Below are 57671 nucleotides of genomic sequence, written 5' to 3'. Positions count from 1 at the left end.
TGTGTTCGAAGCTGTTGCTGATAAAAGCCTGCATCTGGGCCAGGCGTTCGCTGGCCAGGATCACCTTGCGCAAGCGCGGCGAGTGGCCGAGCCCGGGGCTGAGGGGGCCGGTAGCGGGTTGCGAGTCCAGTTCCAGTTTGTGCAGGAAGTGCTGTATCACTTCCCGGCTGAGGTCGTTGCGCAGGGTGAGCCCGATGACGTAACTGGTTTCGCCCCGGGTCAGCCGGATCCAGCTTTGCTGCTGCTGGTGCTGCCACTCACCGGGTTCCGGCAGTGGCGGGGCCTCGGCAAGGCTCATGCCATGGTTTTCGAGTAAGTCGCCGTCTTCTGCCAGCAACCAGCCTTCCGGGCGCAGCAGGGCCCGGAAATGTTCCAGTAAGCGATGGGGCTGTCTTTTCGACGGTTCCGGCAGTGACAAGGTCTGCGTTCTGACCATTTTGTCGAGCTGCCGGTTCAGCAGCCGGTTGGTTACAGCCAGTTGCACCGCCGCGGCTACCGGCAAGGCGATCAGCGGTATCGCCAGCAGGTTGGTAGGTGAAAGCTGGAAGCCGAATACGAGCAGCGTCAGAACGTAGCTGCCAGCAAGCACCCCGAAGACCAGCAGGCCAAGGCCCCATGGTGAGAGCTTCCGATCAAGCAACGGCTTCGAGCCTGTAACCGCGCTGGTAGATGGTTTTGATGCGGAATCCGTTTTCAGGATTCAGCCCCAGCCGTCTTCTCAGTCGGCTCATGTGGGTATCGACCGTGCGGGTGTTGATGTCCTTGGTCAGCCCCCATACCCGTTCCAGCAACATTTCACGGGTGAGCAAGCGACCCTGGTTCTGGAACAGGAACAGGGTCAGGTCGAAGTCTTTGTCGGTCAGGCTTAGTGGCTCACCGTGCAGGCTGATGCTGCGCTGCTGGGTGTTCACTTCGAACGGGCCGTATACCAGAACCTCTTTCTCGCTGTCCGGGTTACTGCGGCGGGCCAGGGCATTGATGCGGGCCAGCAATTCGGCAGCCCGCGCCGGTTTGGCCAGGTAGTCGTCGGCGCCGGCATCCAGGGCGCGTACTATGTCTGATTCGCTGTCCCGCTGGGTCAGGAAAATGGCCGGGATAGGCCAGTTCAGGTGCGCCCGCACGTTCTCCAGAACGTCGATGCCGGTCATGTCCGGGATTTGCCAGTCGAGGATCATAAGGTCGTAACTGCGGTGCAGAACCGCGCCCAGAAAGGCCTGGCCGGTGGGAAAGCTGTCACAATGATGGCCTTTCTCGGAGACGATGGTCTGTATCCTCTGGGCCTGTTCGTGCTCATCTTCAAGAAGCGCAATGCGCATCAGGCGTTTCCTTCGTTAATAGGGCTATCTGCAATATCCGGCCATTATTCCAGAAATTCAATGTTCGATCAGCCCTGCAGGCGCTATTTCCTTGATGTAAGCGCCGGTTTTCCATTGTCGTCGTCCACCGTTTGCCGGCAGCCGGGAAAGTTGCTGCAACCCCAGAACCAGCCTTTCTTGCTGTGCCGGCGCACCAGGGGTGAAAAACAGTGCGGGCAGGGTACCGGTTTCTGGCTGGTGCCGTCTTTCGGCTGGCTGTCTTCCAGCGGCCGGGTGCCCTTGCAATCCGGGTAGCGGGTGCAGGCATAGAAACGCCCGAACTTGCCGTCCCGCTCGACCATCGGTGCCCGGCATTTGGGGCAGTGGATGGCTTCGTTGCCGGCAACGCTGTCGTCGTTGGCTGGCTTCGGGCGCCGGTTTATAAAGCCGGTGATTTCTTCCTTAAGGCTTGCCAGGAATTTCCGGGGATCATCTTCGCCCCGGCGGATGCCTTCAAGGGTCGCCTCCCAGACAGCGGTGCGATCCGGAGTGCGGATGGAATCCGGCAGGGCGGCAATCAGCGCTTTGCCTTTGTCTGTGGCCTTAATGTAGCGCTTTTCCCGGAACAGATAGTCCCGTTTGAACAGGGTGTCGATAATCGCTGCCCGGGTGGCCTCGGTGCCCAGGCCATCGGTTTCCCGCAGGGTTTTTCTGAGCTCCGGGTCCGCCACGAAACGGGCGATGTTGGTCATGGCCGACAGTAGCGTGGCATCGGTGAAATGCTGGGGCGGCTGGGTGTTCTTTTCTTTTATGCCGGCGTTGGTGCACAGCACCGGTTCGCTTCGCTCCAGTCTTGGCAGCGGTGGTTTTTCCGGTTCGCTGTTACCTTCCCGAAGTTTCAGTTCCAGTGCTTTCCAGCCTGGTGTGAGAATGGCGGTTTCGGTCGCCCGGAACCTGTGTTCCAGAACCTTGACCGTCAGCCTGCCTTCCCGGTGTACGGCATCTGCCGCAAACTGCATCAGGTAGTAGCGGCTGATCAACCCGTAAATTTTCTGCTCGGCCGCGGTCAGCTTGCCGTTGGCAGATGGCCGCACGGTAGGAATGATGGCGTGGTGCGCGTCTACCTGCTTGTCGTTCCAGGCCGCAGAGCGGCGGCTGGTATCCAGTTCGCCAAACTGCGCTTCCAGGTCAGGCGATACCCGGCCGATGGCGCGGATAACCTGCTCACGCTGGTCATAGTGGCCTTCGGGCAGGTATCGGCAGTCGGAACGGGGGTAGGTGATCAGATGGTGCCGCTCGTACAGGTTCTGGGCGGTATCCAGCACATCCTTTGCCCCCATACGGAACAGGCGGCCAGCTTCGATCTGCAGTGCGGAGAGTGATAACGGCAGTGGCGGCGCTTCGGGCCGGTCGCGGAACCGGGATTCCACAATGGTGCCGGGGCGGCCGTTCACCTCGCCGGCTATCTGGTCTGCGATTTCCCGGCTCAGCAGGCGGTTTTCTTCGTCCAGGTGATCCTGGAACTGTTCGCCTGGCAGCCATCGTGCGGTGAAGGGGCGCGGATCGGCCTCCTCTTCGCGGGCCCGGAACTCGCCTTCAATGCGAAACCAGGGCTTTGGCTGGAAGTTTTCGATGGTATTGTCCCGCTCCACCACCAGCCCCAGCACCGGGGTTTGTACGCGGCCAACGGAGTACACGCCCTGTTCGCCTTGTTGTTGGTAGGTCAGGGTATAAAAGCGGGTCAGGTTGATGCCATACAGCCAATCCGCCCGCTGGCGGGCCAGCGCCGAGTGCGACAGCCGGCGGAATTCCCGGTTGTCTTTGGGGGCCTGGATGGCCCGGGCGACGGCGTTGGGGGTCAGGTCGTTGATCAGTATCCGTTGCACCGGGGCCTTGGTGCCCACATAACGGAGTACTTCATCCACCAGCAGCTGGCCCTCACGGTCCGGGTCGCCGGCGTGGGTAATGGTGTCGGCCTGGCGGATCAGGGATTCCAGTACCTTGAGCTGCTGGCGCACGCTGTCTTTCGGGGACAGCTGCCATGGCTCCGGAATCATGGGCAGGTCTTCCAACCGCCACTTTTTCCAGGCCGGGTTATAGCGGGCCGGTTCGGCCGGTTCCAGCAAGTGGCCGATGCACCAGCTCACTGTGGCGGCGTCTTTGCCCTGGCCGCAACGAATCCAGCCCTGACCTTTCTGGTGCGGGCCGGGCAGGGCGGCAGCAATGGCTCTTGCCAGGCTGGGTTTTTCGGCTATGTAAAGATGCATGGGGTCTTGGCGTTGCTGGATCGGTTCGGGAATGTGGCCCTTTGCCGGATTGCTGTCAAGGTTTCGGGGGTAAGGGCCAATGTGTAGTAGACTGACCACTCAGGGAATTGCGGGAGTTAAACGAAGATGAAAGTACAGAGTGCCATTGAAACCAAACTGGCAGATGCCTTTGAAGCCAGGTTGCTTCAGGTAGAGAACGAGAGCCACATGCACTCGGTGCCGCCGAATTCGGAAACCCACTTCAAGGTGACCCTGGTTTCACCGGATTTTGCCGGCCAGATGAAGGTTCGGCGGCACCAGGCGATCTACAAGGTACTGGCAGACGAACTGGCAGGCTCGGTGCACGCGTTGTCGCTGCACCTGTTTACGCCGGAAGAATGGCAGGCCAGTGGTCAGGCTACGCCGGATTCGCCGAATTGCATGGGTGGCTCGAAGGGTGATGCCTCCATGGCGGCCAAACTGGAACAGGGAGCAGGTTCATGAGTCAGTTTTTCCAGATTCACCCGGAAAATCCGCAGAAGCGGCTGATCAATCAGGCCGTGGAAATTCTGCGCAAGGGTGGCGTGATTGTGTATCCCACCGATTCCGGCTACGCACTGGGTTGCCATCTTGGCGACAAGCAGGCGGCCGATACCATCAAGCGTATCCGCAAGCTGGATGACAAGCACAACTTCACCCTGGTGTGCCGGGATTTGTCTGATATCGGCGTCTACGCCAAGGTCGACAACACCCAGTACCGGTTGCTGAAGACGTTCACTCCGGGGCCCTACACCTTCATCCTGGATGCCACCAGCGAAGTGCCTCGCCGCTTACTACACGCCAAGCGCCGTACCATTGGTGTGCGGGTGCCGGATAACGAGATTGTACGTGCGTTGCTGGGTGAGCTGGGCGAGCCGATCATGAGCAGCACCCTGATTTTGCCGGGGGAAAGCGAGCCGATGACCGACCCCTACGAAATCCGGGATACCCTGGAACACGAACTGGATTTGATCATCGACGGCGGCTTCTGCGGAATGGAAGCCACCACGGTGGTGAACTTCACCGGCGACGCTCCGGAAGTTACCCGGGTTGGCAAAGGTGATCCGGCGCCGTTTCAGGTCTAGGGCTGTTGGTTGCCGGGGCAGTCAGCCCCGGTGGTCAGACACAAAGGGATTGGTGGCTTTTTCGTGCCCGAAGGTAGACATGGGCCCGTGGCCACAGATGAAGGCCACATCATCGCCCAGCGGGAACAGTTTTTCCCGGATGGAATGAATCAGGGTGTTGTAGTCGCCCTTCGGGAAATCCGTTCGGCCAATGGAGCCGTTGAACAACACATCGCCCACCTGGGCCAGCTTTGAGGCGCGATGGAAGAACACCACATGGCCCGGTGTGTGGCCAGGTGTGTGCAGCACTTCCAGGGTTTCATTGCCCACCGTTACCGTGTCTCCGTCTTCCAGCCAGCGGTTGGGCGTGAACACTTCCGGTGCCGGAAACCCGAACATCTGCGCCTGCATGGCCAGGCCCTGAATCCAGAAATTATCTTCTTTGTGCGGTCCTTCAATCGGCAGCCCGGCGGATTTGGACAACTCCGCGGTACCACCGGCGTGGTCGATGTGGGCGTGGGTGAGCAGGATCTTCTCCAGGGTAACGCCTTCTTCCTGGGCCGCTGCCAGAATGCGATCCAGATCTCCGCCCGGGTCCACGACTGCTGCTTTGTTGGTTTCGGTACACCAGAGCAGGGTGCAGTTCTGTTCAAAGGGGGTGACGGGAATCACACGGTACTTCAGGGACATAATCTGCCTCGGGTTGTAAACTTTCCGGCAAGTTTACCAAGGCGGCAAGGGGCGAGCCATTGAACGACTACCTCAAGAGAATCCTTAAGGGCCAGGCGATCAACTACGAGGCCTTTCTTAAAAAGCTGCCGGAGGCACTGCGTCAGCGGCACCGGGAGCTTTTTTCGACCGAGAAAGCGGGGCCGAACCGCTGGCGGGTAACCGTTCTGGATGAAGCTGTATTCGAAACGCTTCGGGAACAGGCCGCAACTCCGGTGAGCAGGGTGGATGCAGCCAGGAAAGGAGATTCCCACCGCCATGGCACCGAGGTGAGTTTCCTGCTGGTTTACCATCACGCTCTGACAGGCAACCGGCCGGATTCAGTGGTGATTACCGGGGATTCGGTGGATATCGGCTTCAGGCCAGCGCCCCGGGTGCTGGTGGTGGAGAATGAGCGAAATTTCTATCACTACCGGCAGATGCTGGCCTTTGCCGGGGAGTGTCTGGGCCGGCCGGTGGATCTCACAAATTGCGATGTCGTGCTCGGTGGCGGAAACCGGATTACCCGCGCGGCGGATCTGGACTGGCTGAAACGGTACGATGAGGTGCTTTGCGCCTTCGATTACGATGCCGGCGGCCTGCAGATGTTTTCATCGGTGCAGGCCGCATTGGGCGACAAGGCCTGTTTTCTCCAGCCCGCTGAGTGGAAACCCTGGCTTGGCTGTTTCCGCAAACCCCCGGACGCCACCGAAAGGTTTACAAAGGCCATCATGCTGGCGGAAGATCTGGGGTTTGTGTCGCTGGCGCAGGCCTTCCGGGCCACCAGCAAATTCATGGAGCAGGAGATGATTCTGGATGAGTGATTCACAGGCGAGCGCGAGCACCTTTAACTTCGGCATTCGCCGCCTGGTGCTGGTGGATTCCGCTGGCTTCTGTTACGTGGAAATTCCGGTGGACAACCACGGCCTGATTCTGGGGCCGGGCAACCTGGGCAAGTCCAGCCTTTTGAACAGCCTGCGCCTGTTCCTGTTGCCGGAAAACAACTTCAAGAACAGCCGCAAGAAATTCGCGTTCCGCAACGCCAGCGCCGGCAGTTTCTACACCAACGAAGAAAGCTACCAGCACTATTTCCCCAGTCAGTTCAGTTTCCTGATCATGGAAGCGGAAAACCCGGCGGGCACACACTGCCAGGTTCTGTACCGGGACAACGCCAGCCAGCTCAGCTATGGCCGGGCTTTTGTGCCGGTGAGTTACGACCGGCTACGGCCGCTGTTCTGGAACGGTGATGATGAGGACGGCATCGGCCAGGCGGTGCCGGAGCTGTCATTCAGCCGGTTGTCGGAAGCCCTCAAGAGGCTCTCCAAAGACACGAAACTGGTCAGCGACCCTGCCAAACTCAAGTCCATGCTCTACAGCAGCGAGCTGATGAATGCCGATGCCGTGCGCTATTCCGTACTGCCCCTGGGCGAATCCGACGAGCGCCGGGTGCAATCCCTGCGCACCCTGATTCTGCTGCTGTTCGAAATGAAGGCTGACGACCAGGCCATGGCCAATGCGGTGGCGAGTATCATCGAGGCGGATAAGAAATTTGCCGACGACGCCTTTGATTTCAACATCGACGATTTCCTGAACCGCCACGACCAGCTCAAACAGCAGCAAAGCCAGCTCAATCGAATCGAAAAGGAGCGCCCCCGCTTTGAAAAGCTGAATCGCGACTACCAGGCCTATCAAACGTTATTGCGCAGTCAGCACGATTTTGCCGCATTCCGGGATGGCGTGGCGAATGCGCTGCAAGACATTGGTGCCAAACGCCGGGTAGCGCTGGAGGCGTATAACGAACAGAACGAAACCCTGCGCCATGTGCTGCAAACCCTGAAAAAGCTGGAACAGGAAGAAAGCGGACTGAAAGGCGAGATCCGCTCCGCTGACCGGCGAATCAAGCAGGCGGAACAGAACCAGAAAGACGGCGAGCTGCTGGTTGCCCAATACGGCGAGATGACCCTGCAGGAAATTGCGGACATCCAGAAGGAAGAGCTCGAAGGCAAGCGGGGCCACCTGGCCGCCCTGAAAAGTGCTGCCCAGGCCGAGATTCGCCTGGAACAGATCCAGCGCAAGAAGCTGGAGCTGGAACGCCAGCTGGAAAGCCTGAAAGACCGGGAAAGCAAACAGCAGTGGCAGTTGCAGAACCAGCTGGACGAAGCCACTGCCGCGCCGCTGCGGGCAGTCGACCCCCGCCTGATGATGGCCAGCCCCGGCCAGGACCTGGATGCTGACAGCAAGGCCACCATTGAAGCCTTCGCCCGATTGTTCGCGCCCAACGACCATGGCTTTGACTGGTTCGACACCGAATACCAGAGCCAACAGGCCTGGCATACCAATTTCGCCGAGCAGCGCCACCATGTTGAGGGCGAGCTGAACGGCCTTGAGAAAGAACGCTCAGAGCTGGCAGACACCACCAACCAGGAACACGACCGGCCCAAGCTGATTGAACGCACGGAAAAAGAAATCCGGGCCATCGAAAAAGACCTGGAAACCCTGCAGCGATACCCGGTGGCAGCCACCACCCTGCGGGACGCTACAGAAGAAAAGCAGGCCGCCGAAGAGCAGCTCGCCAAACTGGACGAGCAGGCCCGGCTGGAGCAGGAAAAGCAGGATGCACTGCAGCAGAAAGCCGCCAGGGCCCGGGCCGAGAAAGACCGCATTGAGGAACGGGAGCGGGAACTGGCGGCCCTGAGCAAAAGCGTGGGAACTGTGGAACACCGTTTCCCGCACCTGAAAGCAGTGCGGGCAGAACAACCGTTGGATATCGAGCGGGTGTCTGCCGCCGCTTTCGATGACCTGCAAAGCCAACTGGACGACCTGGAAGAGCGCCGCCGCAATATCCTCGACCACCTGCGCCAGTTTGTGTACCTGGGTATCCACGAGGACAGCGACGGCGAACTGCAGAAAGACAGCCCGACATCCTCGGTTATTCGGGAAACCTTCAAGAGCCTGTCGGACTTGTTCGCCGGCATGGCCGAGCGCTGGAGCGTGCTGGAACAGCAGGTTGGCATTCACAACGAAACCGTGGCCAGTTACCGACAGGCCCTGAAATCCAACCACGAACACATTGCGCGGTTCGAGGCCCAGCTGAACCGTGAGCTGGATGGGGTGCGCATCAACGACCTGGTGGAAATCCGGGTGGATATCCACACTGATCCGAAATTCCGCAACCTGGTGGAAGAAGCCAACAACATCGATCCGTATGGCAACCAGCTGCAGTCCGACGCCTTCTACGACCGCTTGCGGGTGTTTGTGGCGGACTTTTTTGGGGAGCAGGGCGGCAGCAAGCGCCTGACCATGGACAAGGTGATCACCGGTATTTCCTACCGCACTCGCAAGGAAAACGCCGCCAACCTGGACAAGAAAGGCCAGTCCACCTCCACCACGGCATTGATCAACCTGGAACTGGTGTACCGGCTGCTCAAACGGGTGCTGTACCCGGGTGTGCAGCTGTCCTTCCCCATGGTGCTGGACGAGCTGGCCAGTGTGGACATCAGCCAGATGCCGTCGTTGCTGGAACGGCTTCGCAAACAGGGCTTCAACCTGTTCTCCGCCGCCACCCACAGCGCCAGTGCCGAAGTGATCTACCTGATTGGCCGGCACCTGGAAGTGGGGCAGATGCGCACCGCGCGGCCTTACAGCAAGGAACGCACACTGGTGTTCTGGGGTGGCGCGGAAGGCTTTACCGGCGGTGAATCCCTGAGCCACTGGGCAGACCACACCCAGAACAGCCTGCTGGAGCCTGCGGATGAGTAAACGCTTCAGCACCCTGGACACCACCCGGCTGCTGTTCGAGCACCCGAAAATCCTGTTCCGGATGATCGAGCGCATGGACCGGAACGAAGCCCGGTACATCCGCGAAAGCGACCTGGTGGCCGAGGTGATGGATTATACCCGCAGCCTCGGCAAGGCGGACCGGGAACGGGTGCGGCTGGCCATGAACACCGACAACCTGTTCCGCAGTGGCCTGATCATCGACATTATCAAAGCCGATGGCGAGCGCCGGCTGGTGTTCCAGGATGCGCTGATCAACTTGATGCGGGCCTGCAACGCCTCTCTCTATCAGGAATTAACCGACGCTCGCCTGCGGGGCCACCTGGTGACCCTGCGGGATGTACGCAACCGCCTGGAAACCAGCAGCTTCAGCGAAGCCGATCCGGATTACACGGAACTGCGGGACGACCTGAATGAGAGGGTCAGCCAGCTCATCGGCCTGCTGCGCCAGAACGTGCTGCGCATGCAGACCATCAGTGCCCAGCTGGCGGATCTGTCCGGCGACGCCAGCCGGGCGCCGGAGAAGTACCTGGAGTTCCGCCAGAATCTGTTTGAGCAGATCGTCACCCTGTACGAGCGCCACATCAAGCCCACGCTGGTGTTCCTGAACCCGGACACCCGCCTGCCGGACGGCAGCAACCTGTTCGAAACCCTGGAAGCCATGGTGCGCCTGCTGGAGAGCCATGACGACCACAGTCTGGCGGACCAGTTGTTCCGTTCCTCCCTCAGCCTGAATGCGCTGTATAAACCCATTCAGGCGGTCGCCCAGGAGGTGGAACACTTCCTGCGCAAAACTCGCCGGGGCATGGCCCAGTACAACGCCATGGAGCATTTCTACGGCAAGCTGCGGGAGCTGAAAGACGACACCGAAACCCTGAGCCTGCGCCGCAAATGGCTGGAAGGCGGCGATTTTGCCCGCAGCACAGGTTTTCTGGTGGGGTTGCGGGCGCAGCAGCGGCCGAAACATTACGCCTTTGGCCAGTCCTCCAGTTACTACCAGTTGTTGTTCAGCGAACTGGACCTGCGCCTGAGCGACCTGCGCCGTAAAGCGGAGGTGCCAGTTCTTCAGGAAGTGGACGGCAGCGGCCGCCACAGTCGCATCGACGTTCAGCGCATCAACCAGCTGTATCAGTGGCTGGAAAGCCTGGAGTTGCGGCCTACGGCGGACCTGGTTCGGGAACTGCACGGCCGGCTGGATGGTTTTATTCCCGGCTATCGCTTTCCGGACCTGCTGGCGGCGTTGAACCGGCTAGTCAATTCACCGCCCGAGGGCATGCAGGTAACGACCACCAACCGTTTCCGAACCCTGGAACAGGCGCCCGACAGCGGGCAGTTTGTTTACCGAAAACGCCGCCTCGAAACCACTACGACTCACACCGAACAAGAGCCAGACCATGCCTGATTTCGCGGAAACCCGGGATGCAGAAAACAACCTGAACGAACCACAAGCCAGTAGCTTCGACCAGATCCTGCCGGCCCACAGTGCCGCCATCTACCGGGAATTCCAGGCGGGCCGCGTGATCGTGCGGGATGTCTGGGATGCCAACCGTTCCGAGCTGCGGGCCAATCCGCTCTACAACCTGCTATACAATCATCTTTCGCATTTCCGCACTTTCTACGAGCACCTGGGCAGCGAACTGGTGTTTAACGAAAGCGGCTCGTTCTTCTTCCTGAAAGAAAGCAGTGACGATGAAAGCGAAGAGCACGATGAGAACGCCTTCCGGGTGCAGGTGGTGCTGTTACTGATTGGCCGTTACTTTGCCCGTAGCGGACGGGACCTGGATTACCTGGGCCGGCCGGAAGCCGGCCTGAACGAGCAGGACCTGGCCAACCTTGCGGCCGATGAGGATTACCAGGACATTCTGCGGGCAGCTCGATTCGAGAAGGGCCTCAGCGAAGCGCTGGATTACCTGGAAAAACGTAACCTGGTGTTCCGCTCCGGGGCTGGCCGGTATTTCCTGAGCTCAGCTGGTATGTACTTCCTTGACCAGCTGGTTCAGGAGTACGAGCAGGGCGGTCAGGCGTAGGCCAGGTTGTTCCGGCCACCGGCTTTTACCCGGTACATAGCAGAGTCGGCTTCCCTCATGAGATCTTCGGCGGTCATGCCGTTATCCGGATACAGGGCAATGCCGACGGAAGCGCCAATACCGATCGTGTGGCCCTGAATCTGGAATACCTCATTCAGGGTTGCAATCATTTTTTCTGCAATGTGCCGGGCACCGTCGTCGCCGTTAAGGGGCCCGGTAATCACCACAAATTCGTCTCCGCCAGTCCGGCCCACGATATCGCCACTACGCATGCAGTGTTTCAGGCGCTTGGCCACTACTCGTAGCAGTTCGTCACCCACCGGGTGGCCATGGGTGTCGTTGACCGGCTTGAACTTGTCCAGGTCCAGGAACATCAGGGCAAAGTGGCCATTGGAACGACGGGCATGCTCTATGGCTTGTTGCAGGTAATTCTCCAGGGCCGCACGATTGGGCAGGCCGGTGAGTTGGTCGTAGTGTGCCAGCCGGGCCATCTGTTTTTCGTTTTTCACCCGCTCGCTGATATCGCTGAAGGTCAGAATGTACTGGCTTATCTGGCCCTGATTGTTTCGCACCGCAGACACCGTCAGCAGGTTGGGGAACACCTCACCCTTGGGGTTCCTGAGCCAGATTTCTCCCTGCCAGGCACCCTCGGCGATGAGCTGGCGGTGCAAGCGTTCGCCGACGGGATCCCGGTCCTGGTTGCCTGCATCAAGAAACTCCATCATGTTGCGCCCGGACAGCTCCCGTGCTGTTGTCTGGGCCCTGTCCAGAAAAGCCGGATTGGCCCGGACAATGGTGAAATCCGTCTTGCAGATGGCTATGGCTTCCTGGGTGTGTTCGAACACCTGGTGGGCCAATCGCAGTTCTTCGGTGGATCTGGCGATCTCGGATGTCTGGGACACCAGTGCATGCATCAGAGGTTGCAGGGAGCGCCACACCACCAGCCCGGCCACCAAGGAAAGCAACGCAATGATGGCGATGCTGATGATGATATCGTTTGTGACTTGAGCGTATACCTCAGAGACCTGGGAATTCATGTGAACTTCCCAGTTGTAATCGCCCAAGGGTCTCATGAACGCCAGTATCGAGGCACCGTCCGGGTCGGTCAGTCTGAAGGTGCGGGGCTGTTTGTCGCCCGTCAGGTGCTCCCTGACGGTCAGGCACTCGCTGGCAGGGAAGATCTCGGGCATCTGAGTGATGGGGTCCAGCTCCACCCGGCGGGTGCGCGCGTCATCGAGAATGCAGATGTTTGACCAGGTGGTGGTCAGTAGCGCTCCCTGAAGCGGAGAGAGATCGAACAGCAGCAGGTCTGTGCCCACCCGTTCGCCATCATGCATGATGGCGCCGGAGGCGTGCAGCAGTGGTTTGCTGGTTTCGCCATTGGCAAGGCGATATCCCCGGAAGTCCAGGCCGCCTGGCAGGGTTATCTTGCCGGGCAATGACGCCGCCAGGGGGCCGACACGGACCAGTTCCTCACCCGATGCGTCGTAGCGTATCAGTGCCGCCAGGTTGTCGATGATGTTGGCGGCGTCTTCCAGCCTGGGCCGGGAGAAGGTCCTGGCGACGCCAACCGCCAGGTTGCCGTTTACATATTCACTCATCACCCGGGCCAGCTCGGATCGGCTGGCGGTCTGGCGGGCCAGGTCCTGGTGTTGGTCCAGGACGGCCTGGATGTTCTGGGTTTTGGCGTCGGCAACGTTGCCGGCCGAGCGGGAGGCCTGGGAATGCAGCTGGTTGATCAGCGGGGTGGCGACAATCGCAGCAATCACAATGCCGGTGAGCACCACTGCGATGATGGCCGTGGTGATTACACGGCGCTTTTGTTCAAGTATATCCATCGTTTGTGGTCACACCCTCCGGTCGCACAGCTCTATCTTAACTCCAGCCTTAGCCAAAGAGCCAATGGTTAGTGTGCTTCTGTCTCTCTAGTATCCGCGCCTTAATAAAAATTCCAAATCGCGAGTGGTTATGACGGACAACAACGCTAACAACAGCTATTTATCTGATCGAAAACCCCGGTCGCACTTTGCAACGCGTCGGGAATACCTGGAGCATGAACTGCAGGTGATGGCGCCGAGGCGGTGGAGGCCAAACCTGCCGTTCCGTGATTACCGCTTCGAATGGGAAGACCTGGTGCCCGCCATGGCCGCGACCATCGGCAAAGTGGTGATGGTGGCTGCGATTGTGGCAGCTTTCGCCGGCCCGCTGGGGCTTTCGAAAGAATTCGTAACTGAAAACGTGCGCTTCGAAATGATCATCGCAGCGCTGTTGTTTGTCATCCTGATCTCCGGTTTTCTGAACCCCACCAGTAACCTGGCCGGTACCCACGGCCCGCTGATTCCCATGATTCCGTTGATTGTCGCCTCTGGCGGACATCCCATGGCGCTGGGGATCATGATCGGTGTGCTGGGTTTTATTCTGGGTATTACCCGGGGCGGCAGCCTGTTGGCCCGGCTAACCAGCAATGGCGTGTGTGGTGGATTGCTGCTGTATCTCGGGTTTATCGGGGTAACCAGCCAGATCGGACGGCTGTTCACCTGGGCAGAAGGGTTCGATAAGGGCTACATCGCCTTTGTGGTGGTACTGCTGACCATCGTGATGTACGCCTGGCTGGAGCATGTAAAAATGCGTTGGCTGGCGATCCCGCTGGGCTCGTTGATAGCCGGTGTGGTGGCCTTTGCGCTGGGTGCGCCGTTCGAGTTTGTGACCGAACCGGGCATTCCCAATATGAACCCGGCCTATTGGTGGGGCGAAACCACCGGCTGGCAGCTCGGCCTGCCGGATATCTACAGTTTTATGGCAGTGGCTCCGTTTGCGGTGCTGGCGGTTGCCATGTGGTCACCGGATTTTCTGGGGCACCAGGTATTTCAGAAGCTGAACTACCCGCCGAAAACCGAACGTGTGGTGATGGACATTGACGACACCATGGTGTCGGCTTCTGCACGGCAGGTAGTGGGCACGGCACTGGGTGGCGGCAATATTGCCTCTTCCTGGGGCACGTACATTGTGCCTGCCGCCATTGCCAAGCGCCCCATCGCTGCCGGTGCGGTGCTGACGGGTGTGCTTTGCCTTGTGACGGCAGTTTGGGGCTACCCCATGGACCTGGCAGTCTGGCCGCCGGTGCTTAGCGTGGCTTTGATGGTGGGGGTGTTCCTGCCACTGCTGGAGGCGGGCATGCAGATGACCCGCAAGGGCAAGACCACCGAGTCTGCAGCCATCGTGATTTTTTCGTCTGCCCTGGTGAACCCGGTATTTGGCTGGTCGCTGACCGTACTGCTGGATAACCTTGGGCTGATCGGCTGTAAGGAACGCGGTAAGGAACTGGGCCATATCGGCCGTTGGATCATCCCGGGTATTGTCTTTGTTATCCTGTGCGTGGTTATGCTGGCCATCGGAATGTTCCCGGGCATCGAGCCTATGGTGGACGCTTTCCGTGTAGACTGAGGTTTTTCGCAGTAGCAGGAGTGGCGAATGCCGGAGCCCGTGCTGTTCAGAACCCCTCGCCGCCGGAGCTGGCCCTGGCTGGCGGTGATAGCGCTCGTGGTTGCCGTGTTGGTGGCGCTTCGGCTGCAGCCACAGCCGGTTGAAGAACGACTGGTGCGCCTGCATTCCCAGGAAGTGTTCGGGGCAGATTCGCAGGTACTTGTAGAACCACTGCCGGTGCAGGCCACACTGCTGGATTATCGGAGTGATCGCCTGCTGCTGTTAAAGGCGCAGGCGGCCTTGCAGGTTTATCCTGAACACACCGGCCAATTACTGGAACTGTTCGGTGAAGAACCGGAGTTCCAGGAAGCCCTGAAAACCCACGGCGAATACCTGATTCCGCCGGTTATCCATTTCTACCGCAACCCGGTCAGTTCCATCGAGATGCTGAACCGGGTAGCCGGAACCCGACAAACCCTCACTCCCGAGCAGCGGGCCTGGTACGCAGTGAACTTTGCCAACAAGGAAGGGCAGGATTTCACCGGCCAGTTTGTGGTGGCGCCGGATGGCAGCATTGAATGGATCTGGACCGAACGTATTACCGAAGGCGTTACCCGGTTTTTCACCAGCGGCATTCGCACCCTGGAGTCCCGGTACCGAACCGACCAGCCCATCCGTGCCAGTGATCTTGGCTGGGCAGCGGTGGATGCCGTAGTGATCGGCAGCGCGGTAAAATTCCTCAAAGCCGGTCGGGCTGCGGCCACCACCGCCCGGGCAACCACCGTAACCGCACGCTCAGCTGCCTATGGCTCCCGTTTGGCCAGGGCGGGGCAGATGGCATCAACCATGATCGGCTATGCCAAGTGGCCGGCCGTGGCGGCACTTGCCTACGTAGCCGTGCGCCATCCGGTATTACTGAACGACCTGTTTGCCGGGGCCGCAAAAGTCCTCGGTGTGCCACCGTGGATGATACAGGTGCCCGGCTGGTTCCTGATCCTGTTACCCTTGTTGCTGATACTGCGATGGGTGGCCCGGGTGTGCCTCTGGTTCATCCCCGCCCGCCGATAACCAACCGGGGTCAACCAACCGGGGTCAGACCCCCAATACATTTGCTGCGGCGAAATGTACCGGGGGTCTGACCCCGTCATGGAGATTCTGAGATGAAAACATTGTTGCAGGTGGATTTTCCCTTTGATGGCCCGTTCGGGCAGGAGATGGCCGATGCCATGAAAGAGCTGGCGGAATCCATTGCCAAAGAACCCGGGTTTATCTGGAAGATCTGGACCGAGAATGCGGAAACCAGGGAGGCTGGCGGTATTTATCTGTTCGAAGGTGGTGCCAGCGCCAGGAAGTACCTGGACATGCATACGGCCCGCCTTAAAGGTTTCGGAGTGCCGGTGGTGAATGCCAAGGTGTTTCAGGTGAATGATGCGTTGTCGGCGATTGATCACGGCCCGGTCTGACCGGGCCGTTTAAGCCTACCAGGCCAGCCAGATGGTGTGCCTTGCGCCTTTGCCCGGGCGCAGGGCTCGTACCACTACCGCTTCTACCGAGAAACCGGCCCGGCGCAGCCTTTCTGTAAAGGCCTGCTCAGGGCCTGCGGACCAGTAGGCCAGAACGCCGTCCGGGCTCAGGGATTTCTGGGCGGCCGCGATGCCTTCCGGCGAGTAAATCCAGTTATTTTCCTTGCGGGTCAGGCCTTCCGGGCCGTTGTCCACATCCAGCAGGATGGCGTCCCAGTTGCCATTACCCTCCCTGAGTAGTTCTGCCACATCGCCAAGGTGTACCCTGGCTCGAGCATCGTTCAGCGGGTAGCCCGCGGCGGCGCCCAAGGGCCCGCGATTCCATGCTTCAACCTCCGGAACCAGTTCGGCCACCGTCACCTGGGCGCTGTCGCCCAGAGAGGATAACGCTGCCGCCAAAGTGAACCCCATACCCAGCCCGCCAATCAGCACCCGGGGCTCGGGCAGGTGTGCGATACGTTCACAGGCAAGGGTCGCCAGGGCGTCTTCCGAGCCGTGCAGCCGGCTGTTCATCAGCTCGCCGGGCGCACCGGCAATCTTGATCGAGAATTCGTCATTGCGTTGCAGCAATCGCAAACGGGTTCCGTTGCCGGGAATGGTTGCGGTGCCAATTTCATCAAAGCGGGCCATGAAGGGTTCCGGGTGGCGGGATCAGGCCGCATTCTAACCCGACGCTACCGTTGTTTTCAGCCAAAACCCCCTTGAAGAATAGCTGTTAGACTGCAGTTATTATCAAATAACCGTATTTTTTAAAGCCCAGAGTATAGGAGAGCGCACTTATGACAGATCAACCGGTCATGCTGATAACCGGAGCTTCATCGGGCATTGGTGCCGAAACGGCACGAGCTGCTGCCCGGCAGGGGTATCGCCTGGTACTGGCGGCGCGCTCCGAGGACAAACTGAAGGGGTTGCAGCAAGAGCTCGGCGGCAGCGATAAGGTGTTGACCGTTCAGTGCGATGTACAGAACGGCGAAGACCAGAAAAGCATGGTGGAGCAGGCTCTGAAGGCCTTCGGCCGCATTGATGCGGTGTTTGCCAATGCCGGCCGGGGTGGTGAGCCAGGCGGGTTCAGCGGCGCTGATCCGGACGTCTGGAAGGATATGATTCTGACCAATGTCCTGGGTGTAGGCCTGACTATTCAACATTGCCTGCCGGCCCTGCGTGATGGCAAGGGCCATCTGCTGTTAACCGGCTCGGCGGCAGGTCGCGTCACCATTCCCGGCTCCATGTACAGCGCCACCAAGTGGGCGGTCTCCGCCATTGGTTATGGTGTGCGTGAGGAGCTTCGTGGTTCCGGCATCCGCGTAACCCTGATTGAACCGGGTATGGTGGATACGCCGTTCTTTGACGAACGCCCGGCCCACGCGCTGAAGCCCGAAGATATCGCCAATGCGGTGATGTATGCGGTCGCCCAGCCTGCACATGTCGATGTGAACGAAATCCTGGTGCGGCCAACGCCGGCCGTGGAGTGAAGGTCAGGAACTGTTGGAGCTAAACGTGAAATCAGCGCAAAGCGTGGCCCTGGTAACAGGCGGGGCAAAGGGTATTGGTCGGGGCATTGTGCTGCACCTGGCCTCCGCCGGTTGGAAGGTGGTCTTTTGTGATACCGACCGAATGGCAGGCGAGCAACTGGCGGCCAGTTCAGAGCATGACATCCTGTTTGTCCAGGGCGATGTGGCGAGCGAGCCGGATGTTCAGCGCATAATCTCGCAAACGGTGAACTGGGCGGGCGGCCTGAATGCAGTCATCAATAATGCCGGCATTGCTGATCCCCATACCGGGCCGGTAGAAGAGCTGAGCCTTGAACAGTGGCAGCGCCGCCTGAACGTGAACCTGACCGGGCCGTTTCTGGTGACCAAACACGCGGTTCCGCACCTTCGGAAAGCTCAAGGTGCCATCGTTAATATGGCATCTACCCGGGCGCTTCAGTCGGAGCCGGAGTCCGAGGCCTACGCGGCAACCAAGGGTGGCCTGGTTGCGCTGACCCACGCACTGGCGGTAAGCCTTGGCCCGGATATTCGTGCGAACTGCATCAGCCCCGGCTGGATTGATACCCGTGGCTGGCAGGGGACCACTGAAAAACCGGAGCCACTGTCAGCGTCAGATCACCAGCAACATCCCGCAGGCCGCGTGGGCACCCCGGAGGATATTGCCGCCATGGTTGCCTACCTGATCTCGCCGGAGGCGTCATTTATCACAGGGCAGAATTTTGTGGTGGATGGCGGCATGACCCGGAAAATGATCTACGAAGAGTAGTCGGTTACGGCCAGAATTGAACGCCAGGCCGCAGCAGGCTTACTGTACGCGGAATTCTCCCGGGATTCCCGTTTTAGACTTATTGTAAATATGAGTCTAGAATGGGAATATCAGGCGTGAAGCCGAATTGGTTACAGGAGGCCGGCCATGAGTGCACTGGCAGAGAAAAAGTCTCCCGCTGAAGCCCGAAAAATGGGTATCAGCGGCCTTAAGGCGGCGTTCAATATTCTTGAGAAATGGGGATGCAATGCCGACCAGATGCAGGCCATTCTCCGCCTGCCCAAAGCCACCTTCTATAAATACCGGAATGATCCGGACAGTGCCCGCCTGGACCGAGACCAGCTTACCCGGATCAGTTACCTGCTGAATATGCACCAGGCCCTGCGCATTGTGTTCGAGAACCCGGACAACGTGTACGGCTTCATGCGCAAGCGTAATCACAATCCGTATTTCCATGGCCGGGCTCCGCTGGAGGTGATCGAAAGCGGTGATTTCGCGGCCTTGTACGAAACCTTCCGGCGCATTGATTCGCTGCGGGGCGGCCTTTGGTAATGGTGCCGCAGTTACCCGCCATCACCCTGCCAAAAACCAAGGGCTTTCGCCTGATCAACACCCGGCTGCCACCCATCGACATTTTTAACGATGTAGCGGATGCGGACGAGTTTCAGGACTTGTTCGACCTGCAGGCACTGACCAACCCCAGGCTCCGGCAGGAAGTCGGCAGCCTGAATTACATCGACCTGAACGAAATCCCCTGGGGTATTCCTGGTTGCCACTATGCCGCAGCCCCCTTTACCCACGTTGCACCGGAGGGAAGCCGGTTCAGCACCGGTGATTTCGGTATGCTGTACATCGCCGACACCATTGAGACCGCGCTTTCGGAGGTGCAGTACCATCAGGGTCGGTACCTGGCCAACATTGAAGGCCTGAAGTTCGATCGGTTGATATTTCGGGGGCTGGCCTGCACCTTTGCTGGCGAAGATATTCACGACGCAACGGTGTTGCCGGAATCCAGCGACATTTATCACCCTGAGGATTATTCCGCCGCCCGCGCACTCGGTGCCCAGCTTCGTTCAGCCGGTTCCGAAGGGATCCAGTACTGGTCAGTAAGAAACCCGGGAGCCACCTGTTGGGGGCTGTTTACGCCCAGGCGGGTGCGGTCGATTGTTCAAACGGCGCATTATGAGTTTATTGTGCGGGACGGGCAGATTGTGGACCGGAAAAAGGTGGTTGGGATTTGATTGTGGCGCAGGGAAGGTGGTACCCCCGGCAGGACTCGAACCTGCTACCTTCCCCTTAGGAGGGGGACGCTCTATCCAGATGAGCTACGGGGGCATTTAAGAAGAGGCGGTATGATAGCGAGCAAGGGCTTGTGGCTCAAGGGGCCACAGGCCCCCGCTTACGCAGTTGTTCCAGGATCTGCTTCTGGTTCTCGCCGTCTTTGCCGGTAACTACCAACAGCGCGCGCTCCCGATCAAGCAGGGTCTTGCGGTAGGTTTTCTGCAGGTCTTCGAGTGATACCTTCCTAATGGCGTCTGCCAGTTGCTCCCGGCTGTCGAAGTCTTCGTTATTACGGTCGATTTCGCGCCAGTAGCGGCCAGAGACTTCACCCAGCTGGCGATCCTTCTGCAGCAACTGACTGATTACCGCCTGTTTTTCCCGGTTCAGGCGGTTGTCGTCCAGTTCAGCCAGTTGGCCTTCAAAGTCTGCTGAAAACGCCTGTACCGCCTGGTCAATGGCTTGTGCATCCGCTTCCGGTGATTGCACCACCAGGCCAAGGGCCGGTGTTTCCAGCATCTCAAAGGCGGTGGCGTACACGATGTAACCGAGCTGGCGGGTGGTGCGGATCTCTTCGTAGAAGGGGCTGCTGATGATTTGTGCAAGTAGGCGGAATCGAGCCCGTTCCTGGTAGGAGGTGTCGTTACCCTGGAGGTACAGGGTGTAGCCGGTGTCCTGGTGTTCCACATCCAGCACGGCGCGAGTCTGGCCTTGCGGGAGCTGGCGGATGGTGGAGCGTTCTACCGTTGTGCGCTCCCGGCCATCCAGCACCATGGCTTTTACCTGCTGCGCCAGGTTCAGGGCGGAGGCTTCGGTCAGGTTGCCGTGGGCCAGCATAACCGGGTCTGTCTTGCGCACCAGTTCCCGGCCGAAGGCTTTGAGTTCATCCAGGGTGACTTCCCGGGCCGCTGCCAGTTTGTCGGCAACCGGATAGGTGCCGTCAATCAGGGCGGTCTGGATAAATTCGGAGGTCTGCTGCACCGGGCGGTCCTTGGCCTTGTTTTCCAGGCCATCCATCAGCCGCTGGCGCGCGATGTCGAACCGCTGGTTGGTGAATTGCGGGTCAGCGAATTCCAGCAAAATGCGGTTCACCAGCTTGTGCAGCTTGTCGTTATAGCCGCCCACGCGGATGGTGATGCCCCTCAGGTGCGGGTACACGCTGTAATCCAGCCCTGCCAGGCTGGCGGAGTAGGCCCAGGCGTTGAGGTTGGTGTTGATGGCATCCACCAAAAGCTGGCTCAGCACCTCACTGCGGGCGGAGGCCCGGGCAGCGGGTGTGCGCAGGCTGATAAATACGTTGGCTTTCGGGGTATTGAACCGGGTGTCCCGGGCGTACCAGATATCCAGCCCGTCCAGCTCGCCCAGTTTTACCGGATGTTCCATGGTGTTGCCGGCTACCAGGTCGAGGTTCTCCGGTACAAAGGGATTGGCGGCGGGCAAGGCCAGCTGTGCCGCCAGTTGGTTATCGGTGGTTTCGGGTACGGTGAGCGGCTCACGCTGCCACGGGGTTTCGTACCAGTTGGTGAGCTGGGGCGTGCCACCGGGCAGGCTCGGGGCCGATACCCAAACCATCAGGTTGTCGGGTGTCAGGCGGTCCAGAATGTCCTGGTACTGTTCAGGCGCATAGCGTTCCATCAGCCAGGGCGCGCTCAGGATATCCCGGGGCGGGTAATTCCGCAGCAGGCTCGACAGACGCATGGCTTCGCTTATGGGCTCGCTGCGCTCCCGGAAACGGAAGTCGATTACTGCCAGCTGTTTCATTTCATCGAAGCGCGCCTCGGTCACTCCCTTTTCGCGCACCTTATCGATATAGCGAAAGCTCAGGGCCAGTATGTCATCCTGCCGGGCCAGGCCTTCCCGGGTCAGTGACATGCTGATGTCCAGCGTGGCGTGTACGCCGGTGTCCATGCCTAATCCGGCAGACAGGCTTTCTACCAGCCCGGCTCGTTTGAGTACATCAAACAAGCTGCCGTGGCCTTCGTGGCCGAGCAGGTTCGCCACGTAGGACGCGGGCTTGGTGTGGTAGTTGTCCTGTTGTGACGGAATCGGGAAAGACAGGGTCATGTTGCGGCTGTCTTTGAGAGTCTGGGCGGTGACTTTTTCCGGTAGCCGCGCCAGGTCATACAGCGGTTCTGGATGGGTTTTGGCTGCCAGGTTGCGATTGGCGATGGCAGAAAAACGCTCGCGCACCATGGCCTCCAGCTCGTCCAGTGGCTGGGGGCCATACACCGCCAGGGTCATGATGTTGGCGGAGTAGTTCTGCTCCCAAAACTTGATCAGGTCTGGCCGCAGGGGGTTGTCTTCGGTGTTTTCCAGGGTGCTCAGGTTGCCAACGGCAAACTGGCTGAAGGCGTGGTCCGGGTTGCCGGCGGCTTTACGTACCGATAACAGGCGCCGGCTGTCTTCTTTCAGCTTGGCGCTGTATTCGGAGTGCACGGCGTTGCGTTCCCGGTCTACCAGCTCTGGGGTAAACAGCGGGTGGGAAAACTGCTGTGCGAAGCGGTCCAGTGCCGGTTCCAGGAATTCGCCTTCCACGTCGAAGAAGTAGTTGGTGTCTGCAAAGGCGGTGTAGGCGTTGTGGCTGCCGCCGTGGCTGCGGATGAACTGCTGGTATTCGCCCGGGTCCGGATATTTCTCTGTGCCGAGAAACAGCATGTGCTCCAGGAAGTGGGCCAGGCCCTCACGGTTTGCCGGGTCGTTGCCGCTGCCCACGGCTACGTTCATTGAGGCGGCCGCTTTATCGGCGGCCGGGTCTGAGGCCAGTATCACTCGCAAGCCGTTGTCCAGTTCCAGGTAACGGTATTCGTTTGGATCGTTGGGGCTTTTAACAGGCGATACGCTGGCCAGCGCCAGTGGGCTGAGCAACAGGTAACCCAGAAAAAGCAGGGCCAGGATCTGGAAACGGAACAGTCTATGGAATAACGAGCGTTCGGCAGTCATGGGGCCTCTTTACTGTGTAATGGGCGAAGGTGCAGTGGAGGAATCCGGGGTCAGTGCATCTGGCCGGTCTTGGCGCTCGCAGGCTGCTGGGCCAGGGTTTTCCGGGCCAGGCTGGCCGCTTTTTCGGCATCCAGGTCACCGGTGGCAATTCGCTCGAGCACGGTGGCCATAATGGCAGTGGCTTGGCGGTACTCGGTAAATTCGGCCTGGAACGCCTTATCGATGGCTTGGTAGACGGCGTCAATTTTCTCTTCCCGGCTCCCGCTGTTGGCGGCGGTATCGTTAATGGCCTTGAGGCAGGCCCGGGCAATGGCGATGTAGCGCTCGGTGTTGGGGTTGTCGTTCTGCATGCTGTTTGGCTAAACCTTGGTAGATTGATGTGATTGGATGCGCCGATGCGCTGGAAGTTCCTGATTATCGCATTGCTGCCGGCCGCTTGCATTGCCCGTTGGTAACCCGGCTGTTACGACGCCAGTGACCGAATCCTGTGCTAATCTGAAAAGCTGGTGTGTCGGTATTCCGGACATTCCCTGAGCGGGATTTATCCGGTTTTTAGAGTAATGGCTCTATTAAAAACAAAGGGTTACAGAGTAAAAGCTCTAAAAAAGTTCGATACATGAAGATTGCAAATAAGTAGAATGCCCGCGAATGGAGCAAGGCTAAGACTTTAGTCTTATGGTTCGTTGGTGAACAAACAATAACAGAGCAACAGGCAGGATGGAGTATTTATGAATTATTTCCTGACAGGCGGCACCGGTTTTATCGGTCGTTTTCTGGTAGAAAAACTGCTGGCCCGGGGCGGCACCGTGCACGTGCTGGTGCGGGAGCAGTCCCAGGACAAGCTGGACCAGCTACGTATGCGCTGGGGCGTTGATGACAGCCGGGTAAAGGCGGTTATCGGAGACCTGACCAGCAAGAATCTTGGCATAGACGCCAAAACCATGAAGGCCCTGAAGGGTAAGGTAGACCACGTTTTCCACCTGGCTGCTGTGTACGACATGAGCGCCGACGAAGAAGCCCAGGCCGCCACCAACATTGAAGGTACCCGGGCTGCCGTGCAGGCCGCGGAAGCCATGGGTGCGAAGCATTTCCACCACGTATCATCTATTGCTGCCGCTGGCCTGTTCAAGGGCATTTTCCGCGAAGACATGTTTGAAGAAGCGGAAAAGCTGGATCATCCGTACCTGCGCACCAAGCACGAATCCGAGAAAGTGGTGCGGGAAGAGTGCAAGGTGCCATTCCGCATCTATCGCCCGGGCATGGTGGTAGGCCATTCCAAAACCGGCGAAATGGACAAGGTCGACGGCCCTTACTATTTCTTCAAAATGATCCAGAAGATTCGCTACGCGCTGCCACAATGGGTACCGACCATCGGCATTGAAGGCGGTCGCCTGAATATTGTGCCGGTGGACTTCGTGGTGAATGCCCTTGATCACATTGCCCACCTGGACGGTGAAGACGGCAACTGTTTCCACCTGGTGGATTCAGACCCCTATAAAGTCGGTGAAATTCTCAATATCTTCTGCGAAGCCGGCCACGCACCCCGCATGGGTATGCGCATCGACGCCCGTATGTTCGGATTTATTCCGCCGTTCATTCGCCAGAGCATCAAGAACCTGCCTCCGGTGAAGCGTATTACCGGAGCGGTGCTGGAGGATCTGGGCATTCCGGCATCGGTGATGTCGTTCATCAATTATCCCACCCGTTTCGACACGCGGGAGCTGGAGCGGGTACTCAAGGGCACCGATATTGAAGTGCCGCGCCTGCCGGACTATGCCCCGGTGCTCTGGGATTACTGGGAACGCCACCTGGACGCGGACCTGTTCAAGGATCGCACCCTGAAAGGTACCGTGGAAGGCAAGGTGTGCGTGGTTACCGGCGCCACCTCGGGCATTGGCCTGGCCACCGCCGAGAAGCTGGCAGAAGCCGGGGCCATTCTGGTGATTGGCGCCCGCACAAAGGAAACCCTGGATGAGGTGGCCGCCCAGCTGGAAGCGAAGGGTGGCCAGGTGCATGCTTACCAGTGCGATTTTTCCGATATGGAAGACTGCGACCGCTTTGTAAAAACCGTGCTGGATAACCACGGCCAGGTGGATGTGCTGGTGAACAATGCCGGCCGCTCTATCCGCCGGTCGCTGGCGCTGTCGTTCGACCGCTTCCACGATTTCGAGCGCACCATGCAGCTGAACTACTTTGGTTCTGTGCGCCTGATCATGGGCTTCGCACCGGGTATGCTGGAGCGCCGCCGCGGCCACGTGGTGAATATTTCGTCCATTGGTGTGCTCACCAACGCGCCCCGGTTCTCGGCCTATGTAGCGTCGAAGTCGGCGCTGGATGCCTTTAGCCGCTGTGCCGCTGCCGAGTGGTCAGACCGCAACGTCACCTTCACCACCATTAACATGCCGCTGGTGAAAACGCCGATGATTGCGCCGACCAAGATCTACGACTCGGTGCCCACGCTGACACCGGACGAAGCCGCACAAATGGTGGCAGATGCCATCGTTTACCGGCCCAAGCGCATTGCCACTCGCCTGGGTGTGTTTGCCTCGGTGCTGCATTCCCTGACTCCGAAAATGGGCGAGATCATCATGAACACCGGTTACCGGATGTTCCCGGATTCGCCTGCCGCTGCCGGCAGCAATTCCGGTGAAAAGCCGAAAGTGTCCACCGAGCAGGTGGCGTTTGCGGCCATTATGCGAGGCGTTCACTGGTAACGGCTGCCCGGCCACGAAAAAACCCGCCTCGGCGGGTTTTTTCGTTTTCGGTAGTCAGTTGCCCGGGGTTTCTTCCGGCTCGATCAGCGGGGGCGGGAAGCCACCCAGCTCTTTCCAGCGATTGACGATGCCGCAGAACAGGTCGGCCGTTTTTTCGGCATCGTAGGCCGCCGAGTGGGCTTCCTTGTTGCTGAACGGGATGCCCGCCAGTTTGCAGGCCTGGGCCAGCACGGTATGGCCATAGGCAAGCCCTGCCAGGGTGGCGGTATCGAAGGTGGAGAACGGGTGGAACGGGTTGCGCTTGATGTCTGCCCGCAGTGCCGCGGCAAACACAAAGTTGTGGTCGAAGGTGGCGTTGTGGCCCACCAGTACCGCGCGCTTGCAGTCGAAGGCTTTCACCGCCTTGCGGATGGGTGAGAATATCTCGCTCAGGCCTTCACGCTCCGGCACGGCTTCCCGTTCCGGGTTCCAGGGGTCAATCCCGGTGAAGTCCAGGGCCGACTGTTCCAGGTTGGCGCCTTCAAACGGGTCGATTTGCTGAACGAAGGTTTCGCCCCGGCGCAGCCAACCGTCTTCGTCCATGGTCAGCAGTACGGCGGCAATTTCCAGCAGGGCGTCCCGCTCGGGGTTGAAGCCTGCGGTTTCAACATCCACAACCACTGGCAGAAAGCCGCGAAAGCGTTGGGACAAGGGGTGTGGCTGTTTGTTTTCTTCTGACACGCGAACTCCGGTGTTCGTGTTGTGAATGGAAAGGGTTTACGCCAGGCGCCAGTTTACGGTTTCACCGGCTTTCAGCGGCACGATGGTGCCATCGGCCAGGGGCAGTTGCTCCGGCATGGTCCAGGGCTCCCGCACCAGGGTGATGGTGTCGGTATTCCGGGGCAGGCCGTAGAAATCGGCTCCGTTGAAGCTGGCGAAGGCTTCCAGTTTGTCCAGGATGCCCAGTTCTTCGAACACATCGGCGTACAGGCCGATAGCGCCGTAGGCGGAGTAGCAGCCGGCGCAGCCGCAGGCGGCTTCTTTCTTGTCGCGGGCATGGGGCGCGGAATCGGTCCCCAGGAAGAAGCGCGGATCGCCGCTGGCCACGGCTTCGCGCAGCGCCAGCTGGTGCTTGTTGCGCTTCAGAATGGGCAGGCAGTACAGGTGTGGCCGAACACCGCCCACCAGCATGTGGTTGCGGTTGTACATCAGGTGCTGTGGCGTCAGGGTGGCGGCCAGGTTGCCACCGGTGTGGCTGCGCACAAACTCCGCGGAGTCTGCCGTGGTGATGTGTTCCAGTACCACTTTCAGCTGCGGGAAAGCCTGTAGGGTAGGGGCCAGCACTCGCTCCAGGAAGACTTTTTCACGGTCAAAGATGTCGATGTCGGCATCGGTTACTTCCCCGTGTACCAGCAGCAACATGCCGCAATCGGCCATGGCTTCCAGTACCGGGTAGATGTTGCGGATATCGGTGACACCGGAGGCAGAATTGGTGGTGGCGCCCGCCGGATAGAGCTTGGCGGCGATAACCCCGGCGGCCTTGGCTTCGCGGATGGTTTCCGGGGTGGTGCTTTCGGTCAGGTACAGTGTCATCAGCGGCTTGAAGCCGGTATCAGCAGCTGCCGCCAGGATGCGTTCACGGTAGGCCATGGCCATGGAAGCATCGGTTACCGGAGGCACCAGGTTGGGCATGATGATGGCGCGGCCGAAACAGGCTGCAGTGGCAGGCACCACGCTGTTCAGTACAGCGCCGTCACGTACGTGCAGGTGCCAGTCGTCCGGGCGGGTGATGGTCAGTTCTCTGGTCATGGAAGTATCCGCAAAGCAGCCAAAAATTTTGCGGATTATACCAGAAGGTGCCGGCTATTGATCAGTCCGTTCCAGGCGGATGTCAGTAAACCGCGTTCAGCACGTCCAGGTGGGTGGCGACGCTCTCCGCCAGGGCTTTCAGGTGGTAACCGCCTTCCAGGGTGGAGATGATCCGGTCGTTGGAATGGTCGTGGGCCACGCTCACCAGCATTTCCGTCAGCCAGCGGTAGTCTTCCGTTTCCAGGTTCAGCTCGCCCATGGGGTCTTTCTTATGGCCGTCAAAGCCGGCAGAGATCAGCACCAGCTGGGGCCGGAAATCCTGCAGCTTCTTCAGCCAGGCGGCTTCCACGATCTTGCGGTACTCGGTGGAGCTGCAATTGGCCTCGATGGGCGCATTAACAATGTTGTCTGCCTGCCGGTGCACGTGGGAGTGCGGGTAGAACGGATGCTGGAAGCTGGAGCACATCAGTATGCGCTCATCGCCACTGACGATATCTACCGTGCCATTACCTTGGTGCACATCGAAGTCGACAATGGCTACCCGCTCCAGGTGGTGGAAGGTGAGGGCGCGCATGGCCGCCAGGGCGATGTTGTTGTAGAAGCAGAACCCCATAGACTTTGTGCGCTCGGCGTGGTGCCCGGGCGGGCGGGCACAGACGAAGGCGTTGGTTACCTGGCTGCTCATTACCATGTCTACCGCTTGCACGTTGCCGCCGGCTGCCAGCCTGGCAGCATGCAGGGTGTCTGGCATCATGGCGGTGTCCGGGTCGGTGAAAACACGGCCACGGGTAGGTTGCATCAGGTCCAGCTGCTGCAGGTAGGTTTCCGGGTGTACGGTCAGCAGCTGGTCACGGGTGATTTCTTCGGGCCTTACCCAGTCGAGATCCTGCTGCAGGTTCGTGTCTGCAAGATAGGCCAGGATGCTTGATATGCGCTCAGGGCTTTCCGGGTGTTCGGGGCCCATGTTGTGCTTCATGCAGTCATCGTGGGAAAAGAATGCCGTGGTCATAGGTGTTGTCTGTGCCCGAGTCTGTTTCTTATTGAAACCATGTTATCAGGGATACCCGAAGTGTGTCGTATTTCTTTCGTCTAATGGGCGTGACAGCGATTTACATCAGTAAATCACCATCTAAGATAAGGTATACATTGATAAGCATCCTGTATTACTGGGATTTTTAACCTGAAGCCTGTTGTATCACTCTGGGAGAGTCGCGTTGAGTACCCGCTATCTGGAAAGCCTGTTTAACCCCGAGTCTATCGTCGTGATCGGTGCATCCGAACGGGCAGATAACCTGGGTGGTATGGTTCTGCGTAACCTTCTGGGTGGTGGTTTTCCCGGCCGGCTGGTGGTGGTCAACCAGAGTGAATACGAGAACGTGCACGGGGTGCCCTGTGTCGAGAAGGTGTCGAAGCTGGACTTCACGCCGGATCTCGCCATTATCTGTACGCCACCCAATACCGTGCCAAAAATGGTGCGCAAGCTGGGCGAGCGCGGTGTGCGCACCGCCATCGTGATGACCGGGGGCATGTCCCGTACCCACAGTAAAACCGGGCAGCCGTTGATGTATTCGGTGCGCGATGCCGCCCGGGAAACCGGCATCCGGGTGCTTGGCCCCAACACCATCGGGTTGATGGTGCCGGCCCGGCACCTGAACGCCACCTACGCCCACATGGGCGCCATTCCCGGGCGTGTGGCCTTTGTGGGGCAGTCGGGCACCATTGCCAGCTCGGTGCTGGACTGGGCCTTTGCCCGGGGCGTGGGTTTTTCCTACTTCCTGACCCTGGGCGACGGCATGGATATCGACCATGACGACCTCATCGACTACCTGGCCCAGGACACCCAGACCCGTGCCATCCTGCTGCACATTGAAAGCATTCCCAACCCCAGGCGCTTTATGTCTGCGGTGCGGGTAGCGTCCCGTACCAAGCCGGTGATTGCGGTTAAGTCCGGGCGGGTGCCGGAGTCGGAGTGGTTCCCCCACAAACTGCCGGCGGGGATTCGCAGGACAGATCCGATTTACGACGCCATGTTGCAGCGGGCCGGTGTGTTGCGGGTGGATGGCCTGGGCCAGATGTTTGATGCCCTGGAAACCCTGACCCGCATGCGGCCGCTGCGCCGGGAGTCCCTGGCGATGATGGGCAACGGGGTGGGGCCGGGGGTGCTTGCGGTCGATCGCCTGGCAGACCTGGGCGGTGAACTGGCAGAGTTGTCCCCGGCCAGTATTGATGCCCTGGCGGAACTGCTGCCGCCGTACTGGACCCGCAAGAACCCCATCGACCTGAACTACGATGCCTCGCCGGAGCTCTATGCCAAGGCCATCAAGATCCTCGCGAAGGACCCGAATGTCGCTAACGTGCTGGTGATGTACGCGCCCACCCTGGTGCAAGACAGCCTGCAGATTGCCGATGCGGTGGTGCAGGCGTCCAAGGGCACGCGGCTGAATATTTTTACCTGCTGGCTGGGGCAGAGCACGGTGATGGATTCCCGGGAGGAGTTCTACCGGGCCGGGCTGCCATCGTTCTTCAACCCCGAGAAGGCGGTGATGGCTTTTATGCAGCACGTTCGCCACCAGCGGGTGCAGCGGCTGCTGACCGAAACGCCGGAATCCTTCACGGATCACTTTGCTGACCGGGTCAACACCCGGGCGCTGGTGGCCAAGGCCCTGCGCGACGGCCGCAACCACCTTTTAAGCCGGGAAGCCCGCCGGGTTGTCCGGGATTACGGCGTGCACACCATCGACACCATGTACTGCGACGACATGGAAGAGGTGCTGGAAATGTTCTCGGTTGAGCGCCGGCCCATCGATGTAACCGTGATTCATGAGCAGGTGTGCCATCCGTTCCTGGACCTCAGTCCCACCCAGCGCCGTTACAAGGGCACGGTAAAGAAGCTGAACAGCGAACAGGCTATCATCGATGCCTGCCGTTTCCTGGAAGAGGAGTACCAGAAGCATTTCCCGGATAGCGGCTTTTTGGGTTTTGCCGTTCAGCACTCATACCAGCACGTGGGTGGAATTGAGTTCAGCGTGGGCATTACCCGGGATGATGTGTTCGGGCCATTGGTGGTATGCGGCGCCGCCGGTGCCCAGGTGAACATCATGACCGACCGGCAGATTGCTTTGCCGCCCCTGAACATGGTGCTGGCCCGGGAGCTGCTGCGCCGTACCTATATGTACAAGCTGCTGAAGGAGCACAGCCTGAAGCCGGAAGAGGATATCCGGGCGGTGTCCGAGACGCTGGTGAAACTGTCCCAGATCGTGATCGACATTCCCGAGATCCGTGGCCTGGAAATTTCTCCGCTGCTGTTCAACGAGCAGGGTGCGGTGGCCGTGAACATTGCCATAGACCTGGACAAGAACCCCGGCAAGCCCATTATCCAGCCGTATCCTAAGGAACTGGAGGAGTGGATTGTGCTGCCGAAATCCGGCCGCCGGGTGGTTATCCGGCCGGTGCTGGCCGAAGACGAGCCGGCCCACCGCCAGTTCCATGAACACCAGTCACCGGAGTCCATCCGCTACCGGTTCTTCCAGTATCGCAAGAACTTCTCCCGGGAAGACGTGGCCCAGATGGTGCAGATCGACTACGACCGGGAAATGGTGTTCATCGCCAACGCGCCCAGGCAAGACGGCGAAGGTGAGGAAACCCTGGGCACCGTGCGCACCTGGACCGATGCCGACAACCTGCGCTGCGAGTTTGCCGTGATGGTAGACGACCGCATGAAAGGCGAGGGACTGGGGGTGGCCCTGATGCAGAAAATGATCGAATACTGCCGTTCCCGGGGCACCATGGAAATGGTCGGCAACGTGTTGCCCGATAACCGCCCGATGCTGCAACTGGCGGAGCACCTGGGTTTCGAGATCAAGTTCAATCCGGAAGAAGAAGTGATGGACTTGCGGCTGGTGCTGAACGAGCCGGAAAAAGACTGGCAGCGAGAGCGGTTAAAGAAAGGGGGGCATCTGTAGCCCCCCGTTCCGGTTACTCTTCGACGATGGCGGAGCGATCTTCTCCGCCCAGGGCTTCCAGCAGGCCCGGAATCATGCGCGACAGCTCCAGGGTCATAATGCTGAACGCCGCGTCGAACTTCGCCATGGCGTCATCGGCGTCTACGTCATCCAGCTGGTCTTGCAGGGTTTCGCCGAACTTCAGCCGACGGATACCCAGTTCTTCATCCAGAACGAACGAGACGTTGTCGTCCCAGGTCAGCGCCAGCTTGGTTACCTGCATACCTGCTTCCAGGTGGTTGCGGATTTCGTCGGCCTTCAGGTCGAGCCCCTTGCAGCGAACCACGCCGCCGTCTTCTGACGGGTCTTTCAGCTCACACTCGCTGCCCAGCACAATGGTGGCCGGATGGTCGATGCTTTCGGTCAGCCAGCCGGTAAAGGTAAAGGCCGGTGCCTGTTCCACAACTGGCGGGCGAACGGGCAGGGAGCCCAGGCTTTTGCGCAGGGCAGAGGCGAGGTCTTCCGCCTGCTTGGCCGAGCCGGCATCTACCACCAGCAGGCCGTCTTGCGGTGCCAGGTAGGCAAAGCAGCGGCGGTTGCGGGAGAACGCCTTGGGCAGCATTTCCAGCATAACCTGCTCTTTGATCTCTTCCTTTTCTTTCTTGCGTACCTTGCGGCCCTGATCCAGCTCGATCGCTTCGGCACGCTCTTCCACGGCTTCTTTAACCACCGGGCCGGGCAGGATCTTTTCTTCCTTGCGCAGGGCAACCAGGTGATAGCCGTTGGCGCTGTGCACCAGCTGGTCGCCATGTTTGCCCAGGGGTGGTACCCAGCCCTGCCGGTTGGTTTCCTGGGGGCCGCAGGGCTTGAACGCATCGGCCTGGAGCTTTTCTTCCAGTTCTTCTGCAGAAATATCAAAGGGCTTGGTAAAACGGAATATCCGGGCGTTACGGAACCACATGGGGCTGAATCCTTGCTCGCGAGCTGCTTGTTTCAAAAGGGGGAGGGGATGATACGGCTACCCGGTGGCAGCCGTAAAGTGACCACGGGCTGGTCACACCTGCATGATTTCGACCAGGACGGTTTTCACAAGAAACCCGACAACACCGGCGCCGAGTACGGTGAACAGGGCGATGGTGCCAAACTTTCCAGCCTGGGATTTCTTGGCCAGGTCCCACACAATGAAACCCATCCAGACAATCAGGCCGGTCAGAAACACCAGCATGGCGATCTGGGAAAAGACTGCTTCGTTCATGATTACTCCGATTTCAACTGAAACTGATTTTTGCAGGATTGAACAAGCCGGTTACTGCTCGTCCCTCAGGAATACCCAGTTGTTGTTATCGGACTGTTCTTCGCTGAAGTAGTAGCCTTCCAGGTTGAATCCTTTCAGGTCATCGGCCTGGGTGATCCGGTTCTGGATGGCGTAGCGGCACATCAGCCCGCGGGCCTTCTTGGCGTAGAAGCTGATTATCTTGTACTGGCCGTTTTTCCAGTCTTTGAACTGAGGGGTTATCAGGCGGCCGTCAATGTTTTTCTTCTGAACGCTCTTGAAGTATTCGTTGGAGGCCAGGTTTACCAGCACCTTGTCGTCTGCCGCGAGCAGCTCGTTCAGGGCCTTGGTAAGCTTGCTGCCCCAGAAGGCGTAGAGGTCTTTGCCGCGCTTGTTCTCGAACTTCGTGCCCATTTCCAGCCGGTAGGCCTGCATCAAATCCAGCGGCTTGAGCAGTCCATACAGGCCGGACAGCATGCGCAGGTGCTGCTGGGCAAAGGCGAAGTCGTCTTCACTGAAGCTTTCGGCATCCAGCCCGGTGTACACATCGCCCTTGAAGGCCAGGATGGCCTGGCGGGCGTTGTCCGGAGTGAACGGTGTGTGCCAGGTGCGGAAGCGCTCGGCGTTGAGCTGGCCTAGCTTGTCGCTGATGCTCATCAGGTTGCTCACCTGATGGGGTTCCAGTTCCTTGAGCTGGTCGATCAGCTCGCAGGCATCATCCAGGTAGTCCGGTTGGGTATAGGTTTCCGTGGCCAGCGGGCTCTCGTAATCCAGAGTCTTGGCGGGGGAAATGATCATCAGCATGTCAGCGGATCCTCATTGCAGAAACGTCAGTAACTGGTCCCTGGTAAATGGCCAGCCAAGTTCCGCACCGGTGTCGCTGCGGCGCAGCACCGGAATGCGGGTGCCGTAACGTTCCACCAGCTCTTCAGACTGGGCAATATCCACCACATCTACCGGGATGGGCTCCGGCATGGGGGTGTTCACCAGCAGGGCTTCTGCCAGTTCACACAGGTGGCAATTGGAGGTGGTGTAAAACAGCAGTTCCATTATTTTTTCGGCTGCGCGTCGATTTGCTGGCCGTTTACACCCCGGCTGTCCTTGCCCATCAGATACAGATACACCGGCATCAGGGCTTCCGGCTCCGGATTTCTCTTCGGATCTTCCGCCGGGTAGGCCAGCAGGCGCATGCCGGTGCGGGTCGCACCCGGGTTCAGGCTGTTCACCCGAATGTTGTGGCGCTCGTCATCCAGTTCGTCGGCCAGTAACTGGGCCAGGCCTTCAACGGCAAACTTGGAGACCGCATAGGCACCCCAGTAGGCCCGCGCCTGCCGGCCAACCCCGGAGGAGGTGAAGATCATCGACGCATCATCGGATTTGCGCAGCAGCGGAATCATCGCCCGGCTGAGCAGGAACGGGGCGGTGGCGTTTACATGCATCACCTTGTTCCAGGTTTCCGGGTCGTACAGTTCTACCGGGCTGCGGGAGCCCAGAATACCGGCGTTATGCAGCAGGCCATCCAGCCGACCGAAGTTTTCCTCGATGGTCATGGCCAGTTCTTCGTAGTCCTTGACCGCCGCGCCTTCGAAGTTCATCGGCACAATGGCCGGTTGCGGATGGCCGGCGGCTTCGATTTCGTCGTAGACCTCTTCCAGCCGGCCTACGGTGCGGCCCACCAGAATCACGGTGGCGCCGTGGGCGGCGTAGGCTTTGGCGGCAGCGCGGCCAATGCCGCTGCCGGCTCCGGTTACCATGACAATGCGGTCTTTCAGAAGATCGGCGGGTGCCTGGTAATCTTGCATAACCTGTCTCCGTGTTCAGGCGTTTTCCGGCCCGAATAGTGCCGGGATTGAACGAAAAAGGGGCTTATTGTAACAGCTTTGCCAGGTCGCTGACGGTGTCGGCAATGATGTCGGCTTGCCACAGATCAACCGTGCGGGGTTGCTCGATGTAACCGTAGCGCACAGCGATGGTGCGCATGCCGGCATTACGGCCGGCTTCGATATCCCGCTCGTGGTCACCAACATACACAGCCTGTTCCGGCGCAGCACCAATTCTCTGGCAGGCCAGGAACAGCGGCTCCGGGTGTGGTTTGCGTTCGCTGACGTGGTCCGGGCAGATCAGGGTGGCGCAACGTTGGGCCAGCCTCAGTGCCTGAACCAGCGGCTCGGCAAAGCGCACCGGCTTGTTGGTGACAATGCCCCAGGGAATGCCCCGGGCTTCCAGGTTTTCCAGCAGTGAGTCCATACCCTCGAACAGGGTGGTTTCTACCGCTACGCCCGCCTCGTAAAGGTCCAGAAAAGCCGTGTGCTTTTCCGCGTAGCCGTCATGCTCCGGCTCCAGTCCGAAACCGACCCGGATCATGGCCCTTGCGCCATTGGACACCGAAGGGCGGATTTGCTCGGCCGCCAGCGGTTCAAGGTTATGGAGCTGGCGCAGCTGGTTCAGGCAGCGGATGAAATCCGGTGCGGTGTCGATCAGGGTGCCGTCCAGGTCAAACAGTACCGCAGAGGGTTTCTGGTCAGTCTTCACGAATATCCCGCGCGTGCATCAGGTAGTTGACGTCGACATCACGGCCCAGCTTGTAGCTTTTGGTGATCGGGTTGTAGGTCATGCCGGTGAGTTCCCGCACATCCAGGCCGGCGTGGCGCAGGTAGTCGGACATTTCCGAGGGCCGGATAAACTTCTTCCACTCGTGGGTGCCCTTGGGCAGCATGTTCAGCACGTATTCCGCGCCCACAATGGCAAACAGGAAGGACTTCGGGTTGCGGTTGATGGTAGACACAAACAGGTGGCCGCCCGGGCGCAACATGGCCGCGCAAGACTTGATGACCGAGCCCGGGTCCGGAACGTGCTCCAGCATTTCCAGGCAGGTGACGGCATCGTACTGGCCGGCATGGTCGGGGTCGCGGGCCAGCTCCTCGATGGTGGTCTGGCGGTAGTCCACTTTCACACCGGATTCCATGCCGTGCAGCCGAGCTACGTTCAGCGGGGCTTCGCCCATGTCGATGCCGGTTACGTGGGCACCACGCAGGGCCATGCCTTCAGACAGCAGACCGCCACCACAGCCAACATCCAGTACTTTCTTGCCTGCCAGCGATACCCGCTCGTCGATGTAGTTCAGGCGCAGGGGATTGATGTCGTGAAGCGGCTTGAACTCGCTGCTGGGGTCCCACCAGCGGCTGGCCAGTGCTTCAAACTTGGCAATCTCGTTCTGGTCTACGTTCTGGTTGCTCATGGAGTGCACCTGGTTGAGATAATTAACTGAGAATCTTGTTGCGCCAGTCGCTGACACGCAGCATCAGGTCTGGCACATCGATACGGGTCAAACGGCCGTCCTGTACCTGAGGTACGCCGTGAATCCAGCTGTGGCTTACTGCCCGGCCATGGTTGCTGTACACCAGGTGAGAGGCCGGGTCGTACACGGGCTGCAGGAACGGGTCGCTGAGATCAACGGCAATCAGGTCGGCCAGTTTGCCCGGCACCAGCGAGCCCAGTTCATGGTCGCGGCCCAGGGCACGGGCGCCGTTAATGGTCGCCATCCTGAGTGCGGTGTGTGCTGACACGGCGGCAGCATCCCCGGCCACCACCTTGGCCACCATGGCCGCGGTTTTCAGTTCGCCGAACAGGTCGAGGTCGTTGTTGCTGGCAGCGCCGTCGGTACCGATCGTGACATTGATGTTGCTGTCGATCAGCTTCTGGACCGGGCAAAAACCACTGGCCAGCTTCAGGTTCGACTCCGGGCAGTGGACGATGTGCCCTCCGGCCCGGGCCAGATGCTCCAGATCGGAATCGTCAATCTGGGTCATGTGCACATACTGGCTGTTCGGGCCGAGTACGCCCAGTTCTGCCATCCGGGCTACCGGGCGCTTGCCGGTGGCCTTTACGGCTTCGTCCACTTCGAAGGCGGTTTCGTGCAGGTGTATTTGCAGGGCCGCACCGGTTTCCTCTGCCAGCTTAACGGCTGCCGTCAGCGGTTGGTCAGACACCGTATAGGGTGCATGGGGGCCGATGGCGGGCATGATGTAGTCGTCGTGCTGCCACTGGGCAATCAGGTCGGCACCTTTGCGCAGGTAATCCTCCGGGCCGGAGCCCCACACCGTCGGGTTGTCCAGCAGGGGGAAGCAGATCTGTGCGCGCATGCCAACGTCGTGGGCCACCTGGGCAGTCACTTCCGGGAAGAAATACATATCCGAGAAGGTGGTGGTGCCGGTGCGCAGCATTTCGGCCATGGCCAGGCGGGTGCCGTCCAGAACAAAGGGTTCGCTGACAAAGCGGCCTTCGGCCGGCCAGATGTGGTCGTTCAGCCAGGTCATCAGTGGCAGGTCGTCGGCCATGCCCCGGAACAGGGACATCGCGGTGTGGCCGTGCAGGTTGATCAGCCCTGGCAAGACCACGTGCTGGTCCAGGTTGATGGTTTCCCGGGTGCGGAACTTCTGGTCTGCTTCGCTCTGGGGCAGGACATCGGCAATACGGCTGCCCTGAAGGATAACAGCCTGGTGTTCCAGAACCACGCCAAAGGGTTCCATGGGTATCAGCCAGCGCGCGTTGATCCGGGTGTCGGCCGCAGTAATGGTGTCTGCCGTCATTAACCTGCCTTGTCAGCTATTGGCACGGTTGATCGTGCCGGAAAATTCAACTCGGAAGTATAACCAGCCCGCTGCAACAGAACTACCCCGGCCACCGGGCCAATGGAGGTATAAACGAAGTAGGAAAAAGCTATACTGCGTTTTTTTCACCCCCTGCGGAGCTGTTTATGGCCAATTCCCCTTCCTCCCGTTTCATGGGCACTGTAGCCATGCGCTGGCATGGTGACCGGCTTGAGCTGCTGGACCAGCGATTGCTGCCTGGGGAGGAGCACTGGATTACCTCGGAGGGCGCTTCCGGCGTGGCTCAGTGTATTGCCGATATGGTGGTTCGGGGGGCGCCCGCAATTGGTATCAGTGCCGCCTACGGAGTTGCCCTGGCGGCACGCCATGCCGGTACTGACGATTGGCAGGGCGAGATTGAGCGGGCGATGGATGAGCTGGCCCGTTCCCGACCGACCGCGGTAAACCTGTTCTGGGCCCTGGAGCGCATGGGCAGGGTCTTCCGGGCCTGCCAGTCCTTGCCCGAAGCAGCGGAGCAACTGGCTGCCGAAGCGGTACGTATTCACGAGGAAGACCTGGCAGCCAACCTTGCCATGGCGGACCATGCGCTGGAGGTCATGGACATACAGGCGCCCATATCCGTGCTGACACACTGCAATACCGGAGCCCTGGCCACTGGTGGTTATGGCACGGCACTGGGGGTAATCCGTCGCTTGCATGAGAAGCAGTTGCTGGAACGGGTATACGCGGATGAAACCCGCCCCTGGCTGCAAGGCAGCCGGCTGACCGCCTGGGAACTGACCCGTGATGAAATCCCCGTTACCCTGAATGCCGATGGTGCGGCGGCCGCCATCCTGGCCAGCGGTAAGGTGAAGTGGATTGTGGTGGGGGCAGACCGTATTACCGCCAATGGCGATGTGGCCAATAAAATCGGCACCTACAACCTGGCGGTGCTGGCGCGTTATCACAATGTGGGTTTTATGGTGGTGGCGCCGTCCAGCACCGTGGACATGGCCCTGGCGTCTGGCGCGCAGATTCCCATTGAAGAGCGGGAAGGTACGGAAGTCCGGGAAATTCGGGGCATTGCGCTGGCGCCGGCGGGCGTGGAGGTGTTCAACCCGGTGTTCGATGTTACCCCGGCCAGCCTGATTGATGCGATCGTAACCGAGAAGGGCGCCGTCCGGAATCCGGACCTGGCGGCCATGCAGGCACTATTTGCCTGAGTCTTTGCCGGCCCCGGATTTTCCTGCGCTGGCCTGACCGGCCTGGAGGTTTGCTTTCAGGTCGGCCACCTGCTTTTCCTGCTCTTCCACGAAGTGCATGGACATCTCAAAGCTGTGGCGGGTGAATTCCAGAACCTTGCGGAAGCCTTCATCCGACAGGGTGCGGGCATCGTCATGGCGCCGGAAAATATTGATAAATTCCCGCTCCCGCTCGAACTGCAGCGGTATGCGCCCGATGCCCCAGTCGTTCAGCAGTTGCCACACCTCCGGGTTGTAGTTGCGGGTGGTGCGCATGATGAAGGGAATAGGATCGTTGCGGGCAATCAGTGCCGCAAGGCGCAGAATCAGCTCGAAGGACAGGGTAGACGTACCGTTCTCGATGGCTTCCAGCAGGGACTTGTCTTTCAGGTTGAGCGCTTCGCTCATTTCCGAAAGCGTAAGCCCGGCCACTTCGCGGATGTCTTTCATGGACTGGCCGGCGGTGAGCATGGCCCGCAGCTGATCCTGGGAGTTGATCAGCGCGCGGCCTACCCGCAGGGAGGTATCGGTGGCCTTGGCGCCGAGTCGAAGGGCAGAACCGGTAAATCCCGCTATCCGCTCCAGTATGCCTTCCGGGCTCCTGGCCTTGTTATCCCGTCCTGCCAGGCTTTCCACTTCGTCCATGGAGCGCATGGCGTGCAGGGCATCCAGCAGCATGTCCCGGAACAGGGCGGCGCGCTGCTGGCTATCCTGGTTGGCTGGCTCCCGGTCGGTGTCTGCCATGTGGTTAACGGGTTTCGGCTTTGGCCGCGAACTGTGTGGGCGACAGGATAGAGGCGGTGCGCTGGTCCAGTTCCAGCAGGTCGGCCATGATGTGGCCGCCTTCACGGATCACGAAGTCCAGTTCGTCATCGGTGGTGTCCAGGTCTGCGGCCTGCTCGTCCTGCCATTGCTCGAGGTCTTCCAGGGTGTCGAACGGCTCTTCACCGCGCAATTCCCTGCGGGCGTTGGCAATGGTCAGCCGGGTATTTTCAATCTGGCTGTGCTGGTCCTTCCGCTCGGCGTGGTTCAGGCTTACGTAGTCCATCTGCCGCTGCTGGGTAAGGAATTCGATTTCTTTCTGCAACAGGCTGAATTCCGGGTTGGTCGCAAACCGGTCTTCATGTCGCTCCCGCAGTTCATCGATAATGCCGCTGAAGTCGAAGTAACGGTTATGGGGCACCGCTTCAATCTGGTCCCAGGGCAGGGCGTGGTCCAGGGCATCTTCGCCGATGCGGGTTTTGTCGATGCGTGACGGAATCTCGATGTCCGGAATCACCCCTTTATGCTGGGTAGAACCGCCGGATACCCGGTAAAACTTGGACTGGGTAATCTTCAGCTGGCCGTGGTTCAGGGGCCGAACCGCCTGTACCGTACCCTTGCCGAAGGTTTGGGAGCCTACAACCAGGCCGCGACCATAATCCTGGATGGCGCCGGCAAAGATTTCCGAAGCCGAGGCACTCATGCGGTTAACCAGCACCACCAGCGGGCCGTCGTAAACCACGGTGGGGTCTTCGTCGTTCAGCACCTGAACATCGTTGTTGGCGTTACGGATCTGCACTGTCGGGCCTTTGTCGATAAACAGGCCTACCAGGTCATTGGCTTCGTGCAGGGCACCGCCACCGTTGTTGCGCAGGTCCATCACCACGCCATCGACGCCGTCTTCCTTTAGTTCGCTGATCAGCCGGCGAACGTCCCGGGTGGTGCTTTTGTAATTGGGATCACCTGCCTGCATGGCCTGGAAATCGGCATAGAAGGTGGGAATGGTGATCACGCCAATGCGATAGTCCTGGCCCTTACGTTCCAGTTCGATCACTTCCTTGCTGGCGCTCTGTTCTTCCAGCTTGACCTCGTCCCGGCTGATATCGATCGAGCGGGTAACGCTTTCGTCCGAGGCGTTGGCCGGAATCACTTCCAGGGTGACGGTTGAGTTGCGGGGGCCGCGAATCAGGTCCACCACTTCATCCAGGCGCCAGCCGATCACGTTGACCGGTTTTTCGCCCTCCTGTGCTACCGACACAATGCGGTCGGCCGGTTGCAGCTGGCCTTGCTTGGAGGCAGGGCCGCCGGGAACCAGGCGCACTACCTTGGTGTATTCGTTGTCGGACTGCAGCACCGCGCCAATGCCCTCGAGGGACAGGCTCATGTTGATGTTGAAGTTCTCCGAGGTGCGCGGAGAGAAGTAGGAGGTGTGCGGGTCCCACATGCCGGTGAAAGCGTTCATGTAGGCCTGGAAGGCATCTTCGCTGCGGGCCTGGTAGGCGCGCTTCAGCTGGCCTTCGTAGCGGCGGCGCAGGTTGTCTTCGATGACGTCATCTTCAGTACCATTCAGGCGCTGGGCCAGCACCGCGTTCTTGATGCGTTTGATCCAGAGCTGGTCCAGTGCCGCGCTGTCGGCTTCCCAGGGTGCTTGGGAGCGGTCAACGCGGATTTGGTCGTTGCCTTCGAAGTCCAGGTTATCAATGCCCTCGTCGATCAGCGACAGGGCAAACTGCAGGCGCTGGATAACCCGCTGCTGCACCAGGTTGTAGATATCAAAGCCCGGTTGCAGCTGGCCGGTTTTCAGGGCCGAGCCCAGGCGGTTACGGACGCTGGAGAGTGCGTCGATGTCCTGCTGGGTCAGGTAAACGCGCTGGTTGTCCAGGTAGTCCAGGTAGGCATCAAACACATCGCCAGAAAGTTCGTCACTGATGCCCAGGTTGCGGAAATGGGTGAACTGAAGCTGGCGGGCAATCAGGATGTTGGCCCGGGCCTGGTCAATGGTGGGCGCGACCGGCTTGTAGATAGCCGAGTCATCCAGCTTTGCCTGCAAACCGGACAGTCCCGGCACCAGCAGGGCAATGCCCAGTGCTGTGCAAAGCCCTGCTTTTTTCAGGGTGGCCGGCCGGGGGCTGTGTTGTCTGATTCTTTCCGCAATGCTCATAAATGCATACCTGGCGATACTGGGTGTCTGGTAACGCGTAAGCCGCTGTTCTACCCGTGACTGATAAATTTATTGTAGGCAACCGCTACACCTGTTGCCATAGGCCTTGGGTATAGCTTCGTGACAATATGTCCATATACGTTGCGCCCCGGGGTAATAGATTGGGGCAGGTTGCGGGAAGTAAAGTGGCCGGAGGGAGGCCCCCTCCGGCCGGCAGGGTCAGGAGAAGGTTTCGTTGTTCTCTGCTTTGCTCATCAGCAGCGCAGGCGGTGCGAAGCGCTCGCCGTACTGGTCAGCCAGTTGCTGTGCCCGTTCGGCAAAGGCCCGAACACCGTACTGATTGACGAACTGGATGGCGCCGCCGGTCCAGGGCGCGTAGCCAATGCCGAAGATGCTGCCGATGTTGGCATCTTCCACGGTTCTCAGCACGCCTTCTTCCAGGCAGCGGATGGTCTCGATAGCCTGGATGAACAGGATGCGGTCTTTCAGATCCTGAAGCTGCACGCTGCGGGCCTTGGCCTGGTCGACGAACAGGTTCTCCAGTTCCGGCCACAGGTATTTCTTGCCTTTGTCCGGGTACTCGTAGAAACCGGCGCCGGCGGCTTTGCCTTTGCGGTTGTGGGTATCCACCATCGCATCGATGACGGCTTCGGCCGGATGTGGCTGCCAGGTGCCGCCGGCGGCTTCGGTGTCTTTCCGGCTCTGGGCGCGGATGTGCTGCATCAGGGTCATGCTGACTTCGTCAGAAATCGCCAGCGGCCCCACAGGCATACCGGCCAGCAGCCCCGCATTCTCGATGCTGGAGGGGTGAATGCCCTCGGCCAGCATACTGATGCCCTCGTTAACAAAGGTTCCGAAGACCCGGGAGGTGAAGAAGCCGCGGCTGTCGTTGACCACGATGGGGATCTTGCCGATCTGCTGCACGTAGTCGAATGCGCGGGCCAAGGTGTCATCGGAGGTTTTCTCGCCCACGATGATTTCCACCAGCTGCATCTTGTCCACCGGGGAGAAGAAGTGCAGGCCGATGAAGTTGTCCGGCTTGGCCGAGGCCTGGGCCAACTGGGTGATGGGGATGGTGGAGGTGTTGGAGGCAAAGATGCCGTTGGCCACCATTTTCGGCTCGGATTCCTGGGTAACCTTTGCCTTCAAATCGCTGTCTTCGAACACGGCTTCGATGATCAGGTCGCAACCTTCCAGATCGTCGGCGGAAGCCGTGGCTTTAATTCGGGCCAGCACCTCGTCTTTCTGGGCTTCGGTCATGCGGCCGCGGCTGACTTTCTTGGCCAGCAGGTTCTCGGAGTAGCTTTTGCCCTTCTCCGCGTTTTCCACGGAAACATCCTTCAGCACCACCTCAATGCCGCGGCTGGCAGTGGAGTAGGCAATGCCGGCACCCATCATGCCTGCACCCAGTACGCCCACTTTCTTGAAGGTTTCTTTTTCCACACCATCCGGGCGACTGCCGCCGGCCTTGATGGCGTTGAGTTGGAACCAGAAGGTGCCGGTCATGTTCTTGGCAACCTGGCCAGTGGCCAGCTCGGCAAAGTATCGGGTTTCAATCAGGCTGCCGTTGTCGAAGTCCACCTGAGCGCCTTCCACGGCTGCTGCCAGAATCCGCTCAGGGGCAGGGTAACAGCCCTTGGTTTTTTGCCGCAGCATGGCCGGGGCGATGGCCAGTTTCTGCGCCATGGCTGGATGATGTGGGGCGCCGCCGGGGAATTTGAAGCCTTTCTGGTCCCAGGGTTGCTGGCACTTGGGATTAGCTTCGATAAAGGCCCGGGCCTTGGCGATCATGTCTTCCGATGAGCTGGCCAGTTCATTCACGATGCCCGCTTTCAGGGCCGCTTTCGGATTAACCTTTTTGCCTTCCATCAGGAACGGGAAAGCCGCTTCCAGTCCAATCATCCGGGGCAGGCGCTGGGTGCCGCCACCGCCGGGCAGCAGGCCCAAGGTCACTTCCGGCAGGCCCAACTGGGTACGGCCGTCATCAATGGCAACGCGGTAATGACACGCCAGCGCCAGTTCCAGTCCGCCGCCGAGGGCGGTGCCGTTAATGGCCGCCACAACCGGTTTGCCACAGGTTTCCAGCGCCCGCATATCGGCTTTCAGGCTGTTGATCATGGCCTCGAAGTCTTTGGCCTGCTCGCGGGTGACTTTGTACAGTTCGTTCAGGTCGCCGCCGGCGAAGAAGGTTTTCTTGGCGGAGGCGATAATGATGCCTTTGATGTTGTCCAGGTCACCTATGACCTTGTTGACGGTGTCGGTCAGGGCGGTGCGAAACTCGCCGTTCATGGTGTTAGCGGACTGGCCCGGCATGTCGATGGTCAGGGTCAGAATCTGGTCTGAACCCAGGTCGTATTGGATGGCAGTCATGGTCGGTTCCTTTTATTTGAAAGTGGCGTTCAGACGCGCTCGATGATGGTGGCAATGCCCATGCCGCCGCCCACACACAGGGTGGCCAGGCCGTAGCGCAGTTCACGGCGTTCCAGTTCATCCAGCAGGGTGCCCAAGATGATGGCACCGGTAGCACCCAGCGGGTGGCCCATGGCGATGGCGCCGCCGTTCACGTTCACTTTCTCGTCCGGAACGGACAGTTCTTTCTGGAAGCGCATCACCACTGAGGCAAAGGCTTCGTTCACTTCAAACAGGTCGATCTGGCCCACGGTCATGCCCGCTTTCTCCAGCGCCTTGCGGGCGGCGGGGGCCGGGCCGGTGAGCATGATGGTGGGGTCTGTGCTGGTGACCGCGGTGGCGACAATGCGGGCACGGGGCTTCAGACCCAGTTCCTTGCCCTTGGCTTCACTGCCAATCAGCACGGCGGTGGCACCGTCGACAATGCCGGAGGAGTTGCCGGCGTGGTGCACGTGGTTGATCTTTTCTACGTAGTGATACTTTTCCCGGGCCACGCCATCGAAGCCCATCTCACCCATCATCTGGAACGAGGGTTTCAGACTGGCCAGGGATTCCACGGTGGTGTTGCCGCGCACATGCTCGTCCCGATCCAGTATGACAACGCCGTTCTGATCAGTAACCGGAACGATTGATTTGGCGAAATAACCCTTTTCCCAGGCGTTGGCGGCTTTTTGCTGGGATTTCACGGCAAAGCCGTCGACATCTTCACGGCTGAAGCCTTCCAGAGTGGCGATCAGGTCAGCCCCGATGCCCTGGGGCATGAAGCCTGTGTGCAGGTTGGTTTCCGGGTCGGTAGCCCAGGCGCCGCCGTCAGAGCCCATGGGCACGCGGGACATGGCTTCAATGCCGCCCGCTACCACCATGTCTTCCCAGCCGGAGCGTACTTTCATGGCGGCCAGGTTGACGGCTTCCAGGCCGGAGGCGCAGAAACGGTTCAGGGTGACGCCGGCCACTTTCTCGTCCCAGTCGGCGGCGAGTGCGGCGGTTTTGGCAATGTCTGCGCCCTGGTCGCCTACGGCAGTCACACAGCCCATGACAATGTCGTCCACCTGGGCGGTATCCAGCTGGTTACGTTCCTGCAGGGCCTTGAGCACGGTGGTGAGCAGCGTGATCGGCTTAACGCTGTGCAGTGAGCCATCTTTCTTGCCGCGTCCGCGGGGGGTGCGAACGGCATCGAATATGTACGCCTCGGTGGTCATATCTGTTCCTCTGATTGTTATCCGGGCTTGTTTTCAAAGAGTGATAACCATAGCGGTTCAGTGTAGTACCCGGTAATGACAGCCGCTGCCAATCCCATTGGCGAAATTGCTCAGCCCGGAAACGAAAAATCCCCGCCGGAGCAGGGATTTTGGATCGGGGAAGCGGCGCGACTGTTTAATCGCTGCCGAGCATAACCTCCAGTGCGCGATTCAGGCGGTCGGCGTTGCTGGCGGATACGTCCTCTACCTCCGGGTGCAGGCACCACAGGGCAATCAGTTTTTCCAGCTCCTGTGCCGGCGCTTCTGTTTCTGTGTTGCCCATACCTTCGGTCAGGCGCTGCACCTGGATTTCCATCCTGCGAGGCTGGTCCTGTTCCGGGGTATCGGCGCCGGCGAGGATCTCCGCACGAATGGCCAGGTCCCGGCCCGACACTGCTGGCTGGTTCTGTGCCAGGCGGGCCCAGCTCTCAGGCACGGTTTGCGGATCCAGGGAGTTGTCTACCCGGCCCGCCACCAGGCTTTGCCAGTCGTTGATTTTCTGTTTCAACTTACGGGTGCGTGCGGTCTGGGCCAGGCGCTTTTTCAGCTCCTGAACCTGTTCCCGAACCGGCTTGGACAACGGATTACCGGCCAGGCCGTTCAATTGTTCGATGGCGCCGGCGATGGACTGGTCATCGGAGTCAGTGCCAAGTTCCCGCAGCTGGGCAACGGTTTCGAGTGCCGCCTGGTCTGCCTGTTCGGTTGCCTCCTGCTGTGCGGAGCGCTGGGCATCGCGGCGGGCAAAGATCTGGTCACAGGCTGTGCGGAACGCCTGCCAGAGTTTGCGGTCTTCCCGGTGCCGGGTGATGCCGATGGCTTTCCAGTCGTTCTGCAGGGCCTTGGCTTGCTCCATGGCTTCCTGCAGGGGCTCGTGGCTGATCAGCGCCTCGGCTTTTTCGACGATGCCTTGTTTGAGGGTTTCGTTCTTTTTGCGCTCTTCGTCCAGCGGGCGCTCAAGCTGCTTCAGCAAGTCGTCAAAACGCTTCTGGATTTGCCGGTTGTCGCGGAAGTCCACGGGCCAGGCCGATTTCCACTCCTGCCGGGCAGTCTGGTGAATGCGCTCGGCGCCTTTCCAGTCGATGGCTGTCCAGTCTGCGTTGTCCAGGAAAGTAGCCAACTGGTCGCAGATGGCCTGGCGCTTCTGCAGGTTGGCCTGTTTAAGGTCCGATTTTGCCTCGAAGTAGGCTTTGCAGGGTTCGTAGGCCTTGTCAGACGCGGCCTTGAACCGGCTCCACAGGGCCCGGTCAGACGAACCGCCCAGTTCACGCCACTCGCTCTGCAGCTCCTTGATGCGCTCCGCCTTGGCTTCCGGCTCGATGGGTTGTTCTGCCAGGTATTCCATTTGCTCGCACAGGGATACCTGCTTGGGTTCGGTGGCAAAGCCCTGCCAGTCGCTGAGCTCCCGGAACTGGCCGGCAAGCAGTTGCATGCGGGCCTGGAAGCCACGACGGTTTCGGCCATCCAGTTGCTGGAACTGGTTCTGGGCGGTTTTCAGAAGTTGCTTTGACTCCTTGAACTGCCTGGCTTCCAGGGCAGCTTCCAGGTCCGGAAGGGTGGCCTTCAGAGCTGACATAACCGCGCTTTGCTGTTCCTGGTTGGCATCTGCCGGTTTCGCGGCTCTGGGTTTGCCGGCCAGCTTGCGTACAGGTTCCAGCCTGGCGGGCTGGGGGAATTCTGCCGGCCACTCCAGTTCCTTGAGCAGTTGCCTTGCAGCATCACGTTGCTCGTCGGTTGCCTCGTCTGATCCGGCCGCTTCACCCAGGCTGGCAATGCTGTCTTTCATGGTTTCCAGGTGGCGCACGGCACTCAGGTAGTTGCGCAAGCCCAGCATCTGCTGCTCGTATTCTTTCTGCTCCTGCTTGCTTACCTGGGTGTCACGGGTGGCCTCCAGCCAGCGGTTTTCCTGGGTTTTCTGCAGGGCGTCCAGGGCCGAGGCCGAAGGCAGGTCTTCTGCGGAGGCAGTTTGCAGGTCTGTCAGGGTCTGCTGGAGCAGTTCCAGGGTCTCGGTTCTCTGGCGGGCCTGCTCCTGGTGGCGCTTTTCGTCTTCCTGTACCTGTTTAAACTGTTTCAGCCGCTCCCGGCAGTCGTGCACGGCAGCCAGGAATTGCCCGGCCTGTTCGGCACTGGCGCTGGCTTCAACGCTGCGCCAGCTTTCCTGTGCTGCGTCGAGCCGGGCTTCGTAAAGCTTGGTGTCTTCACTGCGGGCCTGGTCCTGTACCTGGGTGATCAGGGCTTCGATACGCTGTTGTACGGCGGTTTCGGCGGCCTGCTGGTCTTTCACGGTTTGCAGGCTTTGCTTGATTGCCTGGTAGACACCCTTGTCCCGGCCCTTGGCCTGCTTGAGCACCTGCTGCAGGAGCTCTTCCTGCTGAAGGCCGTTGGCGGCTTCCAGGCGAATGGCAGCGGTTACGCCGTCAATGGCAAGCTGGGCGAGTTCGGGCTGTGGCGGATTGTTTCTGAGCTGGTTTTCCTGGGATTCCCGCAGAAGCTGTCGTTCGTTTTGGGCTTCCTGCTGGCTGGCCTCGGCCGCTTTTGGCGTGCTGTTTTTCGGAGCGCTTGCCGGGGTTGCCTTGCGGGATTTGAACAGTCTCTGAATGAATGCAGCCATATAAAGGTATCCTTCGGGATTGAAACCAGTCTGCGGTGGCGGCAAAGTGTGCTGCCACCGGCCACAGGCACGGTCGGGTGTGCCGGGCGGTGTGTGAAATCGGCCGGTAGTCTAGCGTTTTGCAAGCCATCGCGGAAAGGGGCTGTATGGCAAAAAGAGATGAAAATCCCGAAGACCAGGATTACAAGGCCCGCTCGGTGGCGCTGCGCCTGCTGGCTCGGCGTGAACACAGTCGCCACGAGCTGGCGCTGAAACTTCGCCAACGGAAGATTGAGCCGGCACTGATCAACACAGTCCTCGATGAATACGAGGATGAAGGATGGCTGGATGATCACCGTTTTGCCGATGTGTTTGCCCGGCAACGGATGGATGCGGGCTACGGGCCCCTGAGAATCCTGGCGGACTTGCAGCAGCGTGGGGTGAATTTCAGCCCCGGGTGCCTCAGTGAAACCACCGAAGAGCAATGGCTGGCATCGGCAGTGCGCCTGAGGGAAAGGCGGTTCGGGCTAGCAAGGCTGGATGATGACCTGAAAGAAAAGTTGCGACAGGCACGGTTTCTGGCCGGGAGGGGCTTTTCCCATTCACAGGTTGAGCGGGCACTGGAAGCGCGGGCTCCCGAAGACGAGTAACCCGGTTGGCCGGATTACAGTGTGGGCGGGATCAGCCCCAGCTCAGGCGGCAGTGCGGCTCGCAGGCTGGGTGAGTCCGATTCTGGATTGTCCGCGTTGTCGGAACCATTGGTTCCGTCTTCGGCGCTTTCATCTCTGGCATTCAGGGCGGCCAGGTCTACATCGGTTTCAGGCGGTTCTGGCAGCTCCGGCTCCGTGACCCTTACCAGCACATCATAGTAGCGACGGATGTTCTGCACGTAGGCCACCGGCTCGTGCCCACGGGCATAACCGAAGCGGGTTTTGGTGTACCACTCCTTCTGGGCCAGCAACGGCAGGAATTCTTTCACATCCATCCAGCGATCCGGGTTTTTACCTGCCGATTCCGTCAACCGTCGGGCATCTTCAAGGTGGCCATAGCCCACGTTATAGGAGGCGAGGGCAAACCAGGTGCGGTCTGGTTCCGGAATCCGGTCGGGAATTTTCTCGAGCACCCGGAGGAAATACAGGGCGCCACCTTTGATACTTTGCTCCGGGTCCAGGCGGTTACTCACGCCGATATAGTTGGCAGTGGTGCGGGTAAGCATCATTAGCCCTCGCACGCCGGTGGGGGAGACCGCATTGGCGCGCCAGTGGGATTCCTGGTAGCCGATGGCTGCAAGCAGGCGCCAGTCCAGGCCGGTTTCCCGGGCGTAGCTTTCGAAAGTGGTCTGGTAGGTGGGCAGCCGGTTGTCCACGTGGGCCATGAAGGTTTGGGCACCCACAAAATTAAGCCGGTCCAGGTGGCCATAAAAACGCTCGGCCAGCTGCTCCATCTGGCCGCTATTACGCTGGGCTTCCATGAAACTGGCGGCGGCATTGGCCAGCGAATCGTCCTGTTCCGCCGGGAACAGCCAAACCAGTTCTTCCGGTTCGTTCAGGGCGAAGCCTTCGTAGACGTCGGGGAAGAAGACGTGGTTCAGGTCGAGCTCGTTCGATGAAACCACCGCGTAGGCGAATTCCCCGGTTTCCACCCGGGCCAGAAGGCCGGCCGCATCGATTTCAGAGTGAACGGCAATAACCGGCGCTGGTTCGCCTTCCCGTGCTTCAAGCAGGTGTTCGTGGTTGCTGTCAGCCAGCATGTGGACGGTATCGCCCTGCAGGTCGTCGAGGGTTTCTGGCCTGTCCGCATCCCGGTGGTAGACCACGACGGACTGAACATTGATGCCGGTGGGCACGGTGTGGAACTTGCCTTCGAACTCCGGCAGCCTGGCGAGCCCGGCCATACCGATGTGGGCGTAGTTTCGGGAAAGAACCGAGAGGATTTCGGAGTTGTCTTCAGCAACACGGACTCTCAGCTCTACGCCCAGTTCCCGGGCAAAGTCGCTGACCAGTTCGTAGTCGTACCCGGTTGTGGTTTCCCGTTCCTGGTAATAAATAGAAGGAGCTATACGGGTAATAACGTGCAGGGCCCCTTCGTTGCGAACTTCCTGAAGGGCAGTCGGCCGGGAGCAGCCGCTGACCGCCAGTGCAGCCAGCAGAATCAGGGCCACAGGCCTGTGGCTGGTTTTAAAGGTGCTGATCAATCGTGACAAATCCCTGCGCTCCGCATCATTCGACGTTCCATGCAGTCAGGTGAATGATCCCTCCTTGCCGGAAGGTGGTCAATTGATCTGTTCAATCCATGTGCAAAACAATGTCAATTGTAGGCTTTTCCGGCCGGCTACCTGAAGCTGTATCCTGCCGCCCGTTTCGAGTATCATGGCCGCCTTTCAGACGTCTCCCGATTTCGCGCGATACAGGTTGATATCATGCTTGAACTTCGCGGCGCTCCCGCGCTCTCGCCTTTCCGTTCCCGCAAGCTGCACTCCAGGATCCAGGATATTGTTCCGGATGTAGCCCATGTGTATGCCGAGTTCATGCACTTTGTGGATCTCGATGATGACCTCTCCGACGCGGAACACGCGATTCTGGACAGGCTGCTGACATACGGCCCCAGTGTACAGGTTGAAGAACCTGAAGGAGTTCTGTTCCTGGTGGTGCCCCGGCCGGGCACGCTGTCGCCGTGGTCCAGCAAGGCCACGGACATTGCCCGCAACTGCGGCTTGCGCCAGATTCGCCGGATCGAGCGTGGTATTGCCTACTATGTGCAGTCCAGCCGTAAGCTGGGCCTGGAGCAGCGGGAAAAGATTGCTGCCCTGCTGCACGACCGCATGACCCAGACCGTCTTCCACGAAACCGGCGGTGCGGTGCTGCTGTTCAGCCACGACGAACCGCGCCCGCTGGGCCGTGTACCGGTGTTGTCCGGCGGCCGTGATGCCCTGGTTGAAGCCAACGCCCGGCTGGGCCTGGCGCTGGCGGAAGACGAGATTGACTACCTGGTGAAGTCGTTCACCGGCCTTGAACGTGATCCGACCGACGTGGAACTGATGATGTTCGCGCAGGCCAACTCGGAGCACTGCCGCCACAAGATTTTCAATGCGTCATGGGATATCGACGGGCAAGGCCAGGAGAAATCCCTGTTTGCCATGATCCGCAACACCTTCGAGATGAACAGCGAAGGCGTGTTGTCGGCCTATAAAGATAACGCGTCGGTTATCGAAGGCAGTGTGGCCGGGCGCTTCTTCCCGGATCCGGAAACCGGTGTGTACGGCTACAACAAGGAGCCGGTACACATTCTGATGAAGGTGGAAACCCACAACCATCCCACGGCTATCTCGCCGTTTGCCGGTGCCGCTACCGGCTCCGGTGGTGAAATCCGTGATGAGGGCGCGACTGGTCGGGGTTCCAAGCCCAAGGCCGGCCTGTCGGGCTTCACGGTTTCCAACCTGAATATTCCCGGCGATGAGCAGCCCTGGGAGATCGGCTACGGTAAGCCGGATCGCATTGCCTCACCGCTGGATATCATGATTGAAGGCCCGATTGGCGGCGCTGCGTTCAACAACGAATTCGGCCGTCCGAACCTGGCCGGCTACTTCCGTACCTTCGAGGAGAAAGTGCCTGGCGCAGCTGGTGAGGAAGTGCGCGGTTACCACAAGCCCATCATGATTGCCGGTGGTCTGGGTAACATCCGCGAAGATCATGTGGAGAAGGGTAATATCCCGGTTGGCGCCAAGCTGATTGTACTGGGAGGCCCCTCTATGCTGATCGGCCTGGGTGGTGGAGCGGCGTCTTCCATGGACTCTGGCTCCAGTAACGAAAACCTGGACTTTGCCTCGGTTCAGCGGGACAACCCGGAAATGGAACGCCGCTGCCAGGAAGTGATCGACCGCTGCTGGCAAATGGGCGATGACAACCCGATCTGCTTTATTCACGACGTGGGTGCGGGTGGTTTGTCCAACGCCATGCCCGAACTGGTCAAAGACGGCGGCCGTGGCGGCAAGTTCGAATTGCGGGATATTCCGAGCGACGAGCCCGGAATGTCGCCCCTGGAAATCTGGTGTAACGAATCCCAGGAACGCTACGTAATGGCCGTGGCGCCGGAGAATATCGACCTGTTCGATTCCCTGTGCCGTCGTGAGCGTTGCCCCTATGCGGTGATCGGTGAAGCCACCGAAGCGCACCACCTGGAACTGGGCGATTCCTACTTTAACGACAAGCCGGTGGACCTGCCGATGGAAGTGCTGTTCGGCAAGCCGCCGAGAATGCACCGCAGCATTACCCGCTCTTCGTTCACCAAGCCGGTGTTCGATTCCACCAAGATCGATATCCAGGATGCCATTCGCCGTATTCTGCGTTTGCCGTCTGTGGGTTCCAAGAGTTTCCTGATCACCATCGGTGACCGCACAATTACTGGCCTTGTGGCCCGTGACCAGATGGTTGGCCCCTGGCAGGTGCCGGTGAGCGATGTGGCGGTTACCGCTGCCTCTTTTGATGTACGTACCGGCGAAGCCATGGCGATGGGCGAGCGCACACCGGTTGCCGTCATTGATGCGCCGGCTTCCGGCCGTATGGCGGTGGGCGAGGTAATTACCAACCTGGCCGCGGCGCCGATCGAAAAGCTTTCGAATATTCGCCTGTCTGCGAACTGGATGGCTGCAGCCGGTCACCCGGGTGAAGACGAGAATCTCTACGAGACCGTGCGCGCAGTCGGTATGGAGCTGTGCCCGGAGTTGGGTATTACCATCCCGGTGGGCAAGGACTCCATGTCCATGAAAACCACCTGGGAAGAAGACAACGGCGAGCAGAAGAGTGTGACTGCGCCGCTGTCTCTGATTGTCAGCGGCTTTGCGCCGGTTACCGATGTAGCCCGCACACTGACGCCCCAGCTAAGAACAGATGCCGGTGAAACCGACCTGATCCTGGTTGACCTGGCTGCCGGCCAGAACCGCCTGGGTGGCTCTGCACTGGCGCAGGTTTATCGCCAGGTAGGTGCCGTAGCGCCAGACCTGGACGACCCGGAAGACATCAAGGCCTTCTTTGCGGTGATTCAGGGCCTGAACGGCGACGGCAAGTTGCTGGCGTACCACGATCGTTCTGACGGCGGCCTGTTTGTCACACTGGCAGAAATGGCGTTTGCCGGCCGCACCGGTGTGGATATAAAGCTGGACGGCCTGGCGGAAGACAGCTCGCAATTTGCTCGCGAGCTGTTTAACGAAGAACTGGGGGCAGTCATCCAGGTGCGTCGTGACGACACCGAGTTTGTCCTGCAGCAGTTCTCGTCGGCTGGTCTGGGCGACCACACCAGTGTGGTGGGTACCCTGAACGATAAAGACCGCGTGCGCCTGACCTTTGCCGGCGACAACGTGGTGGATGAGTCCCGCACAGAGTTCCAGCGCCTGTGGGCGGAAACCAGCTATCGCATCCAGTCTCTGCGCGATAATGCGGACTGTGCCCGGGAGGAGTTTGATAACCTGCTGGACGCTGAAGACCCCGGCCTGAACGCCGAGCTGACCTTCGACATTAACGAAGACGTTGCCGCGCCGTTCATCAACACCGGCGCCCGGCCGAAAGTGGCTGTGCTGCGTGAGCAGGGCGTAAACGGCCAGGTTGAAATGGCAGCTGCCTTCGATCGTGCCGGTTTTGAATCAACAGACGTGCACATGAGCGACCTGCTCTCTGGCCGCATCACCCTGGATGATTTCCAGAGCCTGGTGGCGTGTGGCGGGTTCTCCTACGGTGACGTTCTGGGTGCCGGTGAAGGTTGGGCCAAGTCCATCCTGTTCAATGACCGCGTTCGGGATCAGTTTGCCGCGTTCTTCAATCGCCAGGACACGCTGGCATTGGGCGTGTGCAACGGTTGCCAGATGCTGTCGAACCTGCACGAGCTGATTCCGGGTAGCGAAGGCTGGCCTCGCTTTGTCCGTAACCAGTCTGAGCAGTTTGAAGCTCGCCTGGTGATGGTGGAAGTAGCGCAGTCTCCGTCTGCATTCCTGGACGGCATGGCCGGTTCCCGGATGCCGATCGCTGTGGCCCACGGTGAAGGTCGGATTGAATTTGCCGCAGCTAATAACGCCCAGGCGCTCATCGAAAATGAGCTGGTAGCCATGCGTTACGTGGACAACCGGGGCGAGGCGACGACTCGTTACCCCTACAACCCGAACGGTTCCGAGGCGGGCATTACCGGTGTTACCACCCGTGATGGCCGGGTGACCATCATGATGCCGCATCCCGAGCGGGTATTCCGTGCGGTTCAGCACTCCTGGCGCCCGGATGGCTGGCAGGAAGACGGCCCCTGGATGCGTATGTTCAGAAATGCGAGACGCTGGTTGGCTTGATCAACCCCTGAGTCCGTCTTGACAAAGCCGGCCTGAAGAGCTTCTGTTGGAAGCACCCTTCAGGCCGGTTTTTTTGTGTAAAAAAGTCCGAAAACTTGTCAGTCAAGGTCTTGACTCGCGAACTTTATGCACATTTTTGCGGGTGCGTTGTGTGATCTGTGAACAGAGTCAGAGATTTACGCCTGATTTTTGTTCGACAAACATAAGTTATTGAAAGATAATAATTAAATTAAATGGGCGATTTTGTCGCCAGTTTAAGGAAAGGTCAGTAACAATGGGGCTCAGGGACGGATTCCCAGAAACTATCCCCAGAGTTATCCACAGAAACTGTGGGTAAGTTTGGAAACCCTAATGCTGAGCGAAACTTGATCAATCTGGAGCGGGCTATGTACAAGTTGTGTTACTTCGTGCCGGAGAGTCATTTGAGGCAAACCAAGCAGGCCCTGTTCGATGCCGGTGCGGGGAAGATCGGTGATTACGATCAGTGTGTCTGGCAATGCAAAGGGCAGGGCCAGTTTCGTCCGCTGGCAGGAAGTGATCCTTTTTTGGGCAGTCAGGGCGAGCTGGAGACCGTATCGGAGTACAAGGTCGAGCTGGTTTGCGATGATGCGGTGATCGGCAAGGCGGTTGCGGCGCTGAAGCAGGCTCACCCCTATGAGGAGCCTGCGTACGAGGTTTTCCGGCTGGAAAACTTCTGATCAGCCCTTCTTCGCCATCGGGTGGCGAATGTCTTTAATGTGCACGCCATAGCTTTCGCTTTTCATATCCTTGAGGAACAGCTCAAGGGTTTTTCGTACGGTAGGAAAGGAAATTTCGTCCCAGGGGATATCGTCGGGGGTGAACAGCTTTGATTCCAGGGACTCTTGCCCGGCGCCGAATTGCCCGTCTGTAAGGGTGGCGCGATAAAACATGTGCACCTGGTTGATGTGGGGAACATCAATAATCGAGTACAGGCCATGGATGGTAACTTCCGCCAGGGCTTCTTCCCGGGTTTCCCGGGCGGCTGCTTCCATGGTGGTCTCCGCGTTTTCCATAAACCCTGCAGGCAGGGTCCAGTAGCCATAGCGGGGTTCGATCGCGCGCTTGCATAACAGAATCTGGCCTTCCCACACCGGAACCGTGCCGGCAACAATGCGCGGGTTCTGGTAATGTATGGTCTCGCAGCTGACGCAAACATAGCGATGCCGGTTATCTCCCTCTGGAATACGTTGTTCAACCGGCTGGCCGCATGTGCTGCAATACTTCATTGTTTTCCCCGTATACTGAGTGTCCGTTGGTAGTCAGTTTAACGATCCGGACTGCCTGTGTCTCACTCAATATTGGCAAGTAACCGGAGTAAAGAGTGGAAGACCTGCTAACCGAACGGTTGTCCAAATACGCCCCCAGGCAACTGGCCCTGGATTACCCCGAAGCCGGCGTGCTCGTTCCGGTCACCGATAATCACCGCAACCCCGAGATCATTTTCACGCTCCGGTCCGAGCATATGAAAACCCACCGCGGGCAGGTTGCTTTCCCTGGGGGCAAGCGGGATCCCGAAGATGCTTCCCTGGCGGAAACCGCGTTGAGGGAGACCCATGAAGAGATCGGCCTGCCGCCGGACCAGGTTCGGCTCATTGCGCCGCTCAGCCAGGTGATGTCTTTGCACCGGATTGTCGTAACTCCATACGTGGGCCTGGTGCCGGTTGATCACCCGTTACAGGCAAATCCGGCGGAAATTGAAAGTATCTTCCGTGTTCCGGTTTCTTTTTTCCTCGAGGACAAGCGCGAACGAACGGATACCCTCAGCTTCCAGCACAATACCCTTTACGTGCCATGCTATCGCTGGGAGCGTTATCAGATATGGGGTTTGTCGGCCGTGGTTCTGGTCGATTTTCTGAATGCTGTGTACGATGCCGGCATCGATATTCTTGAGCCGCCCCGGTAGGGCGACGGAGGAGTTCTATGTTTTATAGCCTGGGTCAGCGAAAGCCCGAAAAAGACGGCGATGGCCAGTTTGTCGCCCACAACGCCACCGTGATTGGCAGCGTAAAGCTGATGGAGAAATCCAGTATCTGGTTCAATGTGGTGATTCGTGGCGACAACGAGTTGATCACCATAGGCCCGGAATCAAACATCCAGGACGGTTCGGTTCTGCATACCGATCCGGGAATTCCACTTAATATTGGGCGTGGTGTGACCGTCGGACACAAGGCGATGCTGCATGGCTGTCAGATCGGGGATTATTCGCTGATTGGCATTAATGCGGTGGTGCTCAATGGCGCAAAGATCGGCAAGCACTGCCTGATTGGTGCGAACACATTGATCCCGGAAGGAATGGAAATTCCGGACGGCTCCATGGTGATCGGTTCCCCGGGCAAGGTTCGTCGTGAGCTGAATGACAGCCAGAAGAAAATGCTGGAGTTCAGTGCGGCTCACTACGTGAAGAATGCCGAGCGTTACCTGGCTGATCTGCAGCAAGTCGAGATTTAACCATGAAAACTGCCGATAGAGTTCGCTCCCCCTGTGTCAGCATTTGTGCGCTGGACCAGAATGACACCTGCATAGGCTGTCAGCGAACCGGGGATGAAATACTGCGCTGGACCATGATGACAGACGAGGAGCGCCGGGAGGTTCTTCGAAAGGTGGCTGAGCGTGGAAAGAAAGTTGCTATCTAATCTATACACAGGAAGACAGATTCAATGACTGGTTCAGAGCAGACTGTCCGGATTGGTACACCGCTGAAGCCTGGTACAACGCGCGTGCTTTTTTGCGGCTCAGGCGAGCTTGGTAAAGAAGTGGTAATCGAGCTGCAGCGCTACGGCGTGGAAGTGATTGCCGTGGATCGCTACGAAAATGCACCGGCCATGCAGGTCGCCCACCGCAGCTATGTGGTTGATATGCTCGATGGCGCGGCACTGAGGGCGGTCATTGAAAAAGAACGCCCGCACCTGATTGTTCCTGAAATCGAGGCCATCGCAACCGCTGAGCTGGTGCGGCTTGAAGAAGAAGGATACAGGGTTGTTCCGACCGCGCGTGCCGTCAATCTGACAATGAACCGCGAAGGTATCCGCCGCCTGGCTGCGGAAGAGTTGGAGTTGCCCACTTCAGCCTACCGGTTTGCCGGCAGCCGCGAGGAGTACCTGGCTGCCGTCGAAGAAATCGGCCTGCCATTGGTAGTCAAGCCGGTGATGAGTTCTTCGGGTAAGGGGCAGAGCCTGGTAAGAGACAATGCGGAGATAGAAGCGGCCTGGGAGTATGCCCAAACCGGTGGCCGGGCAGGGAAGGGGCGTGTCATCATCGAAGGCTTTGTGGATTTTGATTATGAGATCACCCTGCTGACCGTTCGCCACCGTGACGGTGTTTCGTTCTGCGATCCCATCGGGCACCGCCAGGAAGATGGTGATTACCGGGAATCCTGGCAGCCGCACCCTATGGCTCCCAAAGCCCTTGAGCGTTCCATGGAAATTGCCCGGGCTGTTGCTGACAACCTGGGTGGTTACGGTGTCTATGGTGTGGAGCTGTTTGTAAAAGGCGATCAGGTCTGGTTCTCGGAAGTATCCCCGAGGCCACACGATACTGGCCTGGTTACCCTGATGTCCCAGGACCTGTCCGAGTTTGCCCTGCACGCCCGGGCTATTCTTGGTTTGCCTGTTCCGGTAATTCGCCAGCAAGGACCAACGGCTTCGGCGGTCATTCTTCCTGAAGGCGAGTCAGTTGATGTCTCATACAGTGGAGTAGAGCTGGCACTTGCTGAGCCGGATACCCAATTGCGGTTGTTTGGCAAGCCGGAGTTGAAGGGGCGTCGTCGCATGGGGGTGGCGCTGGCAAAGGGGAACTCTATAGAGGAGGCCCGGCAGCGTGCTTTAGCTGTTGCGGATGCCGTTAAAGTAGAGCTTTAATGATGTGCCTGTAGCCGGAGTGTTGGCGGCGAAAAGGACTTTTCAAAAAAGTTTAAGGCAACCGTTGACACCTGTGCTGAGGTCTGTAGAATGCGCATCTCGCTTGAGGGGCAACGCCGGAAACGGAGCAAAACCTCAGCGATAACCGATTGAAAGTATTCGAAAAATTGCTTCAGAAATTATTCGAAA

At 59.4% G+C, this 57671-nt stretch carries 49 protein-coding genes and 1 tRNA gene (1 of these 50 running past the window's edge); 23 read left to right on the top strand and 27 right to left on the bottom strand.

Annotation, left to right across the window (positions count from 1 at the left end; translation table 11 throughout):
* From Q668_RS11010 to Q668_RS11000, 3 genes are all read right to left on the bottom strand, one after another.
* Positions 1–640 carry the 5' portion of a PAS domain-containing sensor histidine kinase gene (locus tag Q668_RS11010; protein ID WP_022989660.1) on the bottom strand. 1001 nt of this gene lie to the left of the window's left edge, so only the first 640 of its 1641 coding nucleotides appear in the window; it begins with the start codon at positions 638–640; the stop codon falls past the left edge of the window.
* Positions 633–1316, bottom strand: a complete 684-nt coding sequence (locus Q668_RS11005) for a response regulator transcription factor (protein ID WP_022989659.1) — start codon at positions 1314–1316, stop codon at positions 633–635. Before Q668_RS11005 ends, Q668_RS11010 begins: the two co-directional genes overlap by 8 nt.
* Positions 1317–1399: 83 nt before the next feature.
* Complete coding sequence (locus Q668_RS11000; protein ID WP_022989658.1) at positions 1400–3562, bottom strand: DNA topoisomerase 3; 2163 nt, start codon at positions 3560–3562, stop codon at positions 1400–1402.
* A 126-nt stretch (positions 3563–3688) separates the two neighbouring features.
* Here Q668_RS11000 and Q668_RS10995 point away from each other — a divergent pair, with 126 nt between their 5' ends.
* Positions 3689–4045, top strand: coding sequence for a BolA family protein (locus Q668_RS10995; protein WP_022989657.1), 357 nt, complete (start codon positions 3689–3691; stop codon positions 4043–4045).
* Entirely contained in the window at positions 4042–4665 is a 624-nt protein-coding gene (locus Q668_RS10990; RefSeq protein WP_022989656.1) for an L-threonylcarbamoyladenylate synthase, read from the top strand. The genes Q668_RS10995 and Q668_RS10990 overlap by 4 nt, the downstream gene beginning before the upstream one ends.
* Before the next feature lie 21 nt (positions 4666–4686).
* On the opposite strand, the gene Q668_RS10985 is transcribed toward Q668_RS10990, so the two are convergent.
* A complete protein-coding gene (locus tag Q668_RS10985; protein ID WP_022989655.1) occupies positions 4687–5334 on the bottom strand; it encodes an MBL fold metallo-hydrolase in 648 nt (215 codons plus the stop codon).
* 59 nt (positions 5335–5393) lie between these two features.
* Between Q668_RS10985 and Q668_RS10980 the strand changes: the two genes are divergently transcribed.
* From Q668_RS10980 to Q668_RS10965, 4 genes are read left to right on the top strand one after another with little or no spacing between them, the layout of a single operon-like run.
* Entirely contained in the window at positions 5394–6176 is a 783-nt protein-coding gene (locus Q668_RS10980; protein WP_022989654.1) for a hypothetical protein, read from the top strand.
* Positions 6169–9111, top strand: a complete 2943-nt coding sequence (locus tag Q668_RS10975; protein WP_022989653.1) for a hypothetical protein — start codon at positions 6169–6171, stop codon at positions 9109–9111. The genes Q668_RS10980 and Q668_RS10975 overlap by 8 nt, the downstream gene beginning before the upstream one ends.
* Positions 9104–10531 (top strand): hypothetical protein, encoded by a 1428-nt coding sequence (locus Q668_RS10970; RefSeq protein WP_022989652.1) that lies wholly within the window; start codon positions 9104–9106, stop codon positions 10529–10531. Before Q668_RS10975 ends, Q668_RS10970 begins: the two co-directional genes overlap by 8 nt.
* Entirely contained in the window at positions 10524–11156 is a 633-nt protein-coding gene (locus Q668_RS10965) for a condensin complex protein MksE (RefSeq protein WP_022989651.1), read from the top strand. Before Q668_RS10970 ends, Q668_RS10965 begins: the two co-directional genes overlap by 8 nt.
* Here Q668_RS10965 and Q668_RS10960 read toward each other — a convergent pair.
* Positions 11147–12994, bottom strand: a complete 1848-nt coding sequence (locus Q668_RS10960; RefSeq protein WP_022989650.1) for a sensor domain-containing diguanylate cyclase — start codon at positions 12992–12994, stop codon at positions 11147–11149. The two genes, Q668_RS10965 and Q668_RS10960, sit on opposite strands and share 10 nt — an antisense overlap.
* A 130-nt stretch (positions 12995–13124) precedes the next feature.
* Here Q668_RS10960 and Q668_RS10955 point away from each other — a divergent pair, with 130 nt between their 5' ends.
* The 3 genes from Q668_RS10955 (at position 13125) to Q668_RS10945 (ending at position 16042) form a co-directional block, all read left to right on the top strand.
* Positions 13125–14600 (top strand): DUF3360 family protein, encoded by a 1476-nt coding sequence (locus tag Q668_RS10955; protein ID WP_022989649.1) that lies wholly within the window; start codon positions 13125–13127, stop codon positions 14598–14600.
* A gap of 27 nt (positions 14601–14627) precedes the next feature.
* Entirely contained in the window at positions 14628–15647 is a 1020-nt protein-coding gene (locus Q668_RS10950) for a hypothetical protein (protein WP_022989648.1), read from the top strand.
* A 92-nt stretch (positions 15648–15739) separates the two neighbouring features.
* On the top strand, positions 15740–16042 hold the full coding sequence (locus Q668_RS10945; RefSeq protein ID WP_022989647.1) for a monooxygenase: 303 nt from the start codon (positions 15740–15742) through the stop codon (positions 16040–16042).
* A 15-nt stretch (positions 16043–16057) separates the two neighbouring features.
* Here the strand turns inward: Q668_RS10945 and Q668_RS10940 are convergent, their stop codons facing one another.
* Positions 16058–16732, bottom strand: a complete 675-nt coding sequence (locus Q668_RS10940; protein ID WP_022989646.1) for a spermidine synthase — start codon at positions 16730–16732, stop codon at positions 16058–16060.
* A 149-nt stretch (positions 16733–16881) separates the two neighbouring features.
* Between Q668_RS10940 and Q668_RS10935 the strand changes: the two genes are divergently transcribed.
* From Q668_RS10935 to Q668_RS10920, 4 genes are all read left to right on the top strand, one after another.
* Positions 16882–17574, top strand: a complete 693-nt coding sequence (locus tag Q668_RS10935) for an SDR family oxidoreductase (protein ID WP_022989645.1) — start codon at positions 16882–16884, stop codon at positions 17572–17574.
* Positions 17575–17599: 25 nt separating this feature from the next.
* The gene (locus tag Q668_RS10930) at positions 17600–18358 is read left to right on the top strand and encodes an SDR family oxidoreductase (RefSeq protein WP_036219771.1); all 759 of its coding nucleotides are present in this window, start codon (positions 17600–17602) and stop codon (positions 18356–18358) included.
* Positions 18359–18505: 147 nt separating this feature from the next.
* Positions 18506–18910, top strand: a complete 405-nt coding sequence (locus Q668_RS10925) for an antitoxin Xre-like helix-turn-helix domain-containing protein (protein WP_022989643.1) — start codon at positions 18506–18508, stop codon at positions 18908–18910.
* Positions 18910–19599, top strand: coding sequence for an RES family NAD+ phosphorylase (locus tag Q668_RS10920; RefSeq protein ID WP_022989642.1), 690 nt, complete (start codon positions 18910–18912; stop codon positions 19597–19599). Before Q668_RS10925 ends, Q668_RS10920 begins: the two co-directional genes overlap by 1 nt.
* Positions 19600–19616: 17 nt before the next feature.
* Here Q668_RS10920 and Q668_RS10915 read toward each other — a convergent pair.
* From Q668_RS10915 to Q668_RS10905, 3 genes are all read right to left on the bottom strand, one after another.
* Positions 19617–19693, bottom strand: a tRNA-Arg gene (locus tag Q668_RS10915).
* Between the two features lie 42 nt (positions 19694–19735).
* Positions 19736–22576: an insulinase family protein gene (locus Q668_RS10910; protein WP_022989641.1), complete on the bottom strand. Its 2841-nt coding sequence runs from the start codon at positions 22574–22576 to the stop codon at positions 19736–19738.
* Between the two features lie 50 nt (positions 22577–22626).
* Positions 22627–22926 (bottom strand): hypothetical protein, encoded by a 300-nt coding sequence (locus Q668_RS10905; RefSeq protein ID WP_022989640.1) that lies wholly within the window; start codon positions 22924–22926, stop codon positions 22627–22629.
* 378 nt (positions 22927–23304) lie between these two features.
* Here Q668_RS10905 and Q668_RS10900 point away from each other — a divergent pair, with 378 nt between their 5' ends.
* Entirely contained in the window at positions 23305–25290 is a 1986-nt protein-coding gene (locus Q668_RS10900) for an SDR family oxidoreductase (protein ID WP_022989639.1), read from the top strand.
* 54 nt (positions 25291–25344) lie between these two features.
* Here the strand turns inward: Q668_RS10900 and rnt are convergent, their stop codons facing one another.
* From rnt to Q668_RS10885, 3 genes are all read right to left on the bottom strand, one after another.
* Entirely contained in the window at positions 25345–26010 is a 666-nt protein-coding gene (gene rnt / locus Q668_RS10895) for a ribonuclease T (protein ID WP_022989638.1), read from the bottom strand.
* A gap of 36 nt (positions 26011–26046) precedes the next feature.
* On the bottom strand, positions 26047–27078 hold the full coding sequence (gene pyrC, locus Q668_RS10890) for a dihydroorotase (RefSeq protein ID WP_022989637.1): 1032 nt from the start codon (positions 27076–27078) through the stop codon (positions 26047–26049).
* 82 nt (positions 27079–27160) lie between these two features.
* The gene (locus tag Q668_RS10885) at positions 27161–28087 is read right to left on the bottom strand and encodes a histone deacetylase family protein (protein ID WP_022989636.1); all 927 of its coding nucleotides are present in this window, start codon (positions 28085–28087) and stop codon (positions 27161–27163) included.
* Positions 28088–28292: 205 nt separating this feature from the next.
* Here Q668_RS10885 and Q668_RS10880 point away from each other — a divergent pair, with 205 nt between their 5' ends.
* On the top strand, positions 28293–31040 hold the full coding sequence (locus tag Q668_RS10880) for a GNAT family N-acetyltransferase (protein WP_022989635.1): 2748 nt from the start codon (positions 28293–28295) through the stop codon (positions 31038–31040).
* A 13-nt stretch (positions 31041–31053) separates the two neighbouring features.
* Here Q668_RS10880 and rdgC read toward each other — a convergent pair whose 3' ends face one another.
* The 8 genes from rdgC to Q668_RS10840 all read right to left on the bottom strand — a co-directional run bounded on the left by rdgC (position 31054) and on the right by Q668_RS10840 (position 36881).
* Positions 31054–31980 (bottom strand): recombination-associated protein RdgC, encoded by a 927-nt coding sequence (rdgC, locus tag Q668_RS10875; RefSeq protein WP_022989634.1) that lies wholly within the window; start codon positions 31978–31980, stop codon positions 31054–31056.
* A 93-nt stretch (positions 31981–32073) separates the two neighbouring features.
* Complete coding sequence (locus Q668_RS10870; RefSeq protein ID WP_022989633.1) at positions 32074–32274, bottom strand: DUF2788 domain-containing protein; 201 nt, start codon at positions 32272–32274, stop codon at positions 32074–32076.
* Positions 32275–32325: 51 nt separating this feature from the next.
* Positions 32326–33096 (bottom strand): peroxide stress protein YaaA, encoded by a 771-nt coding sequence (gene yaaA / locus Q668_RS10865; RefSeq protein WP_022989632.1) that lies wholly within the window; start codon positions 33094–33096, stop codon positions 32326–32328.
* A 12-nt stretch (positions 33097–33108) separates the two neighbouring features.
* Positions 33109–33342: a glutaredoxin family protein gene (locus Q668_RS10860; protein WP_022989631.1), complete on the bottom strand. Its 234-nt coding sequence runs from the start codon at positions 33340–33342 to the stop codon at positions 33109–33111.
* Positions 33342–34094, bottom strand: a complete 753-nt coding sequence (locus Q668_RS10855) for a YciK family oxidoreductase (RefSeq protein ID WP_022989630.1) — start codon at positions 34092–34094, stop codon at positions 33342–33344. The genes Q668_RS10860 and Q668_RS10855 overlap by 1 nt, the downstream gene beginning before the upstream one ends.
* A 64-nt stretch (positions 34095–34158) precedes the next feature.
* The gene (gene gph, locus Q668_RS10850; RefSeq protein WP_022989629.1) at positions 34159–34824 is read right to left on the bottom strand and encodes a phosphoglycolate phosphatase; all 666 of its coding nucleotides are present in this window, start codon (positions 34822–34824) and stop codon (positions 34159–34161) included.
* The gene (gene ubiG / locus Q668_RS10845) at positions 34814–35530 is read right to left on the bottom strand and encodes a bifunctional 2-polyprenyl-6-hydroxyphenol methylase/3-demethylubiquinol 3-O-methyltransferase UbiG (protein ID WP_022989628.1); all 717 of its coding nucleotides are present in this window, start codon (positions 35528–35530) and stop codon (positions 34814–34816) included. The genes gph and ubiG overlap by 11 nt, the downstream gene beginning before the upstream one ends.
* Before the next feature lie 22 nt (positions 35531–35552).
* Positions 35553–36881, bottom strand: coding sequence for a TRZ/ATZ family hydrolase (locus Q668_RS10840; protein WP_022989627.1), 1329 nt, complete (start codon positions 36879–36881; stop codon positions 35553–35555).
* Positions 36882–37048: 167 nt separating this feature from the next.
* Here Q668_RS10840 and mtnA point away from each other — a divergent pair, with 167 nt between their 5' ends.
* Positions 37049–38104, top strand: a complete 1056-nt coding sequence (gene mtnA / locus Q668_RS10835) for an S-methyl-5-thioribose-1-phosphate isomerase (RefSeq protein ID WP_022989626.1) — start codon at positions 37049–37051, stop codon at positions 38102–38104.
* On the opposite strand, the gene Q668_RS10830 is transcribed toward mtnA, so the two are convergent.
* The 5 genes from Q668_RS10830 to Q668_RS10810 form a co-directional block, all read right to left on the bottom strand.
* Entirely contained in the window at positions 38093–38866 is a 774-nt protein-coding gene (locus Q668_RS10830) for a helix-turn-helix domain-containing protein (RefSeq protein ID WP_022989625.1), read from the bottom strand. The two genes, mtnA and Q668_RS10830, sit on opposite strands and share 12 nt — an antisense overlap.
* A 4-nt stretch (positions 38867–38870) precedes the next feature.
* Positions 38871–41045 (bottom strand): carboxy terminal-processing peptidase, encoded by a 2175-nt coding sequence (locus Q668_RS10825; protein WP_022989624.1) that lies wholly within the window; start codon positions 41043–41045, stop codon positions 38871–38873.
* A gap of 219 nt (positions 41046–41264) precedes the next feature.
* Positions 41265–43415 carry a 3-hydroxyacyl-CoA dehydrogenase NAD-binding domain-containing protein gene (locus tag Q668_RS10820; protein WP_022989623.1) on the bottom strand — a complete coding sequence of 717 codons (2151 nt, stop codon included), beginning with the start codon at positions 43413–43415 and terminating at the stop codon, positions 41265–41267.
* 29 nt (positions 43416–43444) lie between these two features.
* Positions 43445–44653 (bottom strand): acetyl-CoA C-acetyltransferase, encoded by a 1209-nt coding sequence (locus Q668_RS10815; protein ID WP_022989622.1) that lies wholly within the window; start codon positions 44651–44653, stop codon positions 43445–43447.
* A 175-nt stretch (positions 44654–44828) separates the two neighbouring features.
* Complete coding sequence (locus tag Q668_RS10810) at positions 44829–47300, bottom strand: DUF349 domain-containing protein (RefSeq protein WP_022989621.1); 2472 nt, start codon at positions 47298–47300, stop codon at positions 44829–44831.
* A gap of 146 nt (positions 47301–47446) precedes the next feature.
* Here Q668_RS10810 and Q668_RS10805 point away from each other — a divergent pair, with 146 nt between their 5' ends.
* Positions 47447–47929 (top strand): regulatory protein RecX, encoded by a 483-nt coding sequence (locus tag Q668_RS10805; protein WP_022989620.1) that lies wholly within the window; start codon positions 47447–47449, stop codon positions 47927–47929.
* A 14-nt stretch (positions 47930–47943) separates the two neighbouring features.
* Here the strand turns inward: Q668_RS10805 and mltF are convergent, their stop codons facing one another.
* Complete coding sequence (mltF, locus tag Q668_RS10800; protein ID WP_036219768.1) at positions 47944–49482, bottom strand: membrane-bound lytic murein transglycosylase MltF; 1539 nt, start codon at positions 49480–49482, stop codon at positions 47944–47946.
* A gap of 216 nt (positions 49483–49698) precedes the next feature.
* Here mltF and purL point away from each other — a divergent pair, with 216 nt between their 5' ends.
* Together purL and Q668_RS10790 are read left to right on the top strand one after the other, a co-directional pair.
* Complete coding sequence (gene purL / locus Q668_RS10795) at positions 49699–53604, top strand: phosphoribosylformylglycinamidine synthase (RefSeq protein WP_022989618.1); 3906 nt, start codon at positions 49699–49701, stop codon at positions 53602–53604.
* Positions 53605–53990: 386 nt separating this feature from the next.
* The gene (locus Q668_RS10790; RefSeq protein WP_022989617.1) at positions 53991–54302 is read left to right on the top strand and encodes a YqfO family protein; all 312 of its coding nucleotides are present in this window, start codon (positions 53991–53993) and stop codon (positions 54300–54302) included.
* Here Q668_RS10790 and Q668_RS10785 read toward each other — a convergent pair whose 3' ends face one another.
* Complete coding sequence (locus Q668_RS10785; protein ID WP_022989616.1) at positions 54303–54851, bottom strand: NUDIX hydrolase; 549 nt, start codon at positions 54849–54851, stop codon at positions 54303–54305. It lies immediately after the preceding gene.
* Between the two features lie 95 nt (positions 54852–54946).
* On the opposite strand from Q668_RS10785, the gene Q668_RS10780 reads away from it, so the two are divergent.
* The 4 genes from Q668_RS10780 to purT are packed head-to-tail and all read left to right on the top strand — an operon-like array spanning position 54947 to position 57482.
* Positions 54947–55528, top strand: coding sequence for an NUDIX hydrolase (locus Q668_RS10780; RefSeq protein ID WP_022989615.1), 582 nt, complete (start codon positions 54947–54949; stop codon positions 55526–55528).
* A gap of 17 nt (positions 55529–55545) precedes the next feature.
* A complete protein-coding gene (locus Q668_RS10775) occupies positions 55546–56073 on the top strand; it encodes a gamma carbonic anhydrase family protein (RefSeq protein WP_022989614.1) in 528 nt (175 codons plus the stop codon).
* Between the two features lie 2 nt (positions 56074–56075).
* Positions 56076–56258 carry a DUF1289 domain-containing protein gene (locus Q668_RS10770; RefSeq protein ID WP_036219766.1) on the top strand — a complete coding sequence of 61 codons (183 nt, stop codon included), beginning with the start codon at positions 56076–56078 and terminating at the stop codon, positions 56256–56258.
* A 24-nt stretch (positions 56259–56282) separates the two neighbouring features.
* The gene (purT, locus tag Q668_RS10765; RefSeq protein ID WP_022989613.1) at positions 56283–57482 is read left to right on the top strand and encodes a formate-dependent phosphoribosylglycinamide formyltransferase; all 1200 of its coding nucleotides are present in this window, start codon (positions 56283–56285) and stop codon (positions 57480–57482) included.
* Positions 57483–57671: the final 189 nt, after the last annotated feature.

Source organism: Marinobacter sp. ES-1 (assembly GCF_000475255.1).
GTDB lineage: Bacteria > Pseudomonadota > Gammaproteobacteria > Pseudomonadales > Oleiphilaceae > Marinobacter > Marinobacter vinifirmus.
This window is presented reverse-complemented; position numbering and strand designations above follow the sequence as displayed.

Excerpts from the sequence above, each read along its gene's own strand:
- Q668_RS10990 (WP_022989656.1), top strand. The coding sequence starts at position 4,042 with ATGAGTCAGTTTTTCCAGATTCACCCGGAAAATCCGCAGAAGCGGCTG.
- Q668_RS10965 (WP_022989651.1), top strand. The coding sequence starts at position 10,524 with ATGCCTGATTTCGCGGAAACCCGGGATGCAGAAAACAACCTGAACGAA.
- mtnA (WP_022989626.1), top strand. The coding sequence starts at position 37,049 with ATGGCCAATTCCCCTTCCTCCCGTTTCATGGGCACTGTAGCCATGCGC.
- Q668_RS10945 (WP_022989647.1), top strand. The coding sequence starts at position 15,740 with ATGAAAACATTGTTGCAGGTGGATTTTCCCTTTGATGGCCCGTTCGGG.
- Q668_RS10810 (WP_022989621.1), bottom strand. The coding sequence starts at position 47,300 with ATGGCTGCATTCATTCAGAGACTGTTCAAATCCCGCAAGGCAACCCCG.
- Q668_RS10870 (WP_022989633.1), bottom strand. The coding sequence starts at position 32,274 with ATGAACGAAGCAGTCTTTTCCCAGATCGCCATGCTGGTGTTTCTGACC.
- purT (WP_022989613.1), top strand. The coding sequence starts at position 56,283 with ATGACTGGTTCAGAGCAGACTGTCCGGATTGGTACACCGCTGAAGCCT.
- Q668_RS10775 (WP_022989614.1), top strand. The coding sequence starts at position 55,546 with ATGTTTTATAGCCTGGGTCAGCGAAAGCCCGAAAAAGACGGCGATGGC.
- Q668_RS10900 (WP_022989639.1), top strand. The coding sequence starts at position 23,305 with ATGAATTATTTCCTGACAGGCGGCACCGGTTTTATCGGTCGTTTTCTG.
- Q668_RS10840 (WP_022989627.1), bottom strand. The coding sequence starts at position 36,881 with ATGACGGCAGACACCATTACTGCGGCCGACACCCGGATCAACGCGCGC.
- Q668_RS10860 (WP_022989631.1), bottom strand. The coding sequence starts at position 33,342 with ATGGAACTGCTGTTTTACACCACCTCCAATTGCCACCTGTGTGAACTG.
- Q668_RS10970 (WP_022989652.1), top strand. The coding sequence starts at position 9,104 with ATGAGTAAACGCTTCAGCACCCTGGACACCACCCGGCTGCTGTTCGAG.
- rdgC (WP_022989634.1), bottom strand. The coding sequence starts at position 31,980 with ATGTGGTTCCGTAACGCCCGGATATTCCGTTTTACCAAGCCCTTTGAT.
- purL (WP_022989618.1), top strand. The coding sequence starts at position 49,699 with ATGCTTGAACTTCGCGGCGCTCCCGCGCTCTCGCCTTTCCGTTCCCGC.
- Q668_RS10770 (WP_036219766.1), top strand. The coding sequence starts at position 56,076 with ATGAAAACTGCCGATAGAGTTCGCTCCCCCTGTGTCAGCATTTGTGCG.
- Q668_RS10920 (WP_022989642.1), top strand. The coding sequence starts at position 18,910 with ATGGTGCCGCAGTTACCCGCCATCACCCTGCCAAAAACCAAGGGCTTT.
- ubiG (WP_022989628.1), bottom strand. The coding sequence starts at position 35,530 with ATGAGCAACCAGAACGTAGACCAGAACGAGATTGCCAAGTTTGAAGCA.
- Q668_RS11000 (WP_022989658.1), bottom strand. The coding sequence starts at position 3,562 with ATGCATCTTTACATAGCCGAAAAACCCAGCCTGGCAAGAGCCATTGCT.
- Q668_RS10905 (WP_022989640.1), bottom strand. The coding sequence starts at position 22,926 with ATGCAGAACGACAACCCCAACACCGAGCGCTACATCGCCATTGCCCGG.
- Q668_RS10975 (WP_022989653.1), top strand. The coding sequence starts at position 6,169 with ATGAGTGATTCACAGGCGAGCGCGAGCACCTTTAACTTCGGCATTCGC.
- Q668_RS11005 (WP_022989659.1), bottom strand. The coding sequence starts at position 1,316 with ATGCGCATTGCGCTTCTTGAAGATGAGCACGAACAGGCCCAGAGGATA.
- Q668_RS10955 (WP_022989649.1), top strand. The coding sequence starts at position 13,125 with ATGACGGACAACAACGCTAACAACAGCTATTTATCTGATCGAAAACCC.
- Q668_RS10830 (WP_022989625.1), bottom strand. The coding sequence starts at position 38,866 with ATGGCAGACACCGACCGGGAGCCAGCCAACCAGGATAGCCAGCAGCGC.
- Q668_RS10985 (WP_022989655.1), bottom strand. The coding sequence starts at position 5,334 with ATGTCCCTGAAGTACCGTGTGATTCCCGTCACCCCCTTTGAACAGAAC.
- yaaA (WP_022989632.1), bottom strand. The coding sequence starts at position 33,096 with ATGCTGATGATCATTTCCCCCGCCAAGACTCTGGATTACGAGAGCCCG.
- Q668_RS10935 (WP_022989645.1), top strand. The coding sequence starts at position 16,882 with ATGACAGATCAACCGGTCATGCTGATAACCGGAGCTTCATCGGGCATT.
- Q668_RS10950 (WP_022989648.1), top strand. The coding sequence starts at position 14,628 with ATGCCGGAGCCCGTGCTGTTCAGAACCCCTCGCCGCCGGAGCTGGCCC.
- Q668_RS10790 (WP_022989617.1), top strand. The coding sequence starts at position 53,991 with ATGTACAAGTTGTGTTACTTCGTGCCGGAGAGTCATTTGAGGCAAACC.
- Q668_RS10785 (WP_022989616.1), bottom strand. The coding sequence starts at position 54,851 with ATGAAGTATTGCAGCACATGCGGCCAGCCGGTTGAACAACGTATTCCA.
- Q668_RS10960 (WP_022989650.1), bottom strand. The coding sequence starts at position 12,994 with ATGGATATACTTGAACAAAAGCGCCGTGTAATCACCACGGCCATCATC.
- Q668_RS10925 (WP_022989643.1), top strand. The coding sequence starts at position 18,506 with ATGAGTGCACTGGCAGAGAAAAAGTCTCCCGCTGAAGCCCGAAAAATG.
- Q668_RS10815 (WP_022989622.1), bottom strand. The coding sequence starts at position 44,653 with ATGACCACCGAGGCGTACATATTCGATGCCGTTCGCACCCCCCGCGGA.
- Q668_RS10940 (WP_022989646.1), bottom strand. The coding sequence starts at position 16,732 with ATGGCCCGCTTTGATGAAATTGGCACCGCAACCATTCCCGGCAACGGA.
- pyrC (WP_022989637.1), bottom strand. The coding sequence starts at position 27,078 with ATGACCAGAGAACTGACCATCACCCGCCCGGACGACTGGCACCTGCAC.
- Q668_RS10855 (WP_022989630.1), bottom strand. The coding sequence starts at position 34,094 with ATGCAAGATTACCAGGCACCCGCCGATCTTCTGAAAGACCGCATTGTC.
- Q668_RS10805 (WP_022989620.1), top strand. The coding sequence starts at position 47,447 with ATGGCAAAAAGAGATGAAAATCCCGAAGACCAGGATTACAAGGCCCGC.
- Q668_RS10825 (WP_022989624.1), bottom strand. The coding sequence starts at position 41,045 with ATGAGCATTGCGGAAAGAATCAGACAACACAGCCCCCGGCCGGCCACC.
- Q668_RS10885 (WP_022989636.1), bottom strand. The coding sequence starts at position 28,087 with ATGACCACGGCATTCTTTTCCCACGATGACTGCATGAAGCACAACATG.
- Q668_RS10910 (WP_022989641.1), bottom strand. The coding sequence starts at position 22,576 with ATGACTGCCGAACGCTCGTTATTCCATAGACTGTTCCGTTTCCAGATC.
- Q668_RS10995 (WP_022989657.1), top strand. The coding sequence starts at position 3,689 with ATGAAAGTACAGAGTGCCATTGAAACCAAACTGGCAGATGCCTTTGAA.
- Q668_RS10820 (WP_022989623.1), bottom strand. The coding sequence starts at position 43,415 with ATGACTGCCATCCAATACGACCTGGGTTCAGACCAGATTCTGACCCTG.